We start from the raw sequence: 57,671 nt of genomic DNA, 5'->3' as shown, positions 1-57,671 counted from the left end.
ATTTCTTTCCCTGACGTGAACGGACATGAAAGTCCGGTCATAAGGGGGTAAACCTAAATGAAATTTCGGGCACTTTTGGGTGTTTCGGCACTGGCCAGCACCCTTGCACTCGCTTTCCCGGCGAATGCTCAGACCGCCGACGCCCAGGCTTCCGAGCCGACGATCGGCGGCCAGACGGTCGATAACAACAATGCCAACAGCGATACGCAGGCGAACGGACAGGAAGATCCTGGCCGCGAAGTGGTCGTCACCGGCTCGCGCATCCGCCGTCCCAACGACGAATCGCCGGTTCCCATCACCACCCTGTCGGCAACCGAGCTGGGCGTCACCGCACGCACCGCGATCGGCGACGTACTGAACGACCTGCCGCAGTTGCAGAGCACCTACAGCCAGGCGAACTCGACCCGCTTCCTGGGTACGGCGGGCCTCAACCTGCTCGATCTGCGCGGACTGGGTACGCAGCGCACCCTGGTGCTGGTCAACGGCCGCCGTCACGTCGGCTCGGACATCCTGGTCAACGCGGTGTCGGTCGACATCAACACCATCCCGACCGACCTCATCAAGAGCGTCGACCTGGTCACCGGCGGCAACTCGGCCACCTATGGCTCCGACGCGCTGGCGGGTGTCGTCAACTTCATCCTGCGCGACGACTTCGAGGGCCTCCAGCTCCGTGGCCAGGGCGCCGTCAGCTCGCGTGGCGATGCGGGCAGCTATTTCACCAGCCTGCTGGCGGGTAAGAACTTTGCGGAAGGTCGCGGCAACGTCGCGGTCAACCTCGAATACTCGCACCAGAACGAGCTTTACGCCTCGCAGCGCGACTATCTGCGTCAGACCGATGGTTTCGTGGCGGTGGATTCGGATTCGGCGGGCCTCGCCCCCGGACAGCGCTTCATCAACTATGACGGCGTTCCCGATTCCGTCTTCTTCCGCGACATCCGTGTTGGCACCTTCTCGGCGGGCGGCACCGTCGCCTTCGCCAGCCCCAACGGCGCCTGCGGTCGCGACAACACCCCCACCGCCGCGTTCGGCAACGCAGGTCGTCCCTTCACCTGCAACTATCTGTTCCAGCCGGGCGGCAGCCTGGCGGCGCAGACCGGCACGCGCGTCGGCCTGGGCGCCACGGTCGGCAGCGGCTCGGCGGCCAACCCGATCGCGGCCAGCAGCACCCCGACCGGCTCGTTCATCGGTGGCAATGGCGACACCCGTCGCGAAGGCCAGCTGCTGCAGATCCTGCCGCGCCTCGATCGCTATTCGGCAAACCTGATCGGTCACTTCACGGTCAGCGACGCTTTCGTCCCGTTCGTCGAGGCGAAATATTCGCGCACCGACGCGCTGGGTCAGGGTTCGTCGGGTCCGGCGTTCTTCACCGGCGGCACGCTGGACGGCTTTTACGAGCGTCCGCGTCTCGACAACCCGTATCTGAGCGCGGATGCCCGCTCCACCATCGCGGCACAGGCGCTGGGTCTCGCCAATGCCGGGTTCAACCCGACGACGGGCCAACGTTTCCAGGCGACCTCGACGCTGACGGCGGCGCAGGTCCAGGCCAATGCGGTCAACGCGATCAACAACGGGTCCTATCGCTTCATCCTGCGCAAGAACCTGACCGATCTGGGCGTTCGCACCGAGGCGTCACGTCGCGAAACCTTCCGCATCGTCGGTGGCGTTCGTGGCGACTTCAACGACGACTGGAACTACGAACTGTCGGTCAACTATGGTCAGTTCACCGAACAGACCAGGGTGCTGGGCAACCTGAACGTCCAGCGTGCGCTGCTGGGTCTCGACGCGGTGCGCAACTCCGCGGGCCAGATCGTCTGCGGCTCGCAGATCGATCCTACCCGCGCATATCCCGACACCGCGGGCAATGCCGCGACGCTGGCCGCCGACATCGCGGCGTGTCAGCCGATCAACCCGTTCGGCGTCGGCAGCATCTCGCAGGCGGCGAAGAACTATGTGCTGCAGGACACCGTGTCCCGCGGCAAGATCACGCAGCTCGACGTCATGGGTTATGTCAGCGGCGATCTGAGCCAGCTGTTCACGCTGCCCGGCGGCGATATCGGCTTCTCGATCGGCGGTGAATATCGTCGCGAGACCGCCTTCTACCAGCAGGATCCGCTGGTCGAGCAGGGCTACACCTTCTACAACGCGATCGCGAAGTTCGATCCGCCGTCCTTCGAGGTGAAGGAAGCGTTCGGCGAAGTGCGCATTCCGCTGCTGAAGGATCTGCCACTGATCAAGCAGCTGTCGGTCGATGGCGCGGCCCGCGTTTCCGACTATAAGGGATCGGCCGGAACGGTCTGGGCCTATAGCGGTAACGTGGTCTGGGCTCCGGTTCGCGACATCCGCTTCCGCGCGAACTATTCGCGTTCGGTCCGCGCGCCCAACCTCGCCGACCTCTACTCGCCCCAGTCGCAGAACTTCGCGTCGGTCGGCGACCCCTGCTCGGCGCGCAACATCGCGGGCGGCACCCAGTTCCGCGCCGCCAACTGCGCCGCGGCGGGTATCCCGAGCACCTATGACTATGTGTACGCGCAGACGCTGGAAATCGTCAGCGGCGGCAATCCCGACCTGCAGGTCGAGAAGTCCGACTCGTACACCTATGGCGTGCAGTTCCAGCCGAGCTTCATTCCGGGCCTCTCGCTCTCGGCGGACTATTACAACATCAAGGTCAACAACGTGATCACTGCGCCGAGCGCGCAGGGGATCATCAACTCGTGCTACGATTCGCCGAGCGCCAACAACCAGTTCTGCCAGCTCTTCCAGCGCGTTGCCGCTGGTCAGACCGGGCCGAACGGCGAAGAGCCGTATCGTATCATCGAGGGCAGCCTTCAGCAGACCCTGCTGAACTACGCCAAGCTGCAGGTTCGTGGCATCGACTTCTCGCTGAACTACGACCGCCGCTTCGGCAACGTGTTGCTGACCAACCACATCATCTACACGCACGTTCTGCAGAACGATCAGTTCATCGACCCGACCCGTCCCGATTTCGCCGACACGGTCGTTGGTGAACTGGGCGCGCCGCGCGATCAGGTAAACTGGAACATCGGTGCCGACTTCGGTACGGTCTTCGCCAACGTCCAGATGCGCTACCTCACCAAGCAGTCGGTCGGCGCCATCGAGAACCACATCACGTTCCAGGGTCGTCCGCCGCAGAACATGGACGACTTCGACATCCCCTTCTATCCGGATGTCTTCTACATGGATCTGAAGTTCGGCGTGAACATCACGAAGTTCACCAACTTCTACTTCGGTGTGGACAACGTGACCGATCGTCTGCCGCCGCTGGGCGCCACTGGCGTCGGCGCGGGCAGCGGCATCTTCGAACCGCTGGGCCGCAAATTCTATGCGGGCTTCCAGGCGCGCTTCTAAGCGTCGCAATATTGTCCCCTGGGGCCGACAGGAAACTGTCGGCCCTTTTTTATGGGTCACCGCAAAAAGCGGCGTTCAGCCGCGCGCGAAGCGCTGGCCCAACCCGGTCAGCAGCTCATATTGCGACACACCCGATAGCGCGGACGCCTCCGCCAGGTCATAGGCCATGGCCAGCCAGTCGCCCTCGCCCAGGTCCGGCAGGGCGGTCACGTCGACCGCGATCAGGTCCATCGACACGCGCCCCAGCACGGGGAGTTCCAGACCGTCGACGACCGCCGCCCCCTTGTTCGACAGCGCGCGACGATAGCCATCGGCATAGCCCAGGTTGATGATCGCCACCTCCGTCTCGGCCGGGGCGGTCCAGGTCGCGTTGTAGCCGACCGTCTCCCCGGCGGGGACTCGGCGGCGTTGCAGGATCTGCGCTTCGGGAATGCCCACCTGCCGCAGATGCCCGGCCATGTCCGGGCGCGGTACGCCGCCATAAAGCGCGAGCCCCGGCCGCGTCAGGTCGAAATGATAGTCCGCCCCCAGGCCGATCCCAGCCGAGTTGGCGAGGCTCATGCGCCGTGCCGACGTCCGGCCCGCCAGCCCGGCAAAGGCGCGCTGCTGTGCGGCGTTCATCGGCACATCCTCGTCGGCGCAGGCGAGATGGCTGAGCAGCGTGTCGATCTCCAGCCCGTCGAGCAGCCCTTCGCCTACCGCCTGGACCGACACGCCCAGCCGGTTGATGCCGGTATCGACCATCACGTCGCACCGCCCCCCGCCGCCGTCGCGCCAGCGCGCCACCTGTTCGGGGCTGTTGAGCACGGGACGCGCCACGCCGACGCGTGCCGCGGGGAGGTCTTCGGCGCGAAGACCGTGGAGGACCGACACGGTGAGGCCCAGCGGTGCCAGCGCCAGCGCCTCGGCCCAGTTGGCGACGAAGAAATCGCGGCATCCCGCACCCGCCAGCGTCTCGGCGACCAGCGACGCGCCCAGGCCATAACCATTGGCCTTGACCGCCGCGCCACATGCCGCCGTTCCGCTCAACCGATCGAGCGCCTGCCAGTTGGAACGAAGCGCATCGCGGTCGACACGCAGGCGGAGGGGAGCGGCAATATCCATCACCCGCCCGGCTTTAGGCCGCATTGGCGGGAGGGAAAAGGCGGGTTGGCTATTTCCCGCCTATCCCCCGCCCCCGTTCGGCTCGAGCGTTGTCGACGGCCAGGGGAAAGCGCAGGCCCTCTTACCGAAGCGTGCGGATGATCCCGGAGAAGTCCACCGGCTGCTGGCCTTCGCCGACGAACGCGGCGTAGAGTTCCGCCGCCCGCTCGCCCATCGGTGTGGTCGCGCCCGCGTCGCGCGCGGCCTCCATCGCCAGCTTCAGGTCCTTGAGCATCAGCGCCGCCGCGAAGCCGCCCTGATAATCATGGTCGGCGGGCGTTTCGGGCCCGACGCCGGGGACGGGGCAATATTTGGTCATCGACCAACTCTGGCCCGACGATACCGAGGCGATGTCGTAGAAGGTCTGCGCCTCCAGCCCCAGCTTCTCGGCCAGCGCAAAGGCTTCGCAGGTCGCGATCATCGTCGCGCCGAGCAGCATGTTGTTGCAGATCTTGGCCGCCTGGCCCGCGCCGTTGCCCCCGGCATGGATCACCGCCTGGCCCATGGCGGACAGGAAGGGCTCGGCACGCTGAAAGGCCTGTTCGGGGCCGCCGACCATGAAGGTCAGCGTTCCCGCCCTGGCCGCCGCGATGCCGCCGGAAACGGGGGCGTCGACCGCCATCATGCCCTTGGCGAGCGCGGATTCGGCCACCCGCCGCGCGGTCGCCACGTCGATGGTCGAGCAGTCGATCAGGATCGCCGAGGGCGGCGCGGCGGCGAACACCGCCTCGGCATAGACTCGCTCGACATGGCTTCCGGCGGGCAGCATGGTGACCACCGCCTCGACCCCGTCCATCGCCGCGATGGCACTGTCGACGGGCAGGCAGCCGGCCTGCTTCGCCGCCGCCAGCGCGTCGGCCGACAGGTCGAAGGCGCGGACGTCATGCCCCGCCTTCGCCAGATTGGCGGCCATCCCGCCGCCCATATTGCCCAGGCCGATAAACGCGATTCGCGCCATGATGCTCTCTCCTAGCTCGTTCTTTTTCTTCTGCTCCCCTCCCGCAGGCGGGAGGGGTTGGGGGAGGGAAGGCCACGGGCGATGGTCTCTGTGAGACTCCCTGCCCTCCCCCATCCCCTCCCGTTTACGGGAGGGGCGTGGGACCCATCAGCGGTTGGTCCAGTTGGGGCTGCGTTTCTCCACGAAGGCGGCCATGCCTTCCTTCTGATCGGGCGAGCCGAACAGCCCGTGGAACAAGCGCCGTTCGAACTGCACGCCCTGCGCCAGCCCCATGTCGAAGGCGGCGTTGACCATTTCCTTGTTCGCCTTGACCGCAATCGGCGCCATGCCGGCGATCGTCGCGGCGGTCTTCAGCGCCTCCTCGACCAGGTCGGCGGCGGGGACGATGCGCGCGACGAGCCCGGCGCGCTCGGCCTCCTCGGCATCCATCATCCGGCCGGTCAGGCACATCTCCATCGCCTTGGCCTTGCCGACCGCGTGCGCGAGGCGTTGCGAGCCGCCCATGCCCGGCGTCACGCCCAGTTTGATCTCGGGCTGGCCGAACTTCGCGGTGTCGGCGGCGAGGATGAAGTCGCACATCATCGCCAGCTCGCACCCGCCGCCCAGCGCATAGCCCGCCACCGCCGCGATGACCGGCTTGCGGGTACGGGTGAAGGCGTCCCAGCCGGAGAAATGGTCGCGGCCATACATGGCGGCGAAGTCCATCTCCTGCATCTCCTTGATGTCGGCTCCGGCCGCGAACGCCTTGGGGCTGCCGGTGATGACGGCGCAGCGCTGCTCCGGGTCGGCGTCATAGGCGCGCATCACGTCCAGCAGTTCGGACAGCAGTTCGGCATTGAGCGCGTTCAGCGCCTGCGGCCGGTTGAGCGTCACCAGCGTCACCGCCTCGCGGCGCTCGACGATCAGGGTGGTATAGTCGGTCATGCGGCGTCCTTCTCAGCGGTCGTCGGGAGTCCAGGCCTGCCCCTCGGGGAGGGCTGCGAAGATATGGTCGATCATCGTGTCGGTCACGCCCTCGGGCGTGGCGGGGTTCCAGCGGGGTTCGTTGTCCTTGTCGACGATCAGCGCGCGGACGCCCTCGATAAAGTCGGGCCGCTGCACCACATGGGCGGCGATGCCATATTCGCGGCGCATCTCGTCGGCGAAGTCGGTGGTCAGCCGTCCCTCGCGGAGCAGGCGGAGCGAGACCTTGCAGGCTTGCGGCGATTTGGTGCGCAGCACGGCGAGCTGCTGCGTCGCCCATTGCCCGCCATCGGCCTCCAGCGCGGCGATGATCTCCTCCAGCGTGTCGGCGGCGAAGAGCCGGTCGATCTCGGCGGCATGGGCCATGATCTTCGCTTGCGGAGCGGGCGTGGAGAGCCGGTCGAGCGTGGCCGCGATACCTTGCGGCGCGGCGACGATCGCGGCCTTCGCCTCCTCCAGCGCGGAGGCGGGCAGATAATGGGTCGCCAGGCCCAGCGCATAAGCCTCCGCCCCGTCGAGCCGGTGGCCGGTCAGCGCCAGATACTCGCCCATCCGCCCCGACAGGCGGGAGAGATACCAGCCGCCGCCGACATCGGGGAACAGGCCGATCCCCGTCTCTGGCATGGCGAACCGCGTATTCTCGGTCGCGACGCGGAACCGCGCGGGGGCGGAAATGCCGACCCCGCCGCCCATGGTGATGCCGTCCATGAAGGCGACGACCGGCTTGGCATAGGTGAACAGCCGGTGGTTCATCCGGTATTCGGCGTGGAAGAAACCCCGCGCCGCCTCGCCATCGCCAGCACCGCTTGTCGCGAGCAGGCGGATGTCGCCGCCCGCGCAGAAGCCGCGCCCCTCGGCATGGTCGATGATGACAGCCTCGACGCCCAGATCGCCGCGCCAGTCCTCCAGCGCGGCCAGCACGCCCTCGCACATGTCGCGGGTCAGCGCGTGGATCGCCTTGGGCCGGTTGAGCCGAAGCCGTCCGACCGGGCCTTCGCGGGTGACGATCAGATCCTGGGTCATGCCCGTCCTTCTATCTTCTTCGACCCCGGCGGAGGCCGGGGCCCAGATGCCGCGCGTTACGTGGCGCGCCAGCGGCCGGTTGGCAACCGGACCCCGGCCGTCGCCGGGGTGGTGCCGGTGGGATGGTCAGTCCCTCAGCAAATCCCGCCCGACGATCATCCGCATCACCTGGTTGGTCCCCTCCAGGATCGAATGAACGCGCAGGTCGCGCCAGAAGCGCTCGATCGGATAGTCCATCAGATAGCCGTACCCGCCATGGAGTTGCAGCGCGCGGTCGACCACCGACGATCCGGTATCGGTCGCGAGGCGCTTGGCCATCGCGGCGAAGCGGGTCTTGTCGGGGGCACCGTCGGTCACCTTGGCGGCGGCGAGGTAGAGCAGCGCTCGCGCCGCCTCCAGTTCGGTCGCCATGTCGGCCAGGGTGAACTGCGTATTCTGGAACTCGGCGATCGCCTTGCCGAACTGGCGGCGATCCTTCACATAGGCGACCGACTCATCCAGACAGCGCTGCGCCCCGCCCAGCGAGCAGGCGCCGATGTTCAACCGTCCGCCGTCGAGACCCATCATCGCGATGCGGAACCCCTCGCCCTCCGCGCCCAGCCGGTTGGCGACCGGCACGCGGACGTTGTCGAACGTCACCTGCCGCGTCGGCTGCGAATGCCAGCCCAGCTTGCGCTCGTTCGCGCCGAACGAGACGCCTGCCATGTCCTTTTCGATCACCAGGCAGGAAATGCCCTTCGGCCCCTCCTCTCCGGTGCGGACCATGGTGACGTACACCTCGTTCTCACCACCGCCCGAGATGAACTGCTTGGAGCCGGAGACGACATAATGGTCGCCGTCGCGGACCGCGCGGGTCTTGAGCGCGGCGGCGTCGGAACCCGAACCCGGCTCGGTCAGGCAATAGCTGGCCATGCGGTCCATGGTGACAAGGTCGGGGAGGTAGCGCCCCTTCACATCCGGATCGCCGAAGCGGTCGATCATCCACGACGCCATGTTGTGGATCGAGATGAAGGCGGACGTAGAGGGACAGCCATAGGCCATCGCCTCCATGATGAGCGCCGCCTCCAGCCGCCCGAGCGCGATGCCGCCCGACTCCTCGGACACATAGATGGCGGCGAAGCCGAGTTCGGCCGCTTCCTTGATCGTGTCGCGCGGGAAGATATGCTTCTCGTCCCACTCGGCCGCAAAGGGGGTGATGCGGTCGGCGGTGAAGCGGCGCGCCAGTTCCTGGATCTCGCGCTGCTCGTCGGTCAGGTCGAATTGGGTCATCGAAATCTCTCGTTTCTTTAAGCCCCTCCCGCAAGCGGGAGGGGTTTGGGTAGGGCATAGGGTCTCACCGAGACCATCGCCTGGGGCATTCCCTCCCCCATCCCCTCCCGCGTGCGGGAGGGGCGTGCCAAGGTTCAGGCCATCGTCGGGATCACGAAGGCATTGCCGCCATCGGGCGAGCCATCCGGCCAGCGCTGGGTCACGGTCTTCACCTTGGTCCAGAAGCGGACGCCCTCCATGCCGTGCTGGTTCACGTCGCCGAACGCCGAGCGCTTCCAGCCGCCAAAGCTGTGATAGGCGACCGGCACCGGGATCGGCACGTTGATGCCGACCATGCCGACCTCGACCCGCGCGGCGAACTCGCGCGCGGCGTGGCCGTTGCGGGTGAAGATGGCGACGCCGTTGCCATACTGATGCTCGCTGGGCAGCCGCACCGCCGTTTCGAAATCGGGCGCACGGACGATCTGGAGGACGGGTCCGAAGATCTCCTCCTTGTAGCTCTGCATTGCGGGCGTCACCCGGTCGAACAGCGACGGACCGATGAAGAAGCCTTCCTCATAGCCTTGCAAGCGGAAGCCGCGCCCGTCGACGACCAGCTCCGCGCCCTCGTCGACGCCGGTCTGGATCCAGTCCTCGACACGGCGCTTGTGCGCGGCGTTGACGACCGGGCCGTAATGCGCCTGATCGTCGGTCGAGACGCCGACCCGCAGCGCGTCGATCGCGGGGATCAGCTTTTCGCGAAGGGCATCCGCCGTCTTGTCGCCGACCGGCACCACGACGGGCAGCGCCATGCACCGCTCGCCCGCCGAACCGAAGGCCGCGCCCGACAGGTCGGCGACCACCTGATCCAGATCGGCGTCGGGCATGACGATGCCGTGGTTCTTGGCGCCGCCCATCGCCTGGACGCGCTTGCCCGCCTCGACCCCGCGTCGATAGACATAATGCGCGATGTCGGATGAGCCGACGAAGCTGATCCCGCCGATCGCGGGATGATCGAGGATCGCGTCGACCATCGCCTTGTCGCCATGCACCACCTGCAGGATGCCCTCGGGAAGCCCGGCCTCGTGCATCAGTTCCGCGAGGCGGACCGGCACCGACGGGTCGCGCTCCGATGGCTTCAGGATGAAAGCGTTGCCGCACGCGATGGCGACGCCGAACATCCACATCGGGATCATCGCGGGGAAGTTGAACGGGGTGATCCCCGCGCCGATCCCGATCGGCTGGCGCATCGAATAGACGTCGATCCCCGTGCCCGCGCCCTGGGTATATTCGCCCTTCAGCGCGTGCGGGATGCCGCAGGCGAACTCGATCACTTCCAGCCCGCGCTGGATGTCGCCCCTGGCGTCGGCGACCACCTTGCCATGTTCGGAAGAGAGGAGATGGGCGAGCGCGTCCATATTCTGCTCGACCAGCTCCTTGAAGCGGAACAGCACGCGCGCGCGCCGCTGCGGGTTGGTTGCGGCCCAGCCGGGCTGCGCGGCACGGGCGGCGGCGACCGCGCGTTCGAGCAGGGCGGCATCGCCGAGCGGGACGCGCGCCTGCACCTGACCGCTATTGGGGTCGAAGACGTCGCCGTGGCGGCCTTCCGGCACGGGGGAATCGGCGTTGGTCGCGGTCTGTCCGCCAGCGACCCAGTGATCGATCACGCGCATATGCTCTCCTGTGGCGGGTCTGGAGCCCGACTCTTGTGCTTGTAATTATATTGCTCGCGCGTGAAATCCAAGTCGGGTGCGAACAAAAGCGGCCAAGCTCCCCGGCGTCGCGTCAGATCGCCTTTCGCAACCGCCAGGAGGCGCCCGCGCCGAACAACGCCGCCCCCGACGCCGCCGCGAGTGCGGCCATGCCCCAGCGCGGGAACAGCCACGCACCCATCGCCGCCCCGATCACGAAGCCCAGCCAGAGCGCCAGATAGGGCAGCCAGTCCCAGCGCGCCCGCCCGGCGACCATCCGCGCCAGATGCTGGCCGATCTTGACCAGGGTGCCGGTCATGTAGGTGACCCCGATGCTCACCTCGCCATCGCGCTCGAAGGTCGCGTTGAGCGCCCCCATGGCCACCACCATCGCCAGGGCGCCCGCCCCGCCCGACACCGCCGACACCGCCAGCAATGCCGCGACCAGCGACAGCAGGACGCCCTGTCCGTGATGCGGCAGGCTGAGCCGGACCAGCGTGCCGAGCATCACGCCCGCGACGAACAGGCCGAGCAACGTTGCCAGGACCGCCACCGCCCCCTGCCCATCGGGTTCGACCAGCCGGACGGCCAGCATGGTTCCGTTGCCGCTCATGAACGAGACGAAATAGCCGCCCAGATGCTGGAATCCGATGGCATCGACATAGCCCGCCAGCATCGCCAATCCCGTTGCGAGGGGCCAGAAGCGTCGATCGGACCGGATCATGCCACCCGTCTTAGCAGCGCCCGCGCCTGCCGCCATCCCCGGGGCGGATGGGCGACCTGTCCCCCAGCTCCTCCTTGCCAGCCATTCCCGAAGAAACGCCCTGCGGAACCGTAAAGCCCCGTTCCCCCGCGCAGGCGGGGGTCCAGGGCCACGCAGGACAATGGCCGACGTCAAGAACACTGGACCCCCGCCTTCGCGGGGGAACATGGAAGCTTTGGCTGTCGGACGCTCGCTCAACATGCGAATCCGGAATGGCCGGATCGGATCGGCCGACGGCGCGTTGGGTCGGCTCAGGCTCGGGGAGGATGCATGGCCGGTACGGTTCTGGAGATATGGCTGTCGGTGTCCGCGCTGTCCTCGCTTGCCATCATCGGCATGGCGATCGGATATAGCGATCTACGGGTGGATCACCGGGCGCGGACGCGATCCCGGCCGCCACGCAGGCCCCAATATGCCCGGCGGCACGCCCCGCGCTGACAAGGTTAAGGCGGGCCGACCGAAGTCGGGTCCCGCCCTCCGAATGATTCAGACCAGGTGCAGGAGTCGGTGGAGGAATCCGGGCCGACGCATCTGCAAGGCCTGGTAGCGCGCACGATCGTCGTTGAAGCGCCGATAGAGCGCATCCAGGCGTTCCTCGCGGGGAAGATCGGAAATCCGCGGTGGCGGCATATGACTGGCCATGATGACCCCCTCCTGTTGAACCGTTGGTTTTTAACGATGAATGGGGGATTTGGTTCCCTGCGATGACAGGAAGGTCATCGCATCCTGGCCGGTTGGCCCTGGCATTTACACTCTGCAAACCTGACCCGTCGCATGATCGACGCAGCGTTCCGCCGGGTGATTCATGAACGTCTCGTAAGATTTCCGTAAGGGGTGCGTCAGGGCGCAGTCCCTATCGCCCGGCGCCAATATCTCAGCCTCTCGCGCCGAAAGAAGCCGATGCACGCCAACCCTGCCGACGAAACGCTTCCCGAAACCCGTCGACTCTCCTCCGCGCAGCAATGGCGCTGGGTCGGGATCGCGGCCGCCGTGCTGGTCGGGGCGCTGATCCTGATATCGGTGATCGGCAAACTGACGCACAAGGAAGAGGTTCCGCCCGCACCGCCGCCGCCCGGCACGCTGCGCCTGTCGAAGGACCAGCTGGCCGCGATGCCGATGATGCGCGTGGGGCTCGGCGCGTCGGGGGATCAGACCACCGCGACCGGATCGATCACCGTCGATGCGACCCGTTCGACCCCGGTGCTGATGCCCTATGCGGGTCAGGTGGTACGCGTGCTCGCCGAGGCGGGCCAGGTGGTCCGCCAGGGCCAGCCGTTGCTGCTCATCAAGACCAGCGACTTCGTCGACGCGCGCTCCGGCCTGTTCTCCGCGCAGGCGGCGTATCAGAATGCGCAGGCGCAGCTCGTCGCGGCCCAGCGCAACGCCGACCGCCAGCAGCAGATCTACGAGACGGCCGGCGGCGCGCTGAAGGATTATCAGCAGGCCAAGGTCGACCTCGCCGCCGCGCAGGCGACCGCGCGCACCGCCGCCGCCGCGCTGGGCGCCGCACGCGACAAGCTGGCGATCCTCGGCAAGTCGCAGGGCGAGATCAACCGGCTGGAAACCTCGGGCCAGGGTTCGGGCATCCACGACATCACCACGCTGGTCGCGCCGATCAGCGGCGTCATCGCCTCGCGCGACGTCGCCGCCGGGCAATATGTCTCGCAGGGCGGAGACAAGCCGGTGATGACCATCACCGACCCCTCGCGAGTCTGGCTGGTCGCGCAGGTCGCCGAAAGCGATGCCGAGAATGTGCGCGTCGGCGATCCCGTCGAGGTGACGACGCCCGCGCTGCCCGGTCGCGTCTTCCACGCGACGATCGATCTGGTCGGCGCCGCGCTCGATCCGGAGACCCACCGCCTGCCGGTGCGCGCCTCGATCCCCAATCCCGACCATCTGCTCAAGCCGCAGATGTTCGCCAGCTTCGCGATCCAGCATCTGAACGCGGGCGAGGCGATCCGCGTCCCCGCCCCCGCCGTCATCCATGAGGGGGATACCGCGCGCGTCTGGGTGGTCCGTCCCGACGGCCTGCTGGTCGCGCGCGACGTGCAGACCGGCGATTCGGCCAATGGGCTGGTCACCATCACCTCGGGGCTCAAGCCGGGCGAGAAGATCGTCACCTCGGGCGCGCTGTTCGTCAACGAGGCGGGGATCGGCGAATAATGAACCGCATCGTCGACTTCGCGCTGCGTCAGCGACTGCTGATCGTCGGCCTGTTCTTCTCGATGATCGTCGCTGGCGTCATCGGCTTCATCAACCTCAACATCGAAGCCTATCCCGATCCCGTCCCGCCGATGGTCGAGGTCATCACCCAGACCCAAGGCCTGTCGGCCGAGGAGATGGAGCGCAACGTCACCATCCCGATCGAGGTCCAGATGGCGGGCATCCCGCACCTGACCGCGATCCGCGCGATCAGCCTGTTCGGCCTGTCGGACATCAAGATCCAGTTCACCTACGACTACACCAACGAACAGGCGCGCCAGCAGGTCATCAACCGCCTGTCGCAGCTGCCGCCGCTGGCCGGTGGCGCACAGCCGACGCTGTCGCCGACCTCGCCGGTGGGTGAGGTCTATCGCTACCGCATCGTCGCGCCCAAGGGCTATTCGGTGATGGACCTGAAGACGCTGCAGGACTGGGTGCTCCAGCGCCGGTTCAAGCGGATTCCGGGCGTCATCGACGTGACCGGCTGGGGCGGCAAGCTGCGCGCCTATGACGTCGTGATCGACCAGAACCGGCTGAACGCGCACGGCGTGACGGTGGCACAGGTGCTGGCGGCGCTGTCCAAGAGCGACGGCAATGTCGGCGGCCAGACGATCAACTTCGGCGAACAGGCCGCGATCGTGCGCGGCATCGGCCTGATCCAGTCGCCCGACGCGATCCAGAACGTGCTGGTCGGTCAGGCGGGCGGCGCGCCCGTGCTCATCAAGGACGTGGCGACCGTCAAGGTCGGCAACGCGCCGCGCATGGGCATCGCCGGGTACAACAACGACGACGACATCGTGCAGGGCATCGTCCTGATGCAGCGCGGCGCCCAGTCGATGCCGACGATCAAGGCCGTGCAGGCCGAGGTCGCCAACATCAACGACAGCGGCGTGCTGCCCCCCGGCGTCCATCTGGAGCGGATCTACGACCGTTCCGACCTCATCAACCTGACCATCCACACCGTCATGGAAAACATGGTGGTCGGCATCCTCCTGATCTTCGCGCTGCAATGGCTGTTCCTCGGCAATCTGCGCTCGGCGATCATCGTGGCGGCGACCATCCCCTTCGCGCTGGCCTTCGCGATCCTGATCCTGGTGTTGCAGGGAGAGAGTGCGAACCTGTTGTCGGTGGGTGCGCTGGACTTCGGTCTCGTCGTCGATGCCTGCGTCATCATGGTGGAGAATATCTTCCGCCACATGGTCGAACGCTCCGCCGCCGTCGAGAACGGCCAGGGTCGCTACACCATGGCCAGCCGCTTCGGCGCGGTGCTGGGCGCCTCCAGCGAGGTCAGCCGCGGCATCTTCTTCGCCGCCGCGATCATCATCGCCAGCTTCCTGCCGCTGTTCACCCTGACCGGGGTGGAGGGTCACATCTTCGGCCCGATGGCCAAGACCTATGCCTATGCGATCAGCGGCGGCCTGCTCGCGACCTTCACCGTCGCGCCGGTGCTCTCGACGCTGCTTCTCCCGGACAAGCTGGCCGAGACGGAAACCTTCATCGTCGGCCGCTTGCGTCGCGTCTATGAGCCCGCCGCGTCCTTTGCCCTGCGCAACAAGATCGTGACGATCGGCGGCGCGGCGCTGATGATGGTGCTGGCGGTCGTCGGCGTGCGGTCGCTGGGCATCGAGTTCCTGCCGCACCTCGAAGAAGGCAACATGTATATCCGCGCCACCCTCCCCTCCTCGATCAGCCTCGAGGCGGGCGAGAAGGTGACCAACGAGGTGCGTAAGATCATCGCCAGCTATCCGGAGACCACGGCGGTCCTGTCCGCCCATGGTCGCCCGGACGACGGCACCGATGCGACCGGCTTCTTCAACGTCGAATTCTTCGTGCCGTTGAAGCCGTTCGACACATGGCCGAGCGGCATGACCAAGGAGAAGCTGATCGACGAACTGTCGACCAAACTCGCCAAGAAATATCCTGGCGTCGACTTCTCCTTCTCGCAGATCATCGAGGATAACGTCGAGGAAGCCGCCTCGGGCGTGAAGGGCGCCAATTCGATCAAGCTGTTCGGCCCCGACCTGGTGACACTCGAAAAGCTGGCCAACCAGATCAAGGCGCAGATGGCCAAGGTGAAGGGTATCGAGGATCTCGGCGTGTTCGAGATCCTGGGTCAACCGACCGTGCGGATCGACGTCGATCGCGCCAAGGCCGCCCGCTATGGCCTGACGCCCGACGACATCAACCAGACCGTCGCCGCCGCCATCGGTGGCCAGTCGACCGCCGATCTCTACGAGCCCGGCACCGACCGCCACTTCCCGATCATCGTGCGGTTGCAGCCCGCCCAGCGGGACTCGCTGGAGTCGGTCCGCGCCATCACGATCGGCGCGCCCTCGCCCGATGGCAACGGCACGATCCAGGTGCCGCTGTCCGAGGTCGCCAACGTCAAGCTGACCAGTGGTGCCTCGTTCATCTATCGCGAGCATCAGGAGCGTTACGTGCCGATCAAATTCTCGGTGCGCGGCCGCGACCTGGGCGGCGCGGTCGAGGAGGCGCGCGCGCGGATCAACCAGAATGTCCACCTGCCACCGGGCTATCACCTGGAATGGGCGGGCGAGCTGGACAACCTGAAGAACGCGATCGCCCGGCTGGAGATCGTGGTTCCGATCAGCCTCGTGCTCATCCTGCTGCTGCTCTACGCCAATTTCGGTTCGCTCCGGGACAGCCTGCTCGCCTTCTCCGCGATTCCGATGGCGATCGTGGGTGGCGTGCTGGCGCTGGCGCTGACCGGCACGGCGTTCAGCATCTCGGCGGCGATCGGCTTCGTGGCGCTGTTCGGCATCGCGGTGATGGACGGCATCCTGGTCGTCACGACCTTCAACAACGCGATCGACGAAGGCGCCCCGCGTGAGAATGCGCTGGCCACCACCGTCAAGAACAGCCTGCGCCCGGTGGTCATGACCTGTCTGGTCGCTGCCATCGGCCTGCTGCCCGCCGCGCTCTCGCACGGTATCGGCAGCCAGGTGCAGAAGCCGCTGGCGCTGGTCGTGGTCGGCGGCATGACGCTGGCCCCGGTGCTGATCCTGCTGGTCCTGCCGGTGCTGATCAGTCGCTATTCGACCCGCCTGCCGCTGTCGCAGCGCAAGAAGAAGCATGATCCGATGGTCGACGACCAGGACGACACCACCATCTCCGACTCTGGGGTTACGGCATGAAGCGTTTCCTGACCCTGCCGCTGCTGGCATGTGTTTCCGTGGGCATTTCCGGGTGTGCGGTCGGCCCGCATGATCTGGATGCGCATACCAGCCTGCCGCCGCTCGCCCCGGCACCGGTGATCGCCCCGGCCGCCGGTCCTGCCCAGACAGTGTCGGCCAACATCGCCCCCGAATGGTGGCACGCCTTCGGCAACGCCCAGCTCGACGCGCTGGTCGCCGAGGCGCTGGCCCACAACAACGATGTCGCCGTCGCGGAAGCTTCGTTGCGCCAGGCGCAGGAACAGGCGCGCGCGACGCGCGGCTCGCTGCTGTTTCCGCAGGGCGGGCTCAATTACAACGTGCAGCGGACCCGCGTATCCAACGCGCTGTCCCCGGCGGTCGCCGACCAGAACCAGCAGCTCTACACGCTGCACACCGCGCAGGTCAGCGTCTCCTATGACGTCGACGCGTTCGGCGGCAACCGGGCCCAGGTCCGCTCCGCCGTCGCGCGTGCCGAGGTTCAGCGGCACCAACTCGACGCCGCGCGCATGACGGTGGCGGCGAACCTGGTCACCGCGCTGATCGAGCGGGCGAGCCTGGCCGATCAGGTCGCCGCCGCGCAGACCGCCGTCCAGGTGAACCGCGACATCCTGAACGCGCTGCAACAGCGTCAGAGGCTCGGCGCGGTCGGCGCGTCCGACGTCTCGACCCAGCAGGCCGCGCTGGCCACCGCCGAGGGGGCCCTCCCCCCGCTGATCCGGGCCGAGGCGGCGCAGCGGACGATCATCGCGACGCTCATCGGGCGTCCGGCGGGGTCGGCGCTGCCGCCCTTGCCCGACCTCGCGCAGCTGACCCTGCCGACCGAACTGCCCGCCATCGTGCCGTCGGAACTCGTCCATCGTCGTCCCGACGTCCTGGCCGCCGCCGCGCAGTTGCAGGGGGCGGGCGCCGATGTCGGCGCCGCCATCGCGGCACGGCTGCCGAGCATCCAGCTATCCGCCAACGCGGGCGGCTCGGCGCAGAATTTCGCCGACATGTTCAAGAGCGGCAATCCCTTCTGGGCGCTGCTCGGCGGCATCACCCAGCCGCTGTTCCACGCCAATGCGTTGCGCCACCAGCAAAAGGCGGCCGAGGCGGCACTGGAGGGGGCCAAGGCGCAGTATCGCAGCGCCGTGCTCCAGGCGTTCGGCAACGTCGCGGATTCGCTGACCGGGCTGACCACCGATGCGCAGGCGCTCGACGCGGCGCAGCGGGCGAGCAACGCGGCTGGCCAGGCGCTGACCTTCGCACGCCGACAACTGGCGCTGGGCGATGTCGGCACGTTGCAGCTCCTCAACGCGACGGTGACGGACGCACAGGCGCGCTCGCAGCTGATCCAGGCCAAGGCGGCGCGGATGACCGACACGGTGGCGCTGTTCCAGGCCGCCGGGGGCCCGGTTACGGGGTCGTGATTAGGGGGAGGCGGCGAGCCCCCCCACCGTCCGTTCGGGTTGAGAGAGGCACCCCGGCGAAGGCCCGGGCTAGGCCCGATCGACATTCGACTATGCCTGTCCATCCCTCGCCCCTCGTAGAGGGGAGAGGGGAGAGGGGAGAGGGAAGAATAAGCTGAATGTCGATCCGGCCTAGTTATCCCCACGTCGATGGTGCGCTGCGCCGGGGCGTGGGAGGCGCGGACGGCCCCTTCATGACGGCGCACCGCGACTGGACCCCGGCCTCCGCCGGGGTGGACGGCATAGGAATGGAAGGAGCATTCTCCCCCGCTGGCCTTCGACTTCGCTCAGGCCGAACGGCGGTGGGAGATGCGAAAATGGGGCGGCTGTCGCCCCCCTTATGAGAACAGCCGGGTCAGCATGTAGAACCCCGCGCCCATCACGGCGGAGGCGGGGATGGTGATGATCCAGGCGATCACCACATTGCCCGCGACGCCCCAGCGTACCGCCGTGGCGCGCCGCGCGACGCCCGCGCCGATGATCGATCCGGTGATCGTGTGCGTGGTCGACACCGGAATCCCCAGCGCCGAGGCCAGGAAGATCACGATCGACCCGGCGGTCGAGGCGCTGAACCCCTGATGCTGCGACAGCTTGGTGATGCGCGTGCCCATCGTCTCGATGATCCGCCAGCCGCCGGTCATCGTGCCCAGCGCGATCGCGATGTAGCAGGAGATGGCGACCCAGTGCGGCACCTCGAACGGCCCCGTCAGGCGGCCGGTCGAATAGAGCAGGACGGTGATGATCCCCATCGTCTTCTGCGCATCGTTGAGGCCGTGGCTGAGCGAATAGGCCGCCGAGGAGACGAGGTGCATCGCGCGGAAGCTGCGCTCCGCCTGCCCCGCGCTCGACTTGCGCAGCGCCCAGCTGCTGATCAGCATGACCAGCATGGCGAGCGCCATGCCCAGCATCGGTGACAGCACGATGGCGAGCAGCGTCTTGTTGAGCCCCGCCCACTTCACCGCGTCCATGCCCGCATGGGCGACGCCCGCACCGACCAGCCCGCCGACCAGCGCATGGCTGGACGAAGAGGGGATGCCGCGAAGCCAGGTGATGACGTTCCACGCCATCGCCCCGCCCAGCGCGCCGAAGATGACGGCCGGCGTGACGATGCTCTGGTCGATCAGGCCCTTGCCGATCGTCTCGGCGACCGCGTGGAGGCTGGGGAAGGCGACGGTCAGGAAATAGGCGGCGAAGTTGAAGAAGGCCGCGAAGGCCACCGCCGCGACCGGCGACAACAGCCGGGTCGCGACGACCGTCGCGATCGAATTGGCCGCGTCGTGCAGGCCGTTGAGATAATCGAAGGCCAGTGCGACCAGGATCAGGCCGACCAGAAGCGGAAAGGCGAGTTCGTGCATGACCCCGCGCCTCAGGCGTGATCGATGACGATGCCGTCGATCTCGTCGGCGACGTCCTCGAACGCGTCGAGGATGCGCTCCAGATGCTTGTAGACCTCGCGCTCGATGACGAAGCGCATCGTGTCGCGCTCGCCGCATTCCTCCAGCGTGCGCTTCAGGCCCGCGGCGTGGATGTCGTCGGCGCGGCCCTCCAGCCGGACCAGTTCCTCGGTCAGCGCGTGGAGCCGGTCGCCGTTGCGGGCGACGTCGCGCATCAGCGGCATCGCCTCGACGGTCAGCTTGGCGGCCTCGACCGCGACCGCCGCCATCTCGCGCATTTCGGGCGCGAAGCGGGTCAGCCGGTACAGGCCGATCGCTGTGGCGGCCGCGTGCATCTCGTCGATCGTGTCGTCCAGCGAACCGATCAGCGAGGTGATCGCGGCGCGGTCGAACGGCGTCAGGAAGGTCGAGCGCACCGCGATCAGCACCTGGCGCGTGATCTCGTCGGCGTCATGCTCGCGCGCCGAGACCACCGCGATCTCGTTGGCGGTGTCGCCCTGCGTATCGAACAGCCGAACGGTGGCTTCCGCCCCCGCCAGGATGGTGGCGGCTTGCGCCTCGAACAGCTCGAAGAAATTTCCCGTCTTCGGCAGGAGGCGTTGGAACCAGGCGAACATCAGTCGGTAAACCCCGATAGTGATCTGTTATGCCGCGCGCCTTTGGCGCATGGCCGATCGGGCCACGGCGAAACGCCGGACCACCAAAAGGCCATGAACCGAGGATTGCACGAACGTCGCCCCCCTGACCAGCCACGGTCCCCACGTCAAGCAAAACCCTGTTACACCAATGTGACAGCATCGTCACGGCGGGACAGGCAATCCGGCAGACAATCGACGCCGCCAATGGACCGGGTCGTGACGACCGATCGCATGAGAAAGGATGATTTTCATTCCGCTTAGCCAACGACCGCGATCGGACTCGTCAGTATCGGCAAGCTGCAATCCCACCCGTCCTGGGCGATACGAGGATCGCTTGCCCAATAGGGAAGTTTTCCGGCGACATTGTGCCTTTGGTGCATCACCTCTGTCACGCAAGCGCCATAATGCGCCCCTACCGGCTCGTTTCACCGGGAGAATCAAATCGCTGGACGGCACGTACCGTCCGCCGGAGCTGGGGAACATTATGAAGTCGGTTATCAAGACCGCGGCGCTGCTGGGCGCTGCGTGGGGAACGCTCGCGGCCGCACCGGCCATCGCACAGGTCGCCGATCAGGGTGCTGTCACCCCGGCCGACAACGGCCCCGAACAGGGCCTGGGCGAGATCACCGTCACCGCCGAGCGTCGCTCGGAGAACCTGAACCGCGTGCCGGTCTCGGTCGGCGTGGTCAGCGGTACGGACCTGCGTACCTTCCAGCAGAGCGGCGAGGACATTCTGGCGCTGTCGGGTCGCGTGCCCGGCCTGTATGCGGAAACCACCACCGGCCGCATCTTCCCGCGCTTCTACATTCGTGGCCTGGGCAATATCGACTTCTACCTCGGCGCGTCGCAGCCGGTGTCGATCATCCAGGACGATGTCGTGCTCGAGCATGTCGTGCTCAAGTCGAACCCGGTGTTCGACGTCGACCAGGTCGAGGTGCTGCGCGGCCCCCAGGGCTCGCTGTTCGGTCGCAACACGACGGCGGGCATCATCAAGTTCGACACGATCAAGCCGACCCAGCAGTTCCAGAGCCGCGCGACCGCCTCGATCGGCAGCTACAACACGATCAACATGGACGCCGGTGTCGGCGGCCCGCTGATCCGCGACGTGCTGGCCTTTCGTCTGTCGGCGCTGGTCCAGCACCGCGACAATTGGGTCGACAACGTCTATTCGGGCCCGAGCGCCGACGGCACGCTGACGCCGAAGAAGGACGCGATGGGCGGCTTCACCGAGCGCGACGTGCGGCTCCAGCTGCTCCTCACGCCGACCGACACGCTGTCCTTCAACCTGGCGGGCCATGCGCGCTGGTATGACGGCACCTCGACGCTGTTCCATCGGGGCGCGCTCAAGAAGGGGTCGAACGACGTGTCCGCCGAACCGCGCGATCAGGTCGCGCTGGACGAGGGCCGCGACAATCCGCAATCCTATGACACGCAGGGCGCCTCGCTGCGCGCAGCCTGGGACATGGGTCCGGCCGAGCTGACCTCGATCACCGCCTATGAAACCACGGCGGGCTTCAGCAAGGGCGACACCGATGGCGGCGCGGCGACCAACTTCCGGGTGAACGGCGTGCCCAACGGCTATGGCCTCAGCCAGGGCCAGGTGCGCGGGCTCGACCAGTGGACGCAGGAAGTGCGTCTCGCCTCGACCGGCGGCGGCCCCTTCAAGTGGCAGCTCGGCGGCATCTATTTCGACAGCCGCGACATCACCGACTTCTACCAGCGCGCGTTCCTGATCGGCGCGAACCCCAATAACTGGGTTCGCCTGCACGACGTCAACACGAGCTGGGGCGTGTTCGGCCAGGTCAGCTATCAGGCGACCGATCGCCTGACCCTGACCGCCGGTGGCCGCATCAGCGAGGATACCAAGCGGACCCAGCTGCTGCGCACCGCCGACAGCGCCGCCGGTGTTTCCACCTATCGCGGTCGCCGCGACGTGCGCCTGTCGGACACCCAGCCGAGCTGGGACCTGTCGGCGCTCTATGAGGTCAACCCGAACCTGAACGTCTATGTCCGCGCCGCGCGCGGCTTCCGCGGGCCCACCATTCAGGGCCGGTCGGCGGTGTTCAACTCGGACTTCACCACGGCGAATTCGGAGACCAACCTGTCGTTCGAGACCGGCTTCAAGTCGAAGCTGTTCGACAACACGCTGCGCCTGAACGCCGCCGCCTTCGCCTATCGGGTCAAGGGCATCCAGCTGAACGGCAACGACTCGGACGGCAACGGCGTACTGTTCAACGCCGACAAGGCGATCGCCTATGGCCTGGAAGCCGACGCGCAGTGGCTGCCGGTGCGCAACCTGGCCTTCTCGGCGGGCGTCAGCCTGCTCCACTCGGAGATCCGCGACAAGCGCGTCTTCGCGCAGACCTGCGGCCTGAACGGGGTGCAGGTGTGCACCGTGCTCGACCCGTTCGTCACCCGCACAGTGTTCGGCGCCAACGCCTATTTCGCGCAGATCGACGGCAACCCGCTGCCCAACGCGCCGGAATACAACGTCAACGTCGCGGCCAAGTACGACATCCCGCTCGCCAACCAGGGCAAGGCGTTCATCTCCACCGACTGGAATATCCAGGGCTATACGAACTTTGTCCTGTACCGGACCAAGGAGTTCTATTCGAACGGTAATTTCGAGGGTGGCCTGAGCATCGGCTATTCCGCGCCGGGCGACGACTGGAGCCTGTCGCTCTTCGCGCGCAACATCACCAACGAGAAGAACCTGAAGGGTGTGATCGAGAACTACATGGCGGCCGTGTTCAACGAGCCGCGCATCATCGGCATCTCGTTCAGCGGCAAGTATCGCTGATCGGCGTGACCGGATGATGGGAAAGGCCCGTCCCTCAGGCTGAGGGGCGGGCCTTTTTCATTCCACGCGTTCCGCCCGAGCACAGTTGAGGGCCACGCTCCCCTCACCCGCCCCGCAGGAACCGCGCCCGCCGGACCGGCACCGCCCGCCCGCGCGCATGACGCTCGGCATGGGCGAGCAGCGTATCGAGGTCCTCGCGCGCGATATCGAAGCTTTCGTGCATGTCGGCCAGCGCGGCGTCGACATCCTCGGGCCGGATGCGGGAGGCGTCCGCGCCTGGCGGCATCACCGCCGGTTCATGCGGATAGCTGCGGCCCGTCGCACGGTGGAAGAACATGCCGATCGCGACCAGCGCGATCGAGTTGATCGCCACCGGCGCGAAGGCGAAGGCAAAGCCCGCCGCGTGAATGCCCTGGCTGCCGATGACGGCGGTCAGCGCGGCAGCGCCCCCCGGTGGATGCAGGCAGCGCGCGAGCGACATGACCAGGATCGCTCCCCCCACCGCGCATCCCGCCGCCAGGGGCAGGGACGGGATCGCCTGGAAGGCCGCCACCCCGACCAGCGTCGAGAGGACATTCCCGCCGACCACCGACCAGGGCTGGGCCAGCGGACTGGCGGGCACGGCGTAGACCAGCACGGCGGACGCGCCCAGCGGCGCGACGATGATCGGCAGGTCGGGCCCGAGCAGCGGCAAGCCCCCGCAGACGATGATCGTCAAGGCGATGCCGATCACCGCCCCGACACAGGCGACGAGACGGCCGGGCAAGGTGGCGCCGGCGAGTAGAGGTTGGAAAAGGCGCATCGTTGCTTTTTAGTATGGGGGTGAATGGGGTGGCTTGATCAAGGGCTTGCGCGATCGGAATCGGGGCCTGCCCTCCCCCACCCCCTCCCGCCCGCCGGACGGGAGCGGTATGGCGGGCTCAGGCTTCGGCCAGGAAGACCACGCCGGGAATGGCGAGGCTCTGCCCGGTCGACGTCAGCCGCCCGTCCTTGCCGATCCGGAACGTCACGACCGTCCCCGACCGCTCATTGGCCACCAGCATTTCCCCCCGCCCCTCGCGCATCAGGAAGAAGCGCGGCCAGTCGCCACCGGTCGGCACATGCTGGATCAGCGTCGGCTCGCCCCTGGCATCCAGGCGGAACACGGTGATGCTGTTCGCTCCGCGATTGGAGACGTAGAGCGTCCGCCCGGCCCGATCGATCGCGATATGCGCGGCGAAGGAGGCGGGACCGCCCTCGGGCACCAGCGCCCGTTCGCCCGCCGTCCGGAACCGGCCATCGTCGCGTATGTCGAGCACGAACAGCCGGGGCTGCAATTCGCAGGCGACATAGGCGCGCTTCAGGGTCGGATGGCGGACCATATGACGCGGCCCGACGCCCGCGGGCGCGGACCAGGCGATGCCATGCTCGGCGATCGTCCGGGCGGCGGGGTCGAAGCGATAGGCGAAGATCGCATCCGCGCCGAGGTCGATCGAATGCAGCCAGCGCCGATCGGGACTGAACCCCACCCAATGCGCATGTGGCCCCGCCTGGCGTTCGGCATTGGGGCCCTTGCCGCGATGCTGGAAGACGGTCGGTTCGCCCGGCGCGCCGGTGCGTCGGTCGAGCTGATAGAAGGCGACCGAACCGCTCGAATAATTGGCGACCGCCAGACATGCGGCGCTGCGGTCGAGCGCGACATGGCACGGGTCCGCGCCGCCGGTCGAGGCCCCGCCCCGGACGTGCCAGCCGGGGCCATATCCGGCGACCCGCCCCTCGGTCTGTTCGCGCAGCAGGTAGAAGGCGCCGCCCGGACCGTCGCCGACCCCGAAGGACGCGTTGACGATCCCCGCCACCGGCTGCCCCAGCCGCCCGTTGACGATCGGGTACAGCCCCTTGCCGCCCTCATTGGCATAGGTGCCCGCGATCAGCCGGTCGCCACCCGGTCCCTGCGCCAGCGCGGGGCCGATCGCGCTTCCCAGCCCGATCGCCGCCGCCCCGATCATGATCTCGCGCCGTGTCGTCGTCATGCCTGTCCCCTTTTCTCCTTCCCTTCAAACGACAAAGGGGGCGGGAAGGCAATCACCTTCCCGCCCCCGATGGGCCCTGCCTGCGGTCAGCCGATCAGATCGCGACCACGCCGCCGTCATTCTTGGTGATGACGATCGTGGCCGAGCGCGGACGGATGGTCGCCGCCGCGCTGCCCGCCTGGCTGTCGGGCCAGTTGCTGGTCGGGGCGCTCGGGCTGGTCGCGCCTTCGCCCGGATGCTGGATGTTGACGAAGACCGAGGTGCCGTCCGGTGTCGAATGGATGCCCGTGATCTCGCACTGCTTCGGCCCGACCAGGAAGCGCTTCAGCGTCACGCCGGGCGCCTTGCCGATCCGGGTGGTGACCGTCGCGGTCGAACCGCCGGCACTGCTGGTGACCGATCGCGTGCCGCCGTCGCCGACCCGGCCGGGGATCGCGGCCAGCATCATGCAGTTGGTGACGTCGGTGAAGGCGCCATCGTCGGTCTGGATCCACATGACCGGCGTCTGCTGGCCCGCGACGTTGCTCGGCAGGCTGAACCACAGGCCGTCGGGCGAGGAGAAGTCGTTGGTCGCGTCGAGCCCCGACAGATTGATATTGGCCGGATCCAGGTCCGCACCCGCGCCGAACGCATAGACGTCCCAGGTGAAGCCGGTCGCCTCGGTCGTATCGTTCGTCTCGCGCAGACGGATGATGTGCCCGTTGCGATTGCCGACCGAGGTGGAGGGCGGATCGACATAGGCGCGCGGATTGGCCGCATCGACGCCGGTGTTGCTGCCCGAGGCGACCGGACGGCGCGAGGCGTTGTTGGTCAGCGTGCAATACATCTCGCCGGTCGCCGGGTTGACGGCGGTCCATTCGGGCCGGTCCATCTTGGTCGCGCCCAGCACGTCGGCGGCGAGGCGGGTGTTGATCAGCACATCGGCCTGATCGGCAAAGGGATAGACGCTGTTGGAGGCGTTCAGCCCGTTCTGCCCGAACACCAGCGGCATCCACGTGCCGGTCCCGTCCGCGTTGAACCTGGCGACATAGAGCGTGCCAGTGTCGAGATATTTGTCGCCCACCGCGAGGCGATCGGTCGCATTGGCGTCCGAGGCGCTCCACGGCGTCGCCGAGACGAATTTATATACATATTCGTTCTGCGCGTCGTCGCCCATGTAGAAGGCCGGGCGGACGCCCGCGATCATCCGGCCGCTCTGGCAGCCTTCATGGTTCATGCGGCCCAGCGCGGTACGCTTGCGCGGGGTCGAACCCGGGTTGAACGGATCGATCTCGACCACCCAGCCGAACTGGAACGGCTCGTTGCGGAAATCGGCGGTGCCATCGGCGGCGAGCGCCGCATCGGCGGTCGCGTTCCAGCGGCGGAAGACCGTGCTGGACGAATCGGACGGGGTCACGGTCGCCCAGTTGTAGTTGCCGGTACGCGGCTCGCTGATGCCATAGCGGGCGAGCGAGACATTCTGCCTGGGATTGGTGGTGGCCCGCACCGCCGCATCTCCGCTGAGACGACGGAAATAGCCCGCCCAATTCTCTTCGTTGGTGAGGTAGGTGTGCCACGCCATCGTGCCGTTGGCGCAGTTGTTGATCGTGCCGCGCCCGCCGCTCCCATCGGTCGAATAGGCGGTCTTCAGCCAGGCATTGCCCTTCACCGGGCCGCTGAACGCCATCGGCGTGTTGGGTGTGATGCGGCGATTGAGCGACGAGCCCTGGACATAGCTCCAATTGCCGTTCGTGCGGGTGACCTCGATCACCGAGACGCCGTGGCATTCGATCTCCTTGATCGCCTCGCTCTCGGGACGGGGAACCGGCGACATGCCGTTCACATGCAGATACTGCTCGCTGATATTCTCGTGGTTCAGGACCAGCAGGCCCCGCGTGCTGTTGTTCGCGTCCGGATTGCTGCCCGACGCGGACAGCCCGAAATAGCTCATGCCGTCATGATGGTCGCCCGCACGCTGCGCGAAATTGCCGTCGGTGCCGTTGTTCGCATAGGCCGCGACGCCCGAGGCGATGGGATCGCCCAGCCGGTAGAGCACGGTGACGCTATAGCCCGAGGGCACCGTCACCACGTCCGCCAGGCTGTGCGGCACGGCGGTGAAGTCGAGCGTGATCGGCGTGACGGCGACGGTCACGCTGTTATTGGTGACCAGCCCGTCGCGACTGGTGATCTCGAGGTTGAAGGCGAGCTGCGTCGCGGTGGCGACGGCGGGCGCGCGGAACGAGGCGACGAGCTGGTTGGCATTGGTCAGCGTGACCGACGGGCCCGCCGTCTGGCTCCAGTTGACGTTGGCCACCTGGCCGCTGCCCACGGTGCCGGTCAGCGTGACGGCACGGCCCGCCGCGACGCTTGCCGTGCTGCCCGCCGCCGTGGCGGTGACGGCCTGCGGATTCTCGTCGTCACACCCGGCCAGCAACACGCCGCCGAACAGCGCGGTCGTCATCGCCGACACGCCGTGACGCAGCGTCTGGCGCCGCGACAGGCGGGTGGCGATGAGCTCGCTCATATGCGTGTTGGCGGAACGGTTGGTATCGATGTCGCCATCGTCATAGGCGACCAGGTTGTTGATATCCGACATGGAAAATCCCCCGGCACCGCGCGGGGACAGCGCGGTCTCTCCAACCGCCGTCTGCCGAACCAACAAGTCATGCTCGCTTCATTTCCGCGTCATGCCAGTGACTTAAGCGTGACGCTTAGATGACATTGGTGTCATTTTGGGCCGTCACTTGACTCGCTGACGCGATCCGGGTAGGCGCACCCCCGCATCCGAAGGGCTCGTCCCATCGGATTCCGTCCAAGACAGCAGGTGCCGGGGAATATGCCCTGGCTTAATCTCCTGCCGAGACGGGGAAAAGGATTTTGCCGGTCGTGCCACTCGCTGGCCCCGCCCGGTCTGCCCCGCGTTTCTCACGCGTCGGTTGCCCATTCCCCATCGCTGGACACCCCGAGGGGTGGTCACACCCCCCGGTCAAGCAACCGGGATGACCGTTCGCGGTCGTTCCAACCATGGAGAATGGCATGGATCGCGATCAAAAGAGCCAGGCCGTTGCCGAACTGAACCGCAACTTCAACGAGGTTGGCGTGGTGGTCATCACCCGCAACCACGGCATGACCGTCGCCCAGTCGACGGCCCTGCGCACGAAGATGCGGGAAGCCGGCGCGACCTACAAGGTCTCGAAGAACCGGCTTGCCAAGATCGCAGCCCAGGGCACCGACTATGCCGGTGTCGCTGACATGCTGACGGGTCCCGTCGGCATTGCCAGCTCGATCGATCCCGTGGCCGCCGCCAAGGTGGCCGTGGAATTCGCCAAGACGACCGACAAGTTCGAGATCGTCGGCGGATCGATGGGTGCGAACGTCCTTGATGTCGCAGGCGTTCAGGCGCTGGCGACTCTGCCCTCGCTGGACGAGCTCCGGGCGAAGATTGTCGGCCTCATCGTGGCACCCGCCACGAAGCTGGCAACCATCACCCAGGCTCCCGCGGCGCAGATCGCCCGCGTCCTCGCGGCTTATGCCGACAAGGACAAGGAAGCCGCCTGATCTTCGGGCGTACACGATTGAACTGACACACTCGGGCCACTTCATCCGGCCCGTATTGGAGATAAGAACATGGCAGACCTGAACGCGCTGGTTGACCAGCTGAGCGAGCTGACCGTCCTCGAGGCCGCTGAGCTCTCGAAGATGCTCGAAGAGAAGTGGGGCGTCTCGGCCGCCGCGGCTGTTGCCGCTGCGCCTGCCGCTGGCGGCGCTGCCGCTCCGGCCGCTGAAGAGAAGACCGAGTTCGACGTGATCCTCACCGGCGACGGTGGCAAGAAGATCAACGTCATCAAGGAAGTCCGCGCGATCACCGGCCTGGGCCTGACCGAAGCCAAGGCGCTGGTCGAAGGCGCTCCGAAGCCCGTCAAGGAAGGCATCAACAAGGACGAGGCCGAGAAGATCAAGAAGCAGCTCGAAGAAGCCGGCGCGACCGTCGAGCTCAAGTAATCGGACTGCGGGGGCAACCCCGCACCCGTTCGCTTGGCGAGCCAAGGATAAGGGCGGCCCCTTCACGGGGGTCGCCCTTTTCTGTTGGGCGGCGTCCCCTCGCCGCTATCGCACCCGTCGCCAGGGCTCGCCGTCACGCATGTCCAGCCGACACAGGCCGGTCAGGGCATGGCGTCGGGCATAGGCCATCGCCCGCGCATCATAATCGGCGGCCAACGGATCACCGAATGCCCAGTCGGGCGGGTTGAAGGTCGAGAAGCCGTTCACCGTCGGCACGCGCCACCGCTCCGCGAGAAACATCGCATCGACATTGTGCGGATACAGCGCGTTGAGTTCGGCATTGATGTAGACACGCTCACCAACCCGCGTCGCAACGGCGTAGAATATCCGGCACTCCTCGGGCGGCGCCGGAATCCCGTCGAGCGCGATCCGTTGAACCCGTCGGCTAAGCTGCGCGGCGGTCTCGGCGCTCAGATTCTCGGCCAGCAGCAGCGCGATGATCGCGACCGCCCACCCGGGTCCGGACCGGAGTAGCGTCGCCATGCGCGTCCGCCAGTTCGCCACGACGATCAACAGGAAGGGCAGCGCCAGCCATAGCTGATAGCGCGAAACGACCCGCATCCCCTTCGCTCCCGGGACAAGGTAGAAGACGAGGCTCCACGGGGAGGTGACCCAGAATTGCAGGGTCAGCGCCCAGGCGACGATCATCGCCAGCGTGAATGCGCGCCATATGACCGGCGCCTCACCATCGCCCAGCTCGCGCCGGACGACGATCCGCCACGCCGCCACGATCAGCAAGACGCAGAGAAGCAGCGGAAACCCCGCCTCATGCTCGCCGCGCAACACCCGCCCCGCCAGGGCCGGATCGTCGGGCAGGACGGCATGGACCAGCGCCAGGAGAGGGCGGAACATCCACCCCCATAGCCAATTGTCGGGCCCGACATTCACCATGTCGACCATTGGCGTCACGAGATAGCCGAGCATCTCATAATAGCCCTCGCCGCCCGTTTCGCGCATTTTGGGCAGATAGACGGACAGGAAGGGGATGATGAGGACGCCGAAGGCCCCGCCACCGATGGCGAGCGTCCCGGCATGACGCCGGACCAGCCGCGCTACGGCGGCCGGGGCGGCATCGCCGCTCAACACGCCCCAAAACAAAAGGAACAGGCAGGCGGAGAAAATGGTGAACCAGGCCATGTAATAGGCGGTCAGCAGCCAGGCCGCCATCAAGGCCGCCAGCGCCACCGCCAGAAGCCTGGCGCGCATCCGCCGCCCCGCCGCCTCGGCCCGGACGCAGGCGATCGACAGCATCATCGCCACGGGCTGGAGCGCGACGCTCTGCAACTGGGCATGGACCGCCTGCAACGCGATATTGCTTGCGATCGTCCAGGCCAGCGCGACGAACAGCCCCGCCATCCGCCCCCATCCAAGCGTCCGCGTCACCAGCGCATAGGCGCCGAAGAAACCGATCGTCTTGAAGGTCAGGATATTGAGCGTGTCGGCGTGGAAGGGATCGGCCAACAACCGCCAGAAGGAATAGGACAGACCATAGAGGACATAGCCGTCATTATAGCCGAGCGTCCCGCCATAAGGGTGGAAGTAGAATGCGCCGTCCCACGGTGACACCCCCGCCCAGACATTGCGCCAATGTTCGAGGATGGTCATCTCGATCAGCGCGTCGCCACGCTCGCCGAAGCCGAGATCGAACCCGCTGGCGATCGGCACGCGAAAGAAGACCATCATCGCCACGGCATAGGTCAGGACCAGCGGAAGGATATCGATGCCTGTCCGCGCCCATCTGACAGGCAGGGATCGGACAGTCGCCAGGCCGGGATTGAGCGTCGCCATCCCGGCGCGTTAAGGGACAATGGCGGGGACTGTCGAGCAGCCCGGTCTTGCAGATGCGCTGACGCGATGCGGCTTGTCAGGCTATTTCAGACGCTTGTCATCGATGACAATTTTTGCCTTCAAAGAAGGGCCCCGACCATCTGGCTGGTTGCGATGCCCTCCCCCTCCCTCGTAAGGGGCGAGGGCGGACCGAATGCTGCTCGACGTCGGATGAAGAGCAATCGCCGGGTCGCCCCAAAAACAAGGGGCCCGAAGGCCCCCGTCTTATTCCGCCGCCTCGATCACGTCGGGTTTCTCGGACTGGCTATAGACCCGGTCGAGATAGTGGTTGGCGATGATGTAATGCGCTCGAACCGCTGCCGGGTGGGTGGCCTTCTGGGCTAATTCGAGTTCCGTTTCAGCACGTTGGTAGAAATAGTCTTCGTCAATCTCGGGGGACGTCATTTCAGGTCTCCGGGGTCCCATCGGCGTGCCAACAACCCGCACGCGTCCGGGATCTTCTCCAATGTTCGTATATGGTTGGGAGGGCGTTTGAGTTCCCGCGCAACGGCTTCGCGCACCCTCCATTCGGCGCAAAACCGTCGTTTTTATCGCATCATCGGTGTCGCAAGACGGGACCCGCGGCATCGATTCACATAGCTTGTCGATCTTCGTAAAAAGCCGCCGCCCGGTTGCCCGGACGACGGCCTTTCAACACCAATCCGTCAGACGGATCAGTCGTTCAGATACTCACCGGCATCGGCATCCGTGCCATGACCGGACGGTGCGACTTCGGCCAGCGGATCGTTGCCCGTGCCGCCAGCGTCACGCGCCGAACGAGCCTGCTCGGCGGCGCGCTCTTCGGCGGCGCTGACCGGTGCGATGATCGCCTCGGCCAGCTTGCGCTGCTGCGCGCGGAGCGCCGCGTCACGGCTGGACGCCGCCACGCGCAGGCGGTTCATGCCCGCGCCGGTGCCCGCCGGGATCAGGCGGCCGACGATGACATTCTCCTTCAGGCCCATCAGCGTGTCCTGCTTGCCCTGGACCGCCGCCTCGGTGAGGACGCGGGTGGTCTCCTGGAACGACGCCGCCGAGATGAAGCTGCGGGTCTGCAAGCTCGCCTTGGTGATGCCGAGCAGGACGGGCTTGCCCTGCGCACGCGCCTCGTTGGCACCGAGCTTCTCGTTGATCGCGTCCATTTCCTCGCGATCGACCTGCTCGCCCTTCAGCAGCGTGGTGTCGCCGCCGTCGGTGATCTCGACCTTCTGCAGCATCTGACGAACGATCGTCTCGATGTGCTTGTCGTTGATCTTCACGCCCTGGAGTCGATAGACTTCCTGGATTTCGCTGACCAGATATTCGGCCAGCGGCTCCACGCCCATCGTTTCCAGAATGTCGTGCGGATCGGGCGAGCCGCCGATCAGGTTGTCGCCACGCTTGACGTAGTCGCCTTCCTGAACGTCGATCACCTTCGACTTCGGGACCAGATACTCGACGACCTCGCCGCCATCCTCGGGCTGGATGCCGATCTTGCGCTTCGCCTTGTAATCCTTGCCGAACACGACACGGCCCGAAACCTTGGCGATGATCGCCGAGTCCTTGGGAACGCGCGCTTCGAACAGTTCGGCGACGCGCGGCAGACCGCCGGTGATGTCGCGGGTCTTGGCCGACTCGCGGGCGACACGCGCCAGAACGTCACCGCCCTGGACCTGCGCCCCGTCCTCGACCGAGAGCGTCGCACCCGGTGCCAGCATGTAGCGACCGGCCTCGCCCGAATTGTCGTCGAGCAGGGTCATGCGCGGACGCAGATCCTCCTTCGACTTGGTCGAGGCGCGATATTCGGTGACGACGCGCTGGGCGATACCGGTGGCTTCGTCGACCTGCTCGGTCAGGGTCTTGCCCTCGATCAGGTCCTGGAACTTCACCGTACCGGGGTTTTCCGTAATCACCGGCATGGTGAACGGATCCCACTCGGCCATGCGGTCGCCCTTCGACACGATGTGACCATCGTCGAACAGGACATAGGCACCGTAAGGAATACGGTCGACCGACAGCTCACGACCGTCCATGTCGACGATCGCGATCTCACCCGAACGGCTCAGCACCACGCGACGGCCACGCTGGTCGACGATCAGACGCAGGTCGCGGAACTGGACGGTGCCGTCCACCGCCGCTTCCAGGTTCGACTGCTCGTTCAGCTGCGCCGCGCCACCAATGTGGAAGGTACGCATGGTCAGCTGCGTGCCCGGCTCACCGATCGACTGCGCCGCGATGACGCCGACCGCTTCGCCGATGTTCACCGGCGTACCGCGGGCGAGGTCACGGCCATAGCACTTGCCGCAGACACCGATCTTCGATTCGCAGACCAGCGGGCTGCGGATCTTGACCGACTGGGTGTTCGCCGCCTCGATGCGGGCCACCATCGGCTCGTCGAGCAGGACGCCCGATGCGATGATGACTTCGCCGGTCTTGGCGTTGACGATGTCCTCGGCCGTGGTGCGGCCCAGGATACGCTCGCCGAGCGAGGCGATGGTCGAACCGCCCTGCACGATCGCCTTCATCTCGAGGGCGCGGGTCGTGCCGCAATCCTCTTCGATGATGACGCAGTCCTGCGACACGTCCACCAGACGGCGGGTCAGGTAACCCGAGTTCGCCGTCTTCAATGCCGTGTCGGCCAGGCCCTTACGCGCGCCGTGGGTCGAGTTGAAGTACTCAAGGACGGTCAGACCTTCCTTGAAGTTCGAGATGATCGGCGTCTCGATGATCTCGCCCGACGGCTTGGCCATCAGGCCGCGCATACCCGCCAGCTGCTTGATCTGCGCGGGGCTGCCACGGGCGCCGGAGTGGGCCATCATGTAGATCGAGTTGATCGGCTTCTCACGGCCTTCCATCGGGCCGTCCTCGTAATGACGGACCGCCTTGATCTCGTTCATCATCGAGTTCGCGACCTGGTCGCCGCAACGGCTCCAGGCGTCGATCACCTTGTTGTACTTCTCCTGCTGCGTGATCAGGCCGTCCTGATACTGCTGCTCGAAGTCCTTCACCTGCTCGCGCGTCTCGTCGACCAGACGGTCCTTGTCCGGCGCGATGATCATGTCGTCCTTGCCGAACGAGATGCCGGCGCGGAAGGCGTGACGGAAGCCCAGCGCCATGATCGCATCGGCGAACAGCACCGTCTCCTTCTGGCCGGTGTGACGATACACCTCGTCGATCACCTCGCCGACGTCCTTCTTGGTCAGGACGCGGTTGACGATGTCGAAGGGCACCTTGTGGCTCTTCGGCAGCGTCTCGCCCAGCAACATGCGGCCCGGCGTCGTCTCGAAGCGCTTGAGATACTGGTTACCCTGCTCATCGGTCTGCGGAACGCGGCTGATGATCTTGGTGTGCAGCGTGACGGCACCGGCGAAGAGGGCCTGATGGACCTCCTCCATGTCCGCCAGCATCATGCCTTCGCCCGGCTCCTTCTCCTTCTGGAGCGACAGGTAGTACAGGCCCAGCACCATGTCCTGCGACGGCACGATGATCGGCTTGCCGTTCGCGGGCGACAGGATGTTGTTGGTCGACATCATCAGGACGCGCGCTTCCAGCTGCGCTTCGAGCGACAGCGGGACGTGCACGGCCATCTGGTCGCCGTCGAAGTCGGCGTTGAACGCCGAGCAGACCAGCGGGTGAAGCTGGATCGCCTTGCCCTCGATCAGCACCGGCTCGAACGCCTGGATGCCCAGACGGTGAAGCGTCGGCGCGCGGTTCAGCATGACCGGGTGCTCGCGGATCACCTCGTCCAGGATGTCCCAGACTTCCTTTCGCTCCTTCTCGACCCACTTCTTCGCCTGCTTCAAGGTCATCGACAGACCCTTGGCGTCCAGACGGGCGTAGATGAACGGCTTGAACAGTTCGAGCGCCATCTTCTTGGGCAGGCCGCACTGGTGCAGCTTGAGTTCCGGGCCGGTCACGATGACCGAACGACCCGAATAGTCGACGCGCTTGCCGAGCAGGTTCTGACGGAAGCGGCCCTGCTTGCCCTTGAGCATGTCGGACAGCGACTTGAGCGGACGCTTGTTGGCACCCGTGATCGTGCGGCCGCGACGGCCATTGTCGAACAGCGCGTCGACCGCCTCCTGCAACATGCGCTTTTCGTTGCGGACGATGATGTCCGGCGCACGCAGCTCCATCAGGCGCTTGAGGCGGTTGTTGCGGTTGATGACGCGGCGATACAGGTCGTTCAGGTCCGAGGTCGCGAAACGACCGCCGTCCAGCGGCACCAGCGGGCGCAGCTCGGGTGGAATGACCGGGATCACTTCCAGGATCATCCATTCGGGACGGTTGCCCGATTCGATGAAGCTCTCGACGACCTTCAGGCGCTTGATGATCTTCTTGGGCTTCAGCTCCGACTTGGTCGTCGCCAGCTCTTCCAGAAGCTGCACGCGCTCGCCCTCGAGGTCGAGGCTTTCAAGCATGATGCGAACCGCCTCGGCGCCGATTCCGGCCGAGAAGGCGTCCTCGCCATATTCATCCTGCGCGTCGAGCAGCTCGTCCTCGGTGAGAAGCTGATACTTCTCCAGCGGGGTCAGGCCCGGCTCGATGACGATATAGGCTTCGAAGTACAGCACGCGCTCGAGCTGCTTGAGCTGCATGTCGAGCAGCAGGCCGATGCGCGACGGCAGCGACTTCAGGAACCAGATGTGCGCGACCGGGGCGGCCAGTTCGATATGGCCCATCCGCTCGCGGCGGACCTTCGACACCGTGACCTCGACACCGCACTTCTCGCAGACGATGCCCTTGTACTTCATGCGCTTGTACTTGCCGCACAAGCATTCGTAATCCTTGATCGGACCGAAGATGCGCGCGCAGAACAGGCCGTCACGCTCGGGCTTGAACGTGCGGTAGTTGATCGTCTCGGGCTTCTTGATCTCGCCGAACGACCAGGAACGGATCTTGTCGGGCGACGCGATGCCGATCTGAATCTGGTCGAAGGTTTCCGGCTTGGCCACCGGATTGGCGAAGTTGGTCAGTTCGTTCATCTTGCTTTCCTCACAGGGAGGGAAAATTCATCGGGCGAGGCAGACAAGGCGCCGGTGGGGCGGGTGGCCCCACCGGCGTCACCTGTCTTACTCCGCCGCCTCGGCCAGACCGTCGTCCTGGGTGTCTTCCATCGTCTTGAGATCGACGTTGAGACCCAGCGAGCGCATTTCCTTGACCAGCACGTTGAAGCTCTCCGGGATGCCCGCCTCGAAGGTGTCGTCGCCCTTGACGATCGCTTCGTAGACCTTGGTGCGGCCGACCACGTCGTCCGACTTCACCGTCAGCATTTCCTGGAGCGTGTACGCCGCGCCATAAGCCTGCAGCGCCCACACTTCCATCTCACCGAAGCGCTGGCCACCGAACTGCGCCTTACCGCCCAGCGGCTGCTGGGTGACGAGGCTGTACGGCCCGATCGAGCGCGCGTGGATCTTGTCGTCGACCAGGTGGTGGAGCTTCAGCATGTAGATGATGCCCACGGTCACCTTGCGGTCGAACTGATCGCCGGTGCGCCCGTCGAACAGATCCGACTGGCCCGAGGTGTGCAGACCCGCCAGCTCCAGCATCTCCGACACGTCGCTCTCGCGCGCGCCGTCGAACACCGGGGTCCCCATCGGCACGCCGGTGCGGATGTTCTGGACCAGCTCGGCCACTTCCTCGTCGTCCCGGTTCTGGATGTCCGCGGCATAGTGATCGCCGTAGATTTCCACGAGCCGCGACTTCACCGCTTCCGGCACCGCGCCCGGCTTGGCGTCGGGGTTGGCTTCGCGCCAATCCTCGAGCTGCGCCGCGACCTGCATACCCAGGTTGCGCGCCGCCCAGCCCAGATGCGTCTCGAAGATCTGACCGACGTTCATGCGCGACGGCACGCCCAGCGGGTTCAGCACGAGATCGACCGGCGTACCGTCCGCGAGGAAGGGCATGTCCTCCTGCGGCAGGATGCGGCTGATGACGCCCTTGTTGCCGTGACGGCCGGCCATCTTGTCGCCCGGCTGCAGCTTGCGCTTCACCGCGACGAAGACCTTGACCATCTTCAGCACGCCCGGCGGCAGCTCGTCGCCACGCTCCAGCTTGTCGCGGCGGTCATGGAACTTGTCCGTGATCCGCTTGGCGGCTTCGTCATACTGCGCCTTGACCGCTTCCAGATCGCTCTGGCGCGCATCGTCGGCGACGGCGAACTTCCACCATTCGTGGCGATCGACCGATTCCAGCACCTCGGCATCGATGACGATGCCCTTCTTCACGCCCTTGGGCGCTGCGGTGGCGGTCTGGTCGAGCAGCATCTCGCGCAGGCGGCTCCAGGTCGCCCGGTTGAGGATCGTGCGCTCGTCGTCGGCGTCCTTCTTCAGACGCTCGATCTCCTCGCGCTCGATCGCCATCGCGCGCTCGTCCTTGTCGATGCCATGACGGTTGAAGACGCGCACGTCGACGATCGTACCGGCAACGCCCGGCGGCAGGCGGAGCGAGGTGTCGCGCACGTCGCTGGCCTTTTCACCGAAGATTGCGCGGAGGAGCTTTTCCTCCGGCGTCATCGGCGATTCGCCCTTCGGCGTGATCTTGCCGACCAGGATGTCGCCCGGCTCCACCTCGGCCCCGACATAGACGATGCCCGCCTCGTCGAGGTTGCGCAGCGCCTCTTCACCCACGTTCGGAATGTCGCGGGTGATGTCTTCCGGCCCGAGCTTGGTGTCGCGCGCCATCACCTCGAACTCGTCGATATGGATCGACGTGAACACGTCGTCCTTCACGATCCGCTCGGAGATGAGGATCGAGTCCTCGTAGTTGTAGCCGTTCCAGGGCATGAACGCGACGAGCGCGTTGCGGCCCAGCGCCAGCTCGCCGAACTCGGTCGAGGGGCCGTCGGCGATCACGTCACCGGCGTTGACCACATCGCCCACCTTCACCAGCGGACGCTGGTTGATGCAGGTCGACTGGTTCGAACGCTGGAACTTCATCAGCGTGTAGATGTCGACGCCCGACTTGCCCGCATCGACCTCTCCGGTCGCACGGACGACGATACGCGCCGCATCGACCTGGTCGACGATACCGGCGCGCTTCGCCGCGATCGCCGCACCCGAATCGCGGGCCACCGTCTCTTCCATGCCGGTGCCGACGAAAGGCGCTTCCGCCTTCACCAGCGGCACGGCCTGACGCTGCATGTTCGAGCCCATGAGCGCGCGGTTGGCGTCGTCGTTTTCCAGGAACGGAATGAGCGAAGCGGCGACCGAGACGAGCTGCTTGGGGCTGACGTCCATCAGGGTGATCTGATCGGGCAGCGCCATCAGGAATTCGCCCGCCTGACGCGCCGAGACCAGATCCTCGGTGAAGCGGTTGTCGGCATCCGTCGCGGCAGACGCCTGTGCGACGGTGTGCTTCTGCTCTTCCATCGCCGACAGGTACACGACCTCGTCGGTGACCTTGCCGTCGATCACCTTGCGGTACGGCGTCTCGATGAAGCCATACTTGTTGACGCGGGCGAAGGTCGACAGCGAGTTGATCAGACCGATGTTCGGGCCTTCCGGCGTTTCGATCGGGCAGATGCGGCCATAGTGCGTCGGGTGAACGTCGCGGACTTCGAAGCCCGCGCGCTCACGCGTCAGACCGCCCGGCCCGAGCGCCGAGACGCGACGCTTGTGCGTCACTTCGGAGAGCGGGTTGGTCTGGTCCATGAACTGCGACAGCTGCGACGAACCGAAGAACTCACGCACCGCGGCGACCGCGGGCTTGGCGTTGATCAGGTCGTTCGGCATCACCGTCGACACGTCGACCGACGACATGCGCTCCTTGACCGCACGCTCCATGCGCAGCAGGCCGACGCGATACTGGTTCTCCAGCAGCTCGCCCACCGAACGCACGCGGCGATTGCCGAGATTGTCGATATCGTCGATCTCGCCCTTGCCGTCCTTCAGGTCGACCAGCGTCTTGACGACCGCCAGGATATCCTCGGTGCGCAGCGTCGTCACCGTGTCCGGGCAGTCGAGGTCGAGGCGCATGTTCAGCTTGACGCGACCCACGGCCGACAGGTCGTAGCGGTCGGGATCGAAGAACAGACCGGCGAACAGCGCTTCCGCCGTTTCCAGCGTCGGCGGCTCGCCGGGGCGCATCACGCGGTAGATATCCGACAGCGCCTGCTCGCGCTCTTCGGCCTTGTCGGCCTTCAGCGTGTTGCGGATCCACGGACCGGTCGCGACATGGTCGATGTCGAGCAGCTCGATCGTGTCGACGCCCGCCTTGTCCAGCGCTTCGAGATTCTCGGCGCTGATCTCGTCACCGGCCTCGACATAGATTTCGCCGGTCTGCTCGTTGATGAGGTCATAGGCCGAATAGCGGCCGAAGATTTCCTCGGTCGGGATCAGCAGCTGCGACAGGCCGTCCTTGGCTGCCTTGTTGGCGGCACGCGGGCTGATCTTCTGACCGGCCGGGAACACGACCTCGCCCGAGCTGGCGTCGACGATGTCGAACATCGGCTTGGCACCGCGCCAGTTCTCGGCCTGGAACGGGATCTTCCAGCCGCCGTCGCCGCGAACGAAGGTCAGGCGGTTGTAGAAATAGTTGAGGATCTCTTCGGAGTTCATGCCCAGCGCATAGAGCAGCGCCGTCACCGGCAGCTTGCGCTTGCGGTCGATACGGACGTTGACGATGTCCTTGGCGTCGAACTCGAAGTCCAGCCACGAGCCGCGATACGGGATCACGCGCGCGGCGAAGAGGTACTTGCCCGAGGCGTGGGTCTTGCCGCGGTCATGGTCGAACAGCACGCCCGGCGAACGATGCATCTGGCTGACGATGACCCGCTCGGTGCCGTTGATGAAGAAGGTGCCGTTCTCCGTCATCAGGGGCATGTCGCCCATGTAGACGTCCTGCTCCTTGATATCGATGACCGACTTGGCTTCGGTATCGGGATCGACCTCGAACGCGGTCAGGCGCAGCGTGACGCGCATCGGCGCGGCATAGGTGATGCCCCGCTGGCGACACTCTTCCACGTCGAACTTCGGATCCTCGAGGACGTAATCGTCGAAGTCGAGATAGGCGGTGCCGGCGAAATCCTGGATCGGGAAGACGCTGCGCAGCGTCTTTTCCAGCCCCGAGACATGGCCCGTGGACTTGTCCGAGCGCAGGAACTGCTCGTAACTTTCGCGCTGAACCTCGATCAGGTTCGGCATCTGCACCACTTCGTGGATGTCGCCGAACACCTTGCGGATACGCCGCTTGGCGGTGCCGCCATCGCCCTTGCGGGGGGCGGAGCCGCTGTCGATCGCCTTGGTTGCCATGGGTCTGTCTGCCTCGTCAGCCGTAAATCACTGCCCGGATGCCTCCGGACGAGACGCAACGACAGACGCCGAAAGGCCGCGCGCAAGTCTCTGCGGCGGCATCCGGCGTCCGTTGAACCAGCAATCTTCCATTCGACCGACACGCTGCGCGAAGGCGCATCATTTCCCGAAGATTGTGGTGGATGGGGCGGATATAGGCACAGCCACCCCCGGTGTCAAACGGGGACGCGCCCCGCGCACGCGCGCAGGCGGGGAAAGTTCCCGGCCAGCCCGCTCTGCCATATATTGGCCGCATATCGCGGTACACAAGGGGTTGCATCCGCCGGTCCCACCGGGCACGGCTTGGCAGTCGGGCCGCTGGCCCGAACGGCCGGTGAAGTTAGTAGTTGCCACGAGGAATGCAGTTCATGACATCGTCCGGGCCGCGACGCATCGCGCGCCTTCTTGCCCTGACGCTGGCGCCGGTGATCGCTCCCATGGCGACCGCGCCCGCTTTGGCCCAGAGCGCCCCGCAGGACGGCGACGCCGCCAGCCGTCCTTCCACCAGCGGCCTGGACGGATTCAGCCTGAGCCCGCGGCCCTCCGCCACGCAGACGCCGGTGCCGACCCCCGCTACGCCGCGCCTGATCCTGCCGAGCCAGACCACGCCGGAGGCGACGCCGACCCCGCGCGCGACACCGACGCCGCGCCCCACCCCGCGTCCTTCGCCGACCCCGACACCGACTCCCCGCGCCACCCCGGCGGCGAGCGCGATCGTCGCCCCGACACCCGCGCCATCGCCCGAGCCGCCCGCGACCCGCCTGCCCGATCCGGAGACGCCGATCGCCAATCGCGCCGATCCGGTGGTCGACGGCATGACGATCACCAATGCGCAGACGACGACGCCCGCGATCGTCGCGCCGGGCACCACCGCGCCCGAGGCGATCGACGCCGAGCGCGACCTGCCCTTCTGGCCGCTGCTGATCGGCACGGGCGTTGCCGCGCTGGCCATCGGCCTGTTCCTCGGCCGACGCAGCCGTCGCCCGCAGGCGCTGCCCGCGCCGGTCGTCGCACCGGCCTCGCCGCCCGCCGGTCTGGATGGCGACCGCCCCGCCCCGCCGCGCGTGCCCCAGCCCGCGGCGCCGCCTATCCCATCCCAGCCCGCCAGTCCGCCGCTGCCGCCGGAACCCAGTTTCCTGACCGTCGAGGCCCGCCCCCTGCGCGTCGGACTGAACATGCTGACCGCGACGATCGAGGCCGAGGTGACGGTGCGCAACACCGGCGCGACGCCGATCGGGCGTGTCGCGGTCGACCTGCGACTGCTGAGCGCCCATGCCGGGCTCGACGCGCAACTGATCGAACTGGCGCGCCAGCCGCAAGGCCGCCCGATCGTCCCGCCCTTCGCGCTGGCGGCGGGTGAGAGCCGCACCGTGCGCGGCGTCACCGCGCTCCCGCGCGAGGCCATCCATGTCATCGACGCGGCGGGCCGCCCGATGTTCGTCCCCATCCTCGCCGCCGCCGCGCACACCGACTGGGGCGTCTCGCGCTGCGCCTATGCCGTCGGGCTGGAGCGGGTCGATTCGGCCAAGCTGTCGCCCATCTGGCTCGACCAGCCGGGGCGCATGTTCGATCAGGTCGCCGCGCGACCGCATGTGATGAAGGGCTGAGCCGGGTTCGGGTGAGGCCACGCCCCGCCCGACCCATCACCCTGTCCGCATATCCTCGGTAATGACATGCGGCGCCGTCTCGCCGAAGCTGCGGACCAGCGTCTCAAAGGCCAGCCCGTCGACCCGGATCTCGTTGAACGCGGGCGGGGTCTTGCGGGTGCGCTTGGACAGGGTGCCCGCGCCGATCATGCGGATGATCCGGCCGTCGCGATCGATCGGCACGTCGAACGGGTCATGGACATGACCGCTCAACACCGCATGTGCGCCCGCCTCCGCCAATTGGCTGAGCGCCGCGTCGCCGTTGCGGGTCTTGGCGGTGCCCCTGGTCGGCCCCTCGATCAGCGGATGATGCGCCGCGACGAGGATCAGGTGATCCCTGGGCGCGTCGGCGATGAGCGCGAGCGCGCGCCGCAATGAGCCCGAGCTGACCCGCCCCTTCGACCAGTTCCACCGCCACTGCGCCCGCGCCGTCGTCTTGAGCGGCACCACCGTCACGCCAGGCAGGTCGAGCGGCTTCTCGATCATCCGCTCGACCGCCGCATAGCGCTGATAGGGCGCGAAGAGCCGACGGAACGGATCCCAATAATAGGGAATGTCGTGATTCCCGACCTCGACCGTCACGGGCACGCCCAGCGATTGCAGCCACGCTCCGCCCGCCTGGAACTCGCGCTTGGTGGCGCGCATGGTCAGGTCGCCGGTCATGATGACCGCGTGCGGCCTTTCCGCCGCCACCCGCTCGGCGAACCAGGCGAGCGCGGCGGGATCTTCGGCACCGAAATGCACGTCGCTGACATGAAACAGACGGATCATGCGGCACGTCCTAGCGCTTGCGTCACCGTCACGGCAACTCGGCCATCGCACGCGGCTCGTGCATGGGGCAGCCATTCACGCGGCCGCGATACGCCGCCGAGAAGCGATAGGTGGCGTTGCGCGCCCGGTTGATATTGCCCAGCGGCCGGTGCGCGGCGAGGCCATGCCAGACATTATAGGACAGCGCGTCATCGATCGCATTGGTCTCGCCATCCTGCCAGCTGATCTGCGGCGCGGCGGTGAAGGTCGCGACGGTGACATAGGGGCTGTCCTCCTCGCTCCACTCGGCGGTCGCGTCCTCGATCGGCATCTCGTCCAGATCGCGGTTGAGCTGGACGCGCAGTTCCCACTCGCCGCCCTGCTCGATCATCACCTCGCGCACGACCTCGCGCAGCGCGTCGGGGCGGTCATGCGTATCGACGGTGTCGCCGGTCAGCTGGGTGAGCGCGGGGCTGACCGGGAACAGGGCGAACTTGGCGATGTGGTCGCCATAGCGGAACGGCGTCTGGCTGTAATAGGTCTCGCCCAGCGGATGGACCTGCTTGGCGCCACCCAGCGTCTTGAGCGTCGCGCTTTCGATCCCGACCGTCTCCAGCGTCGCCTCGATCCCGCGCAATATGCCCGACAACAGCTTCTTGCCGCCCTCCGCCTTGTCGGTGGTCGAGGCGAGCAGCTTCAGGTTCTTGGCGAAGGCCTCCGCCGTCGGCGCCGTGAAGACCGGCGCGTTGGCCATGACGAAGTCCTGAGTCGCATCGCCCTCCGCGCCCGGCAGCCGTTCGCCCTCGACCCCGATCACCTTGAGCGCCAGCCCGCGCGGCAATCCGATCGCATCGTCGAGGATATCGCCCGGATTGGTCGAGATGCGCGCCACCGCGTCATATTCGCCGGGACGCCCGAACAGCCCCTGCGCCAGTTCGGGCGGCAGGCCGTCATGAACCCTCAGCCTGCCCCGGACGATGCCATGCGCCTTGGCATGGACCGCGCGAACGCCGTGACCATAGTCCTTGGACGTGGTGTCGAGGATGTGCTCGAACGACTGCTTCATCTGGGTGACGGTGTCGCCTTCCTCGGGCTTCACGTCTTCGACCTGGGGGGTGTAACGGACGGGGGTCTTCATCGGGGGCTCTCCCTATAGGCCTCCACAAACCCATGTTATGTCATAGCGTTCCTTCCTGCGTAGGCGCACGCCCTTCGGTCCGGGCACGCCCCTCCCGCAAGCGGGAGGGATGGGGGAGGGAAGGCCACGGGCGATGGTCTCGGTGAGACACCCTGCCCTCCCCCAACCCCTCCCGCCTGCGGGAGGGGAGCAAGAAGGGACACCCTCCCGCCTGCGGGAGGGGCGTAAGAAGGGGCACCGTCCCGCAGGCGCGGGAGCGAGAAGGGCGCAGTATCGCCAGGTCACGCACCTTCCCCCTGCCCCGTCAATCCGCTACCGCCGCCGCCATGGCCCTGTATCACCCGCTCCTCTTCGCCCTCGATGCCGAACGTGCCCATGGCCTGACGGTGGCGATGCTGTCGCGCTGGGGAGCGCTGGGGGCGCCGCTGGGGGCCGATCCGGCGCGCTTTGCCAGGCTGGCGACGCGCGTGGCGGGGATCGATTTCGCCAATCCGCTGGGGCTGGCAGCGGGGGTCGACAAGAATGGCGAGGCGATCGACGGCTTTTTCGGCCTGGGCTTCGGCATGGTCGAGATCGGCACGCTGACCCCCAGGCCCCAGCCCGGCAATCCCAAACCCCGGCTCTTCCGGCTGGTCGAGGACAAGGGCGTGGTCAACCGCTACGGCTTCAACAATGCCGGGCTGGACGCGGGGCTGGCGCGGGCCGGGGCGGCGAAGCGCAAGGGCGTGCTGGGCATCAATGTCGGCGCGAACAAGGATGCGGACGATCGCATCGCGGACTATCGCCACGGCGTGACCCGCGCCGCGCCGACCGCCGACTATGTCACGATCAACATCTCCAGCCCCAATACGCCCGGCTTGCGCGATCTGCAGCATGGCCCCGCCCTCGCCGAACTGCTGACCACATCGCGCGAGGCGGCGGGGTCGGTGCCGCTGTTCCTGAAGGTCGCACCCGATCTCGAGCCCGCACAGATCGACGAGATCGCACGCGCCGCGATCGACAACCGGATGGACGCGATCATCATCGGCAACACCACCGTCACCCGTCCCGGCGTGAAGAGTTCGAACGCCGCCGAGACGGGCGGACTGTCGGGCCGCCCGCTGGCGCCGCTCGCCGCCGCAAGGCTCGCCGATTTCCGCAAGGCGACCGGCGGTGCGATGACGCTGATCGCGGCGGGCGGAATCGATTCGGGCGCGGAGGCCTATGCCCGCATCCGCAGCGGCGCGAGCCTGGTCCAGCTCTATTCCGCGCTGGTCTATGAAGGGCCCGGCCTCGCCGCGCGCATCCTGGCCGATCTCGACTCGCTGCTCGCGCGCGACGGGTTCGCGAGCGTGGCGGAGGCGGTGGGCGCCTGACGTTCCGGGTTGGCGCGGGGGCCTGCCTGCCGCTAGGGTCGGCGGCATGAAGCACTGGCTCCTGTCCGTCGCAGCGATCACGCTGCCGCTCGCCGCGCCTGTCGAGGCGCGCCAGCCTGCCGCCAGGACCCCCGCCGGAAGCCGCGCCGAAAACCCCGCCAAAACACCCGCCACCGGCATGGTCAGCGCCGCCGATCCGCGTGCCGCCGCGGCAGGCGTGGAGATCCTGCGCGCCGGGGGAAGTGCGACCGACGCCGCCATCGCGACGATGCTGGCGCTGAACGTGGTGGAGCCGCAAAGCTCCGGCATCGGCGGCGGCAGCTATTGGGTGCGCCACGACGCGGGGACAGGCCGGACCGACAGCATCGACGCGCGTGAAACCGCACCGATGGCGGCGACGCCCGACTGGTTCTATGGCCCCGACGGCCGTCCGCTGAGCCATTCCGCGGCGGTGCCCGGCGGCCGCAGCGTCGGCGTGCCCGGCGCGTTGCGCGGTATGGCACTGGCCCATGCGAAGGGCGGCACGCTGCCCTGGGCGCGGCTGTTCCAGCCCGCGATCCGGCTGGCGCGCGACGGCTTCGCGCTGACCCCGCGCCTCCAGACCGCGCTGACCCGCTATGGCGGCCATGTCGATGCCGCGACGCGTGCGCGGCTGACCGGCCCCGACGGACAGGTGCTGCCGCTGGGCAGCACGATCCGCAACCCGGAGCAGGCGGCGCTGCTGGAGCGGATCGCCAGGCTGGGCCCCGATCATTTCTATCTCGGTGCGCAGGCACAGAAGCTGGTGACCACCGTCGACACCGCCGCGCGCAATCCGTCGAAGATGACGACCGGCGACCTCGCTTCCTATGCCGCCAAGCCCCGCGCGCCGCTGTGCGCCAGCTATCGCGGTTACAAGGTGTGCAGCATGGCGCCGTCCTCCGGTGGCGGCTCGACCATGTTGTCGATCCTGAAGCTCGTCGAACGCTTCGACATGGCCGGGCTGGGCAAGGATTCGGCGCAGGCATGGCATCTCTTCGCCGAGGCGTCGCGCCTCGCCTACGCCGATCGCGACATGTATCTGGGCGACCCCGATTATGTCCGCGTACCGCTCAAGGGGCTGTTCGACCCCGCTTATATCGCCAGCCGCTCGGCGCTGATCTCGCCCGATCGCACCATGCCCTCGGTCGCGCCCGGCACACCTCCGGGCGCGCCGCCACGCGTCCGCGCGCCGGTCAGCGAGGTGCCCGGCACCACCGATCTCGTCGCCGTGGACAGCGCGGGCAACGTCGCAGAGGTCACGACGACGGTCGAGGGGTCGTTCGGCTCGGGCCTGTCGGTCGACGGGACGATGCTCAACAACGAACTGACCGACTTCGACATCGTGCCGGTCAAGGACGGCGATCTCGTCGCCAACCGGGTCGAGGGCGGCAAGCGCCCGCGCAGCTCGATGGCGCCGACCATCGTCTATGGCCCCGACGGTCGGGTCCGGCTGGCGATCGGCGCGGCGGGCGGATCGACCATCATCGCGCAGGTCGCCAAGGCGATCATCGGCGTGATCGACTGGAAGATGAGCGCGCAGGACGCGATCGCGCAAGGATTGCTCTTCGCGCCGTACAAGGTCGCGACGGTCGAACAGGGCACCTCGCTGGAGGCGCTGGCTCCCGGCCTGCGCGCGCTGGGCGAGACGGTCGTGGTCGCGCCGCTGGGGTTGAAGGCCAATGCGATCGAGCGGGTCGCGGGTCGCTGGGTCGGTGCCGCCGATCCGCGCAGCGAGGGCACGGCCATCGATATCAATGGCCGGACGGCGGCCATCCGGCGCGTCGGCGACAAGCCGAACCGCCCGGCGGAATAGGCAAACAAAGAGCCCGGTCGCGCGTTCCAGTTCGCGCGATACGGGCCGGTGGGAGAGGCATGATGCGAACGCTCGAATATTTCCCCAATCTCGTGACCATGTTCTTCGCGCGCGCCGCCGAGAAGGGCGACGCGCCGTTCCTCTGGCGCAAGCAGGGCGGCACCTGGCACGCGATCAGCTGGGCGGAGACGGCACGACGGGTCGCCAGCCTGTCGACGGGGCTGAAGGCCGCCGGGCTGCAACGTGGCGACCGGGTGATGCTGGTGTCGGAGAACCGCCCCGAATGGTGCATCGCCGACCTGGCGATCATGGCGGCGGGATGCGTCACCGTGCCGACCTACACGACCAATACCGAGCGCGATCACACCCATATCATCGAGAATTCGGGCGCGCGCGCGATCATCGTCTCGACCCAGAAGCTGGCGACGACGCTGATGCCCGCGGCGCTGCGTTCCAACCATGTCCAGACGGTGATCGGGTTCGAACCGCTCCGCCTGGGCCCGTCGCAGATCGAATGCCGCCAATATGACGCGATGATCGCCGAACATCCGACCGCGCCGGAGACGGTCGCGGCGGCGGCCGACTTCACCCGCGAGGACCTGGCCTGCATCATCTACACCTCGGGCACCGGCGGCGCGCCGCGCGGGGTGATGCAGCATCACGGCGCGATCCTGCACAATTGCGCCGGGTGCAGCGCCGTCATCGCCGAGGATTTCGGCTGGGGGGACGAGGTGTTCCTGTCCTTCCTCCCCCTCTCCCACGCCTATGAACATACCGGGGGTCAGCATTTCCCCATCTCGCTGGGCGGGCAGATCTATTATGCCGAGGGGCTCGACAAGCTCGCCGCCAATATCGAGGAGGTGCGCCCGACGATCATGTTCGTCGTGCCCCGGCTGTTCGAGGTGCTGCATACCCGCATCGCCAAGGCGATCGAGAAGAAGGGCGGGCTTGGCGCGCGCCTGCTCGACCAGGCGCTGGCGCTGGGTGCACGGAGCTATGACGGCAGGCGCCGACTGATCGACTTTCCCGCGCAACTGGCGGTCAACACGCTGTTCAAGCCCAAGATCTCCCAGAAGTTCGGCGGCCGGTTGAAGGCGATGGTGTCGGGCGGCGCGCCGCTCAATCCCGAGATCGGACTGTTCTTCCACTCGATCGGCCTCACCCTGTTGCAGGGCTATGGCCAGACCGAGGCCGCGCCCGTCATCGCCTGCAACCGTCCCAAGGCGGGCGTGCGGATGGAGACGGTCGGCCCGCCGCTGGCGGATACCGAGGTTCGGATCGCCGAGGATGGCGAGATATTGGTGCGCGGCGAGCTGGTCATGCACGGCTATTGGCGCAACCCGGTCGAGACCGACCGGGTGCTCAAGGATGGCTGGCTCCATACCGGCGATATCGGCGAGTTCGACGCGGCGGGGCGGCTTCGCATCACCGACCGCAAGAAGGACCTGATCATCAACGACAAGGGCGAGAATGTCGCCCCCCAGAAGGTCGAGGGGATGCTGACCCTCCAGCCCGAGATCGGTCAGGCGATGATCGCCGGCGACCGGCGGCCCTATATGGTCGCGCTGATCGTACCCGACGCGGAATGGACCGCCGAATGGTGCGCGAAGTCGGGCACCGGCTGCAACCGCGCCGCGCTGGACGACGATCTCGATTTCCGGGGCGCCATCTCGGCGGCGATCGACCGGGTCAATCGCGACCTGTCGGTCACCGAACGCATCCGCCGCTTCATCATCGCCGACGAGCCCTTCGCGATCGAGAACGAGCAGCTCACCCCCTCGCTGAAGATCCGCCGCCACGTGCTGCGCGAGGTGTATGGCGAACGGCTGGACGCGCTCTACAAGAACTGATCCCCGTTCCTCCCCAAGCTCGCCTTGGGGAAGGGGGACCGCCGGGCGGCTGCCTGGTGGTGGAGGGGCCGGTGTCCTCTCTGGCGTTGCCCGCCCCTCCACCATGCTTCGCATGGTCCCCCTCCCCATCGGGCGATGGGGAGGATGTGATTTAGGATCGGTATCGTTCATCATCGAAACGAATCGTTGTGTAAACACAACAGGGCATATAGGTTACCTATATGCACAACCGCATCGCCCTGTTCCGCAACGACCGCGCCATATCCCGGCGCGAGCTCGCGGAGGCGGTCGGCGTCAACCCGCAGACGATCGGCTATCTCGAACGCGGCGACTATAAGCCCAGCCTGGAACTGGGCCTGAAGATCGCCGCCTATTTCGATGCGCCGGTCGAGCTGGTCTTTTCCCTGTCCCCCTTCCCCTCGCTCACCGACGCACTGCGCCGGGATGGAGACGCGTGATGGGACGATACGCCTTCCAAACCGCCATCCCCTTTCTCGCGTGGGAGGATATCGCATGACCGGCTATCGCGACGGATATGACGCTCGCAAATGGCACGCCGCCAGCCTGAGGCAGCGGCGGCGGCGTTATCGGGTGCGGTGGGGGCTGGCGGGATCGACCGTGGTCGCGTTGGCGAGCGGATTGCTGATGCGAGGCGATCACCCACCCTTCGCCGTCATGCTGCTTCCCGCCTATTTCCTGTCGATATCGCCTTTTGGCCGCGGCGACTGGGTGACCAGGCGGGGGCTCGCCGCCTATGACGAGTTCGAACAGACCGCGCTGCTGCGCGCCACCGCACTGGCTTTCGCCACTTACATCGTACTGACCGCACTGCTGTTTGGTATGCTGGCGGTTTCGCCGGAGACAGGTTGGCCGATACCGACCCGGCCGATGGAGTGGGTCGGGTGGATCACGGCGCTGGTGGCTACGGGCGTTTCGCTGCCGGCGACCTTCGCCGAATTCATGATTCCGATGCCCGATGCGGAGGACGAACCGCTGTGACGAACCAGAGATTTTTCGAACGCCTCGACGCCATGGTGCGCTGGACGGGTGTTCCCGCCTTTGCCGAGGGTCGACCGCGACGTCGCCCGCTGCGTGGCCCCGCCACCCTCGCGCTGGGACTGGCGGCGATTGGCTTTGCGCTGGTGCTGGCGTCGCCGCGACAGGCGCTTCTGGGCTATGTCATTCTGATCGTCGGCTTCTCCGCGGGAAACTTCATGCGGATCTTCGGACCGCTCAAGCCGGTCGGCAGTACGGAGCGGGTCGATGAATGGGACGTGGCGACGCGGGCCCGCGCCATCGCCTTCACCTATGCCGTCGTTTCGGTGACCGTACCGCTCGGCCTGATCCTGCTGGGGGCATGGGCCAATTTCGCCGGATGGACGATGCCGCGAATGTCGGAGGTCCTGACCGCGACCGGGTTTCTGCTCATGACGATCGTCTCGACCATGCCCACCGCCCATGCCAGCTGGACCGTGCGGTGGGACCGGGAGGACGAGTGATGCCGCCTGCCTCGGTCCCCCGTTCAGCCTGAGCGAAAGGGGGAGGAGCAAGCCTCGTGGCGTTGCCCGCCCCTCCACCATGCTAAGCATGGTCCCCCTCCCCATCGAAGATGGGGAGGATTGGGAAAGGTCGAACGACGCGGAACATCCCGAATCCTCCCCAAGCTCGGCTTGGGGAGGGGGACCGCCGGGCGATAGCCCGGTGGTGGAGGGGCCGCCCCCCTCGCGCGCGTTACTGCGCCGTCATCACGCCGGGGTCAGCAGCCCTTCCTTCGCGATCTTCTCGCGCCACACCAGCGGGGCCAGCGTGTGGACGTTCTGGCCCTCGGAATCGACCGCGACGGTGACGGGGAAGTTCTCCACGTCGAACTCGTAGATCGCCTCCATGCCCAGATCCTCGAAGCCGACGACCTTCGATCCCTTGATCGCGCGCGCGACGAGATAGGCCGCGCCGCCGACCGCCATCAGATAGGCGGACCGGTATTCGCGGATCGCATCGGTCGCTGCCGGTCCGCGTTCCGCCTTGCCGACCATCGCCAGCAGGCCCTGGTCGAGCATCATGCGGGTGAACTTGTCCATGCGCGTCGCGGTGGTGGGGCCAGCCGGGCCGACCACTTCCTCGCCGACCGGGTCCACGGGTCCGACATAATAGATCACCCGGCCCTTGAACTCGACGGGCAGGTCCTCGCCACGATCGAGCATGTCCTTGATCCGCTTGTGCGCGGCATCACGCCCGGTGAGCATCTTGCCGTTGAGGAGCAGCCGGTCGCCATGCTTCCAGCTCTTCACCTCGTCCGGCGTCAGCGTGTTAAGGTCGACGCGCTTGGCCGCCTGCAGGTCCGGCTTCCAGTCGACCTTGGGCCATTCCTCCAGCTTGGGCGCTTCCAGATAGACCGGTCCCGAGCCGTCCAGCGTGAAATGCGCATGGCGGGTCGCGGCGCAATTGGGGATCATCGCGACCGGCTTGGACGCGGCGTGCGTCGGCCAGTCGAGGATCTTGACGTCGAGGATGGTGGACAGCCCGCCCAGCCCCTGCGCGCCGATGCCGAGCGCATTGACCTTGTCGAACAGCTCGATGCGCAACGCCTCGATATCGTTGCGCGGCCCGCGTTCCTTGAGCTGCCCCATGTCGATCGCGCCCATCAGCGATTCCTTGGCGAGCAGGACCGCCTTTTCGGCCGTGCCGCCGATGCCGATGCCCAGCATCCCCGGCGGGCACCAGCCGGCACCCATTTGCGGCACCATCTCCAGCACCCAGTCGACGATCGAGTCGGACGGGTTCATCATCTTGAACTTGGACTTGTTCTCCGATCCGCCGCCCTTGGCCGCGACATCGACCGTGACCGTGTTGCCCGGCACCATCTCGACATGCAGGACCGAGGGCGTGTTGTCCTTGGTGTTGCGGCGGGTGAAGGCCGGATCGGCCAGGATCGAGGCGCGGAGCTTGTTTTCGGGGTGCAGATACGCCCGGCGCACACCTTCATCGACCACTTGCTGAAGCGACCGGTCGCCCGACAGACGGCAATCCTGGCCCCATTTGACGAAGACGGTGACGATGCCGGTGTCCTGGCATATCGGGCGATGCCCCTCGGCACACATCCGGCTGTTGGTCAGGATCTGCGCGATGGCGTCCTTGGCCGCCGGGCTCTTCTCCGCCTCATAGGCTTTGCCGAGCGCGCGGATATAATCCATCGGGTGGTAGTAGCTGATGAACTGGAGCGCGTCGGCCACGCTCTCGATCAGGTCGGTATCGCGGATCAGGGTCGTCATGCGCCGCCTTTTGCGACAGCCACGGCCCGCACGCAACGTCGACGTGACCTCGCGGCGGCCGACCCGACCCGGCTTCAATCATTTTTAACACCGATCATGGCACGACCGGACCCAATTCCCTGGGATCGCAAACCGCGCATGTCGTCCGCCACCACCGACCGAATACCGCTGCTCGCCCTGATCGGCCTTGTCGAAGATAATGACGAGCTGCTGATCGCGTTGCATCTCAACCGGTTGCGCACGCTGTGCCGCACCTGGCCGCTGGCGATACTGCAGAATGTCGCGGCGATGGCGGTGATTCTCGGCTTCAGCCTGCTGGGTGATTCGCGCGAGATGCTGATCCAGAAGTCGGTCGCCTGCGCCGCGCCGTTGCTGGTCGCAGTGGTGATCGGGGTCAGCCTGCATCACGGCATCACGCGGCAGAGGCCGCTCTACCAGCTCAAGCAGCAGCTGGGCGTGATGAGCCTGGTCCAGTCGCTCGCGACCGGGCCACTCCTGTTCATCGTCGCGCACGATCATCACGGCGCGGATGGCTGGGGCTCGGCGCTGGCGCTGGCCTGCGCCATGTGGGTGACCGCCGCGATGCTGAACCCGGTGCGCGCGGCGATGGTCGGCTATTCCTTCGGCTTCGCCTTCCTCGCGCCGATCGCCGCGCTCGCCTGGGGCATACCGGTCCTGCCGATCCTGGCGGGGGTGGTCCCCGCCCTGCTGTTGCTGGTCGTCAAGGCGATCCGGATGGGGCAGCTCGACTATGCGACCGCCCGCGCGCGTGAGCAGGAATTCGGCCAGGGCCTGCAGGCGGTCAAGATGATCGCCGAGTTCGAGGAACATGGCACCGGCTGGTTCTGGGAAACCGACCGGCAGGGGCGGCTGACCTATTTGTCGCGCAAGGTCGCCGACGATCTGGCGGCGTCGGGGATCGCCAGCGCCGGACGGCTGCTGACCGACCTGTTCCAGATGGACTCCTCCGCGCCCGGGTCCGAGCGGACCCTGTCCTTCCACATGGCCTCGCGCACCAGCTTTTCCGACTATACCGTCTGCGCGGTGGCCGACGGCCCGGTGACCGAGCGTTGGTGGTCGATCTCGGGCCGCCCGATCATCGACAGCGTCGGGCGGTTCCGGGGCTTCATCGGGTCCGGCTCCGACCTGACCGAGAAGCGGCGTTCGGAAGCGGAGATCACGCGCCTGGCGCTGTTCGACAGCCTGACGGGCCTCGCCAACCGCCAGCGGATGAAGCTGTCGCTCGACAAGACCCTCAAACAGTCGGTCACCCCCTATCGCCCGACCGCGCTGTTCCTGATGGACCTCGACCGGTTCAAGGCGGTCAACGATACGCTGGGCCATCCGGCGGGCGATCTGCTGTTGCAACAGGTCGCGCGGCGGCTGGAACAGGTGGTCGGCGATGTCGGGCTGGTCGGGCGCCTGGGCGGCGACGAGTTCCAGATCCTGCTGCCGGGCATAGACGCGCGCGACCGGCTCGCCAGCCTGGCGAACGAGATCATCGCGGCGCTGTCGCACCCCTATGACATTCAGGGCAACGAGGTGACGATCGGCTGTTCGATCGGCATCGCCATCGCGCCCCAGGACGGCGCGGATTCGCAGACGCTGATCCGCAACGCCGATCTGGGCCTCTATGCCGCCAAGGGCGACGGGCGCGGCGTCCACCGCTTCTATGCCGAGGCGATGCTGGAGGGCGCGCGCAGCCGCAAGCGTATGGAGGAGGATCTGCGCGTCGCGATCGCGCAGGGGCAGTTCCATCTCGCCTATCAGCCGGTCGTGTCGACCCGCGATTCGCAGGTCGTCGGCTTCGAGGCGCTGTTGCGCTGGAACCACCCGACCCAGGGCGCCATCTCGCCCGGACAGTTCGTGCCGGTCGCGGAGGAATGCGGGCTGATCGAACAGATCGGCGAATGGGTGATGCGCACCGCCTGTACCGAGGCGGCAAGCTGGCCGCACCCTGCGCGGGTGGCGGTCAACGTCTCGTCGATCCAGTTCGCCAAGCCGCATCTCCCCGCGCTGGTGGCGCAGGCGCTGGCCCAGTCGGGGCTGGACCCGGCGCGGCTCGAGCTGGAGATCACCGAGAGTGTCTTCCTGAACGACAGCCAGGAGTCGGAACGCCAGTTCGCCGCGCTCAAGGCGCTGGGCGTCCGGCTGGCGCTCGACGATTTCGGGACGGGCTATTCCTCGCTGGGCTATCTGCGCCACGCGCCGTTCGACAAGATCAAGATCGACCAGTCCTTCGTCCGCGGCGCGATCCGCACCGGCAGCCGCAACGCCGCGATCATCCGCGCGATCGTCACGCTGGCCGACACGCTGGGCATGGAAACCACCGCCGAGGGCGTCGAGATCCAGGACGAGATCGCGCTGATCCGCGATCTGGGATGCAGCCATATCCAGGGCTTCGTCTATGGCCGCCCCGCGGGCCAGAGCGAGGTCCACCGCATCCTGGGCGAGCTGGACGGTCGCATCGAGCCGATCGGGCTCAAGTCCAATCGCCGCCCGCGCGCCAAGATCCTGCGCGCCGCGCAAGTCCTGTCGGGCAGCGCGACGATCGACGTGCGCATCCGCGACCTGTCGAGCACCGGCACGATGGTCGAGGGGCTGCCCCCGGCCTATGTCGTCTGCGGCGCGGCGGTGGGAATGCGGATCGGCACGGACAAGCCGCTGCGCGGCTATATCCGTTGGGAACGCGAAGGCCGGGTCGGCATCGCGTTCGCGAACCCGCTGCCGGAGGATCATCCCTGGCTCGACATCGGCGATACGGGCGAGGACCAGCGCCAGATCGCGTGAGGGGGAACGGAGACGGTGACCCTTCTTCCCTCTCCCCTCAGAGAGGGGCGAGGGAAAAGACGCAGATGTTTGAACGTCGAGAGGCGAAGTGCGGTCCACCTCCGGGGATAGGAACGCCCCGCCGCACGTTCGCGCCCGATGACCTCCCCCGCCCCCACGCCCGAAGCCGCTTCGCCCCGTGCGCCCGCGCTGAGCCTGATCTTCGGCTATGGACCCGTGCTGGTCCTGCCGCTCGCAGCGCTCGCCGCCTGGGCACGGGTGCCGCTCGCGCTGCTGATCGGGCAGATCTGGGGCGCGGCGATCCTCATCTTCCTGGCGGGCGTCGCGCGCGGGCTCAGCTTCTTCACCCCCGGCGGGCCACATGTGTCGCAGATGCTGACCATGATCCTGCGCTTCTCGCTGGGCCTCGTCGCACTGATCGCGGGACCGCTGACGGGGTTTGCGCTACTGATCCTGGGCTATGCGTCGATCGCGCTGACCGATCCCTGGATCGCGCGCTGGGGCGGAGCGCCGCGCCATTTCGCACGGCTCCGCCCCCCACAGATGGTGGTCGCGCTGATCGGTCTGATCGCGCTGTTCCTGCTGGCGCTTGGTTAAGCGAGCGCGACGAAAAAAATTTTTAAGGGCTTGCGCTTCCCGAACCCGGCGGCAATCCATGCGTCGCGCCTTTCGACCCGCCCCACGCGCCCGTCATTCGTCGCAACCAACCCCCGCGCCGGGCTTTATCCTCTTGCGATGCTCGCCGGGATTTTCCACTATGGATTGTGGAAGAGGCCGGGGGCGGCCCCAAGCACTGGTAGCAGGGGTCATGCTGATACAGCGTGACGGGAAACGGAATCGGGACCCGACAACGGGGCTTTTGGAACCGTGCCGACCATGCTGCCGCGACGCCTGCGCGTCGTGCCGGGGCCATGCCGACGACCCGAACGGGACCAGAACATAGGGAGCGGCATCAGTGATGGATTTCAGGGATAGCCGGGATAGCGACATGACGACTGATATGCTCGAAAAGATGGCGGCGGACACGGTTGCCGCACCCGCCCCGACGCCCGCCGACACCAAGTCGGTGCGCCCGCAACCCTATCCGGTCGAGGTCGACCATGCCCGCGACGCGCGGCTGACCGATTTCGGCAAGGAAACGCTGAACGACCGCTATCTCCTGCCCGGCGAAAGCTATCAGGATCTGTTCGTGCGCGTCGCCTCGGCCTATGCCGACAATGCCGAACATGCGCAGCGGCTGTACGACTATATCTCGAAGCTGTGGTTCATGCCCGCCACGCCGGTCCTGTCGAACGGCGGCACGGGTCGCGGCCTGCCGATCAGCTGCTATCTCAATTCGGTGCCCGACAGCCTGGACGGCATCGTCACCACCTGGAACGAGAATGTCTGGCTCGCCTCGCGCGGCGGCGGCATCGGCACCTATTGGGGCCAGGTGCGCGGCATCGGCGAGCCGGTCGGCCTGAACGGCAAGACCAGCGGCATCATCCCCTTCGTCCGCGTGATGGACTCGCTGACGCTGGCGATCAGCCAGGGTTCGCTGCGTCGCGGTTCGGCCGCCTGCTATCTCGACATCTCACACCCCGAGATCGAGGAGTTCCTGGAGATCCGCAAGCCCTCGGGCGACTTCAACCGCAAGGCGCTGAACCTGCATCACGGCGTGCTGATCCCCGACGCCTTCATGGAAGCGGTGCGCGACGGCGCCGAATGGCATCTCAAGAGCCCGAAGACCGGCGAGGTCCGCGCCACGGTCGACGCGCGCGCGCTGTTCCAGAAGTTGGTCGAGACCCGCCTGGCGACCGGCGAGCCCTACATCGTCTTCGCCGACCATGTGAACAAGAACATGCCCAAGCATCACCGCGAGCTGGGGCTGAAGGTGTCGACCTCGAACCTGTGTTCGGAAATCACCCTGCCGACGGGTATCGACCACAAGGGCAAGGACCGCACGGCGGTGTGCTGCCTGTCGTCGCTCAACCTGGAAACCTGGGACGAGTGGAAGGACGACAAGCAGTTCATCGAGGACGTGATGCGCTTCCTCGACAACGTCCTGCAGGACTATATCGACCGCCACGAGCCGGGCATGGAGCGCGCCGCCTATTCCGCCAGCCGTGAGCGTTCGGTGGGCCTGGGCGTGATGGGCTTCCACAGCTTCCTCCAGGCACGCAACATCCCCTTCGAGGGCGCGATGGCCAAGTCGTGGAACCTGCGGATGTTCAAGCACATCAGCGCGCAGGTGAACCAGGCGTCGATGACCCTGGCGGTCGAGCGGGGCCCGTGCCCCGACGCGGCGGATGTCGGCGTGATGGAGCGTTTCAGCTGCAAGATGGCGATCGCGCCGACCGCGTCGATCAGCATCATCTGCGGCGGCACCAGCGCCTGCATCGAACCGATCCCGGCGAACATCTATACCCACAAGACATTGTCGGGTTCGTTCTCGGTCAAGAACCCCTATCTCGAAAAGCTGCTGATCGAGAAGGCGAAGAACGCCGACTCGGTGTGGAACTCGATCCTCGAGCATGGCGGCTCGGTCCAGCATCTCGACTTCCTGAGCCGGGAAGAGAAGGATACGTTCAAGACCTCGTTCGAGATCGACCAGCGCTGGCTGCTCGAACTGGCGGGCGACCGCACGCCCTATATCGACCAGGCGCAGTCGCTGAACCTGTTCATCCCGGCGGACGTGGAGAAGTGGGACCTGCTGATGCTCCATTTCCGCGCATGGGAGCTGGGCATCAAGTCGCTCTATTATCTCCGCTCCAAGTCGGTGCAGCGCGCCGGGTTCGCCGGGAGCGGCGGCGTCGAGGCGGATAACACGATCAGCGCGCCCAAGTTCGAAATCGGGGAAACGACCGATTACGACGAATGCCTGGCGTGTCAGTGATGTGATGGCCTGACGGGAAGGCGAAGTCGTGGACTCTCATGCCCCTGGACCTCCCTCTCCCCTTGTGGGAGAGGGAAGGGGCCCACGGCCACAGGCCGTGGGAAGGGTGAGGGGCAACGCCCAGGGCCTGACCAAGCGCCAGTTGCTATCCGCCACGACCGTCACCCGATCGCGTGAGTTACGCCGCAATGCCGGTGAACCCGAACAC

General features: G+C 66.8%; 39 protein-coding genes (1 of these 39 cut by a window edge). 19 read left to right on the top strand and 20 right to left on the bottom strand.

The window, feature by feature from the left end; all coding sequences use genetic code 11:
* Positions 1–57: 57 nt before the first annotated feature.
* Positions 58–3,366, top strand: a complete 3,309-nt coding sequence (locus LRP66_RS03815; protein WP_230481175.1) for a TonB-dependent receptor domain-containing protein — start codon at positions 58–60, stop codon at positions 3,364–3,366.
* A 75-nt stretch (positions 3,367–3,441) separates the two neighbouring features.
* Here the strand turns inward: LRP66_RS03815 and alr are convergent, their stop codons facing one another.
* From alr to LRP66_RS03780, 7 genes are all read right to left on the bottom strand, one after another.
* Positions 3,442–4,470 (bottom strand): alanine racemase, encoded by a 1,029-nt coding sequence (gene alr, locus LRP66_RS03810; protein ID WP_230481204.1) that lies wholly within the window; start codon positions 4,468–4,470, stop codon positions 3,442–3,444.
* Between the two features lie 121 nt (positions 4,471–4,591).
* Positions 4,592–5,467 (bottom strand): 3-hydroxyisobutyrate dehydrogenase, encoded by an 876-nt coding sequence (gene mmsB / locus LRP66_RS03805; RefSeq protein WP_230481174.1) that lies wholly within the window; start codon positions 5,465–5,467, stop codon positions 4,592–4,594.
* A gap of 147 nt (positions 5,468–5,614) precedes the next feature.
* Positions 5,615–6,391, bottom strand: a complete 777-nt coding sequence (locus tag LRP66_RS03800; RefSeq protein ID WP_230481173.1) for an enoyl-CoA hydratase — start codon at positions 6,389–6,391, stop codon at positions 5,615–5,617.
* Between the two features lie 12 nt (positions 6,392–6,403).
* Positions 6,404–7,453, bottom strand: a complete 1,050-nt coding sequence (locus LRP66_RS03795; protein ID WP_230481172.1) for an enoyl-CoA hydratase/isomerase family protein — start codon at positions 7,451–7,453, stop codon at positions 6,404–6,406.
* A 126-nt stretch (positions 7,454–7,579) separates the two neighbouring features.
* Positions 7,580–8,722, bottom strand: coding sequence for an acyl-CoA dehydrogenase family protein (locus LRP66_RS03790; RefSeq protein ID WP_230481171.1), 1,143 nt, complete (start codon positions 8,720–8,722; stop codon positions 7,580–7,582).
* A 134-nt stretch (positions 8,723–8,856) separates the two neighbouring features.
* Positions 8,857–10,374, bottom strand: a complete 1,518-nt coding sequence (locus tag LRP66_RS03785; protein ID WP_230481170.1) for a CoA-acylating methylmalonate-semialdehyde dehydrogenase — start codon at positions 10,372–10,374, stop codon at positions 8,857–8,859.
* A 112-nt stretch (positions 10,375–10,486) separates the two neighbouring features.
* Positions 10,487–11,116 (bottom strand): YoaK family protein, encoded by a 630-nt coding sequence (locus tag LRP66_RS03780; RefSeq protein WP_230481169.1) that lies wholly within the window; start codon positions 11,114–11,116, stop codon positions 10,487–10,489.
* Positions 11,117–11,425: 309 nt separating this feature from the next.
* Between LRP66_RS03780 and LRP66_RS03775 the strand changes: the two genes are divergently transcribed.
* On the top strand, positions 11,426–11,593 hold the full coding sequence (locus LRP66_RS03775) for a hypothetical protein (RefSeq protein WP_230481168.1): 168 nt from the start codon (positions 11,426–11,428) through the stop codon (positions 11,591–11,593).
* A 48-nt stretch (positions 11,594–11,641) separates the two neighbouring features.
* On the opposite strand, the gene LRP66_RS03770 is transcribed toward LRP66_RS03775, so the two are convergent.
* The gene (locus tag LRP66_RS03770) at positions 11,642–11,797 is read right to left on the bottom strand and encodes a hypothetical protein (protein ID WP_230481167.1); all 156 of its coding nucleotides are present in this window, start codon (positions 11,795–11,797) and stop codon (positions 11,642–11,644) included.
* 258 nt (positions 11,798–12,055) lie between these two features.
* On the opposite strand from LRP66_RS03770, the gene LRP66_RS03765 reads away from it, so the two are divergent.
* The 3 genes from LRP66_RS03765 to LRP66_RS03755 are packed head-to-tail and all read left to right on the top strand — an operon-like array spanning position 12,056 to position 17,942.
* Positions 12,056–13,318, top strand: a complete 1,263-nt coding sequence (locus tag LRP66_RS03765; RefSeq protein ID WP_230481166.1) for an efflux RND transporter periplasmic adaptor subunit — start codon at positions 12,056–12,058, stop codon at positions 13,316–13,318.
* The gene (locus LRP66_RS03760) at positions 13,318–16,512 is read left to right on the top strand and encodes an efflux RND transporter permease subunit (RefSeq protein ID WP_230481165.1); all 3,195 of its coding nucleotides are present in this window, start codon (positions 13,318–13,320) and stop codon (positions 16,510–16,512) included. Before LRP66_RS03765 ends, LRP66_RS03760 begins: the two co-directional genes overlap by 1 nt.
* Positions 16,509–17,942 (top strand): efflux transporter outer membrane subunit, encoded by a 1,434-nt coding sequence (locus tag LRP66_RS03755; RefSeq protein WP_230481164.1) that lies wholly within the window; start codon positions 16,509–16,511, stop codon positions 17,940–17,942. The genes LRP66_RS03760 and LRP66_RS03755 overlap by 4 nt, the downstream gene beginning before the upstream one ends.
* 377 nt (positions 17,943–18,319) lie before the next feature.
* Here LRP66_RS03755 and LRP66_RS03750 read toward each other — a convergent pair whose 3' ends face one another.
* Both LRP66_RS03750 and LRP66_RS03745 read right to left on the bottom strand, forming a co-directional pair.
* Complete coding sequence (locus LRP66_RS03750; RefSeq protein WP_230481163.1) at positions 18,320–19,336, bottom strand: inorganic phosphate transporter; 1,017 nt, start codon at positions 19,334–19,336, stop codon at positions 18,320–18,322.
* An 11-nt stretch (positions 19,337–19,347) separates the two neighbouring features.
* Positions 19,348–19,992, bottom strand: a complete 645-nt coding sequence (locus LRP66_RS03745) for a DUF47 domain-containing protein (protein ID WP_230481162.1) — start codon at positions 19,990–19,992, stop codon at positions 19,348–19,350.
* Positions 19,993–20,497: 505 nt separating this feature from the next.
* Between LRP66_RS03745 and LRP66_RS03740 the strand changes: the two genes are divergently transcribed.
* Positions 20,498–22,813, top strand: coding sequence for a TonB-dependent receptor (locus LRP66_RS03740; protein ID WP_230481161.1), 2,316 nt, complete (start codon positions 20,498–20,500; stop codon positions 22,811–22,813).
* A 103-nt stretch (positions 22,814–22,916) separates the two neighbouring features.
* On the opposite strand, the gene LRP66_RS03735 is transcribed toward LRP66_RS03740, so the two are convergent.
* The 3 genes from LRP66_RS03735 to LRP66_RS03725 form a co-directional block, all read right to left on the bottom strand.
* The gene (locus tag LRP66_RS03735) at positions 22,917–23,615 is read right to left on the bottom strand and encodes an HPP family protein (RefSeq protein WP_230481160.1); all 699 of its coding nucleotides are present in this window, start codon (positions 23,613–23,615) and stop codon (positions 22,917–22,919) included.
* Positions 23,616–23,733: 118 nt separating this feature from the next.
* On the bottom strand, positions 23,734–24,822 hold the full coding sequence (locus tag LRP66_RS03730; protein ID WP_230481159.1) for a lactonase family protein: 1,089 nt from the start codon (positions 24,820–24,822) through the stop codon (positions 23,734–23,736).
* Between the two features lie 94 nt (positions 24,823–24,916).
* The gene (locus tag LRP66_RS03725) at positions 24,917–27,397 is read right to left on the bottom strand and encodes a PhoX family protein (protein ID WP_230481158.1); all 2,481 of its coding nucleotides are present in this window, start codon (positions 27,395–27,397) and stop codon (positions 24,917–24,919) included.
* 440 nt (positions 27,398–27,837) lie between these two features.
* Here LRP66_RS03725 and rplJ point away from each other — a divergent pair, with 440 nt between their 5' ends.
* Complete coding sequence (rplJ, locus tag LRP66_RS03720) at positions 27,838–28,359, top strand: 50S ribosomal protein L10 (protein ID WP_230481157.1); 522 nt, start codon at positions 27,838–27,840, stop codon at positions 28,357–28,359.
* A gap of 69 nt (positions 28,360–28,428) precedes the next feature.
* Positions 28,429–28,803 (top strand): 50S ribosomal protein L7/L12, encoded by a 375-nt coding sequence (gene rplL / locus LRP66_RS03715; protein ID WP_230481156.1) that lies wholly within the window; start codon positions 28,429–28,431, stop codon positions 28,801–28,803.
* A 105-nt stretch (positions 28,804–28,908) separates the two neighbouring features.
* Here the strand turns inward: rplL and LRP66_RS03710 are convergent, their stop codons facing one another.
* The 4 genes from LRP66_RS03710 to rpoB all read right to left on the bottom strand — a co-directional run bounded on the left by LRP66_RS03710 (position 28,909) and on the right by rpoB (position 39,917).
* Entirely contained in the window at positions 28,909–30,651 is a 1,743-nt protein-coding gene (locus LRP66_RS03710) for a hypothetical protein (RefSeq protein ID WP_230481155.1), read from the bottom strand.
* A 264-nt stretch (positions 30,652–30,915) separates the two neighbouring features.
* Entirely contained in the window at positions 30,916–31,095 is a 180-nt protein-coding gene (locus tag LRP66_RS03705; RefSeq protein WP_230481154.1) for a hypothetical protein, read from the bottom strand.
* Positions 31,096–31,364: 269 nt separating this feature from the next.
* A complete protein-coding gene (gene rpoC / locus LRP66_RS03700) occupies positions 31,365–35,651 on the bottom strand; it encodes a DNA-directed RNA polymerase subunit beta' (protein WP_230481153.1) in 4,287 nt (1,428 codons plus the stop codon).
* An 87-nt stretch (positions 35,652–35,738) separates the two neighbouring features.
* Positions 35,739–39,917 (bottom strand): DNA-directed RNA polymerase subunit beta, encoded by a 4,179-nt coding sequence (gene rpoB / locus LRP66_RS03695; protein ID WP_230481152.1) that lies wholly within the window; start codon positions 39,915–39,917, stop codon positions 35,739–35,741.
* Positions 39,918–40,324: 407 nt separating this feature from the next.
* Between rpoB and LRP66_RS03690 the strand changes: the two genes are divergently transcribed.
* Positions 40,325–41,563, top strand: a complete 1,239-nt coding sequence (locus tag LRP66_RS03690; RefSeq protein ID WP_230481151.1) for a hypothetical protein — start codon at positions 40,325–40,327, stop codon at positions 41,561–41,563.
* 36 nt (positions 41,564–41,599) lie between these two features.
* Here LRP66_RS03690 and LRP66_RS03685 read toward each other — a convergent pair whose 3' ends face one another.
* Entirely contained in the window at positions 41,600–42,373 is a 774-nt protein-coding gene (locus LRP66_RS03685; protein WP_230481150.1) for a metallophosphoesterase family protein, read from the bottom strand.
* A 28-nt stretch (positions 42,374–42,401) separates the two neighbouring features.
* Positions 42,402–43,490 carry a catalase family protein gene (locus tag LRP66_RS03680; protein ID WP_230481149.1) on the bottom strand — a complete coding sequence of 363 codons (1,089 nt, stop codon included), beginning with the start codon at positions 43,488–43,490 and terminating at the stop codon, positions 42,402–42,404.
* A gap of 326 nt (positions 43,491–43,816) precedes the next feature.
* Between LRP66_RS03680 and LRP66_RS03675 the strand changes: the two genes are divergently transcribed.
* The 6 genes from LRP66_RS03675 (at position 43,817) to LRP66_RS03650 (ending at position 50,028) form a co-directional block, all read left to right on the top strand.
* Complete coding sequence (locus LRP66_RS03675; RefSeq protein WP_230481148.1) at positions 43,817–44,845, top strand: quinone-dependent dihydroorotate dehydrogenase; 1,029 nt, start codon at positions 43,817–43,819, stop codon at positions 44,843–44,845.
* A 46-nt stretch (positions 44,846–44,891) separates the two neighbouring features.
* Positions 44,892–46,679, top strand: a complete 1,788-nt coding sequence (gene ggt / locus LRP66_RS03670; protein WP_443026653.1) for a gamma-glutamyltransferase — start codon at positions 44,892–44,894, stop codon at positions 46,677–46,679.
* Between the two features lie 62 nt (positions 46,680–46,741).
* The gene (locus LRP66_RS03665) at positions 46,742–48,529 is read left to right on the top strand and encodes an AMP-dependent synthetase/ligase (protein ID WP_230481202.1); all 1,788 of its coding nucleotides are present in this window, start codon (positions 46,742–46,744) and stop codon (positions 48,527–48,529) included.
* A gap of 221 nt (positions 48,530–48,750) precedes the next feature.
* Positions 48,751–48,987 (top strand): helix-turn-helix transcriptional regulator, encoded by a 237-nt coding sequence (locus LRP66_RS03660; protein WP_230481147.1) that lies wholly within the window; start codon positions 48,751–48,753, stop codon positions 48,985–48,987.
* Between the two features lie 55 nt (positions 48,988–49,042).
* Positions 49,043–49,528, top strand: a complete 486-nt coding sequence (locus LRP66_RS03655) for a hypothetical protein (protein WP_230481146.1) — start codon at positions 49,043–49,045, stop codon at positions 49,526–49,528.
* Positions 49,525–50,028 (top strand): hypothetical protein, encoded by a 504-nt coding sequence (locus tag LRP66_RS03650; protein WP_230481145.1) that lies wholly within the window; start codon positions 49,525–49,527, stop codon positions 50,026–50,028. The genes LRP66_RS03655 and LRP66_RS03650 overlap by 4 nt, the downstream gene beginning before the upstream one ends.
* 246 nt (positions 50,029–50,274) lie before the next feature.
* Here the strand turns inward: LRP66_RS03650 and LRP66_RS03645 are convergent, their stop codons facing one another.
* Positions 50,275–51,798 carry a fumarate hydratase gene (locus LRP66_RS03645; RefSeq protein WP_230481144.1) on the bottom strand — a complete coding sequence of 508 codons (1,524 nt, stop codon included), beginning with the start codon at positions 51,796–51,798 and terminating at the stop codon, positions 50,275–50,277.
* 138 nt (positions 51,799–51,936) lie between these two features.
* Here LRP66_RS03645 and LRP66_RS03640 point away from each other — a divergent pair, with 138 nt between their 5' ends.
* From LRP66_RS03640 to LRP66_RS03625, 4 genes are all read left to right on the top strand, one after another.
* Entirely contained in the window at positions 51,937–54,588 is a 2,652-nt protein-coding gene (locus LRP66_RS03640) for a putative bifunctional diguanylate cyclase/phosphodiesterase (protein WP_230481143.1), read from the top strand.
* Between the two features lie 138 nt (positions 54,589–54,726).
* A complete protein-coding gene (locus LRP66_RS03635; protein WP_230481142.1) occupies positions 54,727–55,185 on the top strand; it encodes a DUF3429 domain-containing protein in 459 nt (152 codons plus the stop codon).
* Positions 55,186–55,546: 361 nt separating this feature from the next.
* A complete protein-coding gene (locus LRP66_RS03630; protein WP_230481141.1) occupies positions 55,547–57,463 on the top strand; it encodes a ribonucleoside-diphosphate reductase subunit alpha in 1,917 nt (638 codons plus the stop codon).
* 106 nt (positions 57,464–57,569) lie between these two features.
* On the top strand, positions 57,570–57,671 hold the start of the coding sequence (locus LRP66_RS03625) for an endonuclease domain-containing protein (protein ID WP_230481140.1). Its footprint extends 291 nt past the window's final position; 102 of the gene's 393 nt are visible here — the first part of the coding sequence; its start codon is at positions 57,570–57,572; the stop codon falls past the right edge of the window.

Source organism: Sphingomonas sp. Leaf21, from assembly GCF_916858675.1.
GTDB lineage: Bacteria > Pseudomonadota > Alphaproteobacteria > Sphingomonadales > Sphingomonadaceae > Sphingomonas.
This window is presented reverse-complemented; position numbering and strand designations above follow the sequence as displayed.

Coding starts and splice junctions, on each gene's coding strand:
- LRP66_RS03775 (WP_230481168.1), top strand. CDS start 11,426: ATGGCCGGTACGGTTCTGGAGATATGGCTGTCGGTGTCCGCGCTGTCC.
- LRP66_RS03630 (WP_230481141.1), top strand. CDS start 55,547: ATGGATTTCAGGGATAGCCGGGATAGCGACATGACGACTGATATGCTC.
- LRP66_RS03680 (WP_230481149.1), bottom strand. CDS start 43,490: ATGAAGACCCCCGTCCGTTACACCCCCCAGGTCGAAGACGTGAAGCCC.
- LRP66_RS03770 (WP_230481167.1), bottom strand. CDS start 11,797: ATGGCCAGTCATATGCCGCCACCGCGGATTTCCGATCTTCCCCGCGAG.
- LRP66_RS03685 (WP_230481150.1), bottom strand. CDS start 42,373: ATGATCCGTCTGTTTCATGTCAGCGACGTGCATTTCGGTGCCGAAGAT.
- LRP66_RS03740 (WP_230481161.1), top strand. CDS start 20,498: ATGAAGTCGGTTATCAAGACCGCGGCGCTGCTGGGCGCTGCGTGGGGA.
- LRP66_RS03635 (WP_230481142.1), top strand. CDS start 54,727: ATGACCTCCCCCGCCCCCACGCCCGAAGCCGCTTCGCCCCGTGCGCCC.
- LRP66_RS03705 (WP_230481154.1), bottom strand. CDS start 31,095: ATGACGTCCCCCGAGATTGACGAAGACTATTTCTACCAACGTGCTGAA.
- rplL (WP_230481156.1), top strand. CDS start 28,429: ATGGCAGACCTGAACGCGCTGGTTGACCAGCTGAGCGAGCTGACCGTC.
- LRP66_RS03800 (WP_230481173.1), bottom strand. CDS start 6,391: ATGACCGACTATACCACCCTGATCGTCGAGCGCCGCGAGGCGGTGACG.
- rpoB (WP_230481152.1), bottom strand. CDS start 39,917: ATGGCAACCAAGGCGATCGACAGCGGCTCCGCCCCCCGCAAGGGCGAT.
- LRP66_RS03730 (WP_230481159.1), bottom strand. CDS start 24,822: ATGACGACGACACGGCGCGAGATCATGATCGGGGCGGCGGCGATCGGG.
- LRP66_RS03640 (WP_230481143.1), top strand. CDS start 51,937: ATGTCGTCCGCCACCACCGACCGAATACCGCTGCTCGCCCTGATCGGC.
- LRP66_RS03665 (WP_230481202.1), top strand. CDS start 46,742: ATGCGAACGCTCGAATATTTCCCCAATCTCGTGACCATGTTCTTCGCG.
- LRP66_RS03655 (WP_230481146.1), top strand. CDS start 49,043: ATGACCGGCTATCGCGACGGATATGACGCTCGCAAATGGCACGCCGCC.
- LRP66_RS03645 (WP_230481144.1), bottom strand. CDS start 51,798: ATGACGACCCTGATCCGCGATACCGACCTGATCGAGAGCGTGGCCGAC.
- LRP66_RS03790 (WP_230481171.1), bottom strand. CDS start 8,722: ATGACCCAATTCGACCTGACCGACGAGCAGCGCGAGATCCAGGAACTG.
- LRP66_RS03735 (WP_230481160.1), bottom strand. CDS start 23,615: ATGCGCCTTTTCCAACCTCTACTCGCCGGCGCCACCTTGCCCGGCCGT.
- ggt (WP_443026653.1), top strand. CDS start 44,892: ATGAAGCACTGGCTCCTGTCCGTCGCAGCGATCACGCTGCCGCTCGCC.
- LRP66_RS03795 (WP_230481172.1), bottom strand. CDS start 7,453: ATGACCCAGGATCTGATCGTCACCCGCGAAGGCCCGGTCGGACGGCTT.
- LRP66_RS03755 (WP_230481164.1), top strand. CDS start 16,509: ATGAAGCGTTTCCTGACCCTGCCGCTGCTGGCATGTGTTTCCGTGGGC.
- LRP66_RS03745 (WP_230481162.1), bottom strand. CDS start 19,992: ATGTTCGCCTGGTTCCAACGCCTCCTGCCGAAGACGGGAAATTTCTTC.
- LRP66_RS03750 (WP_230481163.1), bottom strand. CDS start 19,336: ATGCACGAACTCGCCTTTCCGCTTCTGGTCGGCCTGATCCTGGTCGCA.
- LRP66_RS03760 (WP_230481165.1), top strand. CDS start 13,318: ATGAACCGCATCGTCGACTTCGCGCTGCGTCAGCGACTGCTGATCGTC.
- rplJ (WP_230481157.1), top strand. CDS start 27,838: ATGGATCGCGATCAAAAGAGCCAGGCCGTTGCCGAACTGAACCGCAAC.
- alr (WP_230481204.1), bottom strand. CDS start 4,470: ATGGATATTGCCGCTCCCCTCCGCCTGCGTGTCGACCGCGATGCGCTT.
- LRP66_RS03710 (WP_230481155.1), bottom strand. CDS start 30,651: ATGGCGACGCTCAATCCCGGCCTGGCGACTGTCCGATCCCTGCCTGTC.
- LRP66_RS03815 (WP_230481175.1), top strand. CDS start 58: ATGAAATTTCGGGCACTTTTGGGTGTTTCGGCACTGGCCAGCACCCTT.
- LRP66_RS03660 (WP_230481147.1), top strand. CDS start 48,751: ATGCACAACCGCATCGCCCTGTTCCGCAACGACCGCGCCATATCCCGG.
- mmsB (WP_230481174.1), bottom strand. CDS start 5,467: ATGGCGCGAATCGCGTTTATCGGCCTGGGCAATATGGGCGGCGGGATG.
- LRP66_RS03765 (WP_230481166.1), top strand. CDS start 12,056: ATGCACGCCAACCCTGCCGACGAAACGCTTCCCGAAACCCGTCGACTC.
- rpoC (WP_230481153.1), bottom strand. CDS start 35,651: ATGAACGAACTGACCAACTTCGCCAATCCGGTGGCCAAGCCGGAAACC.
- LRP66_RS03780 (WP_230481169.1), bottom strand. CDS start 11,116: ATGATCCGGTCCGATCGACGCTTCTGGCCCCTCGCAACGGGATTGGCG.
- LRP66_RS03675 (WP_230481148.1), top strand. CDS start 43,817: ATGGCCCTGTATCACCCGCTCCTCTTCGCCCTCGATGCCGAACGTGCC.
- LRP66_RS03785 (WP_230481170.1), bottom strand. CDS start 10,374: ATGCGCGTGATCGATCACTGGGTCGCTGGCGGACAGACCGCGACCAAC.
- LRP66_RS03725 (WP_230481158.1), bottom strand. CDS start 27,397: ATGTCGGATATCAACAACCTGGTCGCCTATGACGATGGCGACATCGAT.
- LRP66_RS03690 (WP_230481151.1), top strand. CDS start 40,325: ATGACATCGTCCGGGCCGCGACGCATCGCGCGCCTTCTTGCCCTGACG.